We start from the raw sequence: 54723 nt of genomic DNA on the forward strand, positions 1-54723 counted from the left end.
CAGCAGCAGCTGACCATCGACGCGGGGGACTTCCTGGCTCCAGAAGGGGTGAGACGGGTGCATAAAGGTCCTTATGACGCCAGCAACGGCGAGGCAAGCCGGGCCTGCCCCGGTTTTTGAGTGCGCCAAAGCATAGGGGGCGCGGCCCCGATGTCAATCTGCGTTGTGTTCGGCCCGGTTTACGGGCAGAGTCTAAAAAATTGAGCGGTTCAAGGAGTAAAGATGAGAAACCTGGATCAACTGGATTTGGATATCCTGGCCCATCTGTTTCGCGATGCGGGCATGACCAACAAGGATCTGGCCGCGCTGGTCGGGGTGGCACCGTCCACCTGTCTGGAACGGGTACGCAAGCTGCAGCAGGACGGGGTGCTCAAGGGCGCCCACTGCGAGGTGGATTACCAGGCCCTCGGCGGCCACATCCAGGCCATGGTGTCGCTGCAGCTGGCCCGCCACAGCCGCCAGATCATCGATGCGTTTCGCGACGCCATCCTGGCCCTGCCCGAGGTGATCAGCCTGTTCCACATGGGCGGCAAGGATGACTTCCTGGTGCATCTGTGCGTCGCCGACACCGAGCACCTGCGCAACTTCGTGTTCGATCACTTCACCTCCCGCGAAGAGGTGGTGCACCTGGAGACCTCGCTGGTGTTCGAGCACAAGTTCAGCCGTTCGCTGCCCTGCTTCCTCAACACCTGATATCTCGTCTGCTTCCTACAAAAAACCCGCCAATCGGCGGGTTTTGTTTTATGGTGGTCAGTTCAGCACGGTGCGGGTATCCGGCGCCGTCCGGTAGAGCCCCTGCTGGTAGGCGAGGCTGCCCCAGAGCGCCAGGCCCAGGGCGGCATCCTTCATGGTGGCCGGCTGCGGCGCCGGGGTGAGCGTCTCTGTCGCATCCTCATAGATGAAGCCTTCCGGCGCCCGCTCCGGCTGCAGGATCACCACGTCCTTGCCGCGCATCAGGGCGAAGTTCTTGTCGTACTGCATGATGGCGCGGCCCGGCCAGTCGGCGGGCATGCGGGTCAGATCCTTGCCGAGCATGGGGTAGTCGGCGCTGATCCCCATCAGGGAGAGCAGGGTCGGCGCCATGTCGATCTGGCTGACGATGCGCGGATCCTGTCTCGGCGCTATGCCGTCACCCACGATGACCCCCGGAATGTGGAAGCGGGGGATGGGCACCAGGCTGGCGCCGCTGACCCGGCTGTCGTGATCGGCGATGACCAGGAACAGGGTGTCCTTCCAGTAGTCCGACTGCTTCGCCTTCTTGAAGAACTCGCCGATGGCGAAGTCTGCGTACTTGGCGGCGTTGTTGCGGGTCTGCTTGGGCTGCTCATAGAGGGCGATGCGATCGTCGGGAAACTCGAACGGATCGTGGTTGCTCGAGCTGAACACCAGGCTGAAGAAGGGCTTGCCCTGCTTGCTGAGCGCTTGGAAGGTCTCGTCGGCCTTGGCCATCAGATCTTCGTCAGAGGCACCCCAGGAGCCCTCGAACACCGGGTTCTTGAAGTCCTTCTGCTCGACGATGGTGGTGAAGCCGTTGCCGAGAAAGAAGCTGCGCATGTTGTCGAAGTGGCTCTCGCCGCCGTAGATGAAGCTGGTATCGTAGCCCCGCTGCTTGAGCAGGTCGGCGATGGTGAAGAAGTTGGTCTGGCTCTTGCCGAGCTTGACCACCGCCTGGGCCGGGGTCGGCGTGAAGCCGGTCAGCACCGCCTCGATGCCGCGTACCGAGCGGGTGCCGGTGGCGTAGAGCTGCTCGAACGCCCAACCCTCTTTCGACAAGGCATCGATGTTGGGGGTGAGCGGCAGGCCGCCGAGGGAGCCGACGAACTGGGCGCCCAGGCTCTCCTGCAGCAGGATCACCAGGTTCTTCGGCTTGCCGCCGTAGCTGGCCTCGTTGAAGGTTTGGCTGGGCAGGGTGTCGGAGCTGAATTCATGGGATTCGCGCCCGCTCTCCTGGCGAACCAGATCCAGAATGCGCTGGCGGGGCAGCTCGCCGTAGAACTGGCTGGCATCCTCCTCGGCCCGCATCTGCTTGATGGCGAAGAACAGGGAGTAGGAGGAGTTGACGGTGAGCGCATTGACCAGCGGATCGCTGGCAAACGCCACCATGGCCGGGTTGAGGGCGCGGTGACCCAGGCTGGAGCGGGCACCGAGAAAACCGATGGCCAGGATCAGCAGGGCGAAGGCGGGCCGCCAGTACCAGCGCGGGAAGCTGATGCCGCGCAGCAAGCGGCCGCTCAGCCACCAGCCGCCCGCCAGCACGGCGCCGCTGAACAGCAGTGCCAGCAGCAGCTCGCCCTTGCGGCCGGCCCACAGCATGGCGAACACCTCTTTGGGATAGATGAGGTATTCGATGTAGAGGCGGTTGGGCCGCACCCCGTACTCGGTCACGAAGGAGGGGGTGGAGATCTCCAGGAAGAGCAGCAGCCAGAGCCCCAGGGTCAGCCAGACCCGGATGAACTGCAGCCAGGCACGGCCCACGGCATGGGGTCCGGCCAGCAGCAGAGTGAACACGGCGGGCACGCCCCACAGCCAGCAGAGGGTGGCGAAGTCGACCCGCAGCCCCTGCAGCAGCATCTCCTGCCAGCCGGCGACGGCGTCGACCCGTTCCAGCTGCCAGAGGCCGAGCGCAAGCCGGCTGATGGAGAGAGATACGAGCGCGATCAATGAAAAAACGGCGATGGGCCAAAACGGTCCCAGCCATCGTCTGATAGTGGTCATTGTTGTTCCTACAAGCCTGTTTGCACCCGTCCACGGGCGCATTGTTTTTATATTGCAGGGTTATGACAGCGGGCCCGGGGAAAGGTTGCGTGTAGGTGCTGTTTAAAAGGATGTTTTGGCACGATTTATGATTTTTATGTGAGGGCGCGCAGGGATCGAAGACAGCATAAACGGCTGGAAAAACTGTGATCCTGCCGGCAAAGCGGTGCGGGGGGCTTATCTATAATGGCGCCGAATTTTCTCAATCGGAGCCGAAGGGATGCCGGTCTTTATCGATGTGGAATATTTGCAAGGGTGGAGCCTGTTCGTGGTGCTATCGGACGGTACCACGGGGGCGCTGGACCTGACCCCCTGGCGCACCCAGCCGCTGTTTGCGGCGCTGGATTCGGAGCGGCGCTGCGCCCGGGTCTTCATCAATCGCCACCACCAGCTGGAGTGGCCCGCCGGCTGCATCCTGTCGGCCCACGAGGTCTATCACCTGATCAAGCCCATCGACGAGAGGGAAGCGTTCAGCTAACCCCCTGTTTTTGTGAGCCATCCCAAGATTCCTGTAACGGGAATGTTTGAGCGTTTGCCTTCCTTACCCAATTTGGGTAAAACCTGCGCAACATTTTGCCAACCCTAGCTTGGCTTCGCCTCAGAGGGCTTGCCGCCACCGCGCCGCAGGCCTTTTTTGCAGCCTGACGGCAAACCTTCCAGCAGCTGAATGGTTTTGGCGGTTGGAATTAAAACAACAATATAAACAGAGAGATAAGGAAAGAGTATGGCTTGTCATATGCGCACCCCGCTGGCCCTGCTGGTGGGCGGTTTTGCCTGTCACGGCGCCGCCGGCCAGGAGCCGGTCCAGCAACTGGAGCCCATGGTGGTGGTCGCCAGTCGTCCCGCCAGCACCCTGGAGGTGACCCTGGATCCCAAGAAACCGGGCTCCCCCATGCCAGCGGCCGACGGTGCCGGTTACCTCAAGAACGTCACCGGCATGAGCATGGTGCGCAAGGGGGGCTTGGGTGGCGATCCCGTACTGCGGGGAATGGGCATGTCCCGCCTCAACGTGCAGATGGATGGCGGCATGCTGGCCGGTGGCTGCGGCGGCCGGATGGACCCGCCCACCGCCTACGTCTTTCCTCAATCCTTCGACCGGATCCGGGTGCTGAAGGGGCCGCAATCCCTCGAGCAGGGGGCGACCCTGGCGGGCACCGTGCTGTTCGAGCGGGACAGGCCAGAGTTCACCGCCCCCGGCGTCAAAGCCGAGGCGTCGGCGCTCTATGGTAGTTTCGGGCGCGACGACCAGATGCTGGATGCCACCGTGGGGGCGCCGCAGGGCTATCTGCGCGGCCAGTTCACCCACTCCGACAGCGATGACTATCGCGACGGCCACGGCGACAAGGTGCGCTCTTTCTACCGGCGCGAGAACGGCACCGCCCAGCTTGGCTGGACTCCCAGTGAGCACACCTGGCTCGAACTCACCGCCGAGCGCAGCAACGCCCGCGCCGCCTATGCGGATCGCACCATGGACGGCCCCATGTTCGATCGGGAATCCTTCGGCCTCAAGCTCAGGCAGGAGCAGATCAGCCGCCACTGGCAGCGCAGCGAGCTGACCCTGTGGGACAACGACATCGACCACATCATGGACAACTTCAGCCTGCGTCCGAACAGCGGCATGAAGATGCTCTCCAACCCGGACCGGCGCAACACCGGCGGGCGCTGGGCCAACGACATCACCCTGCCGGCCGACTGGCTGCTGACCGCCGGGCTCGACAGCAACCGGGATCAGCACCGCAGCCGGGGCGGCGTCGACTATGCCACCAAGGATCGCCAGCGCACCCTGCGCTTCGAGCAGCAGGGCGGCTTTGCCGAGTTGGGCCGCCAGCAGGGGGCTCACAGTTACAAGGGAGGGTATCGGCAGGACAGGGTTGAGACTACCCGTTACGGCGCGGGGGATCAGACCCTCTACAGCGATACCCTGACCCTGGACAGCGGCTTTGGCCGCTACGAATACCAGTGGTCGCCGGCCTGGTCGAGCTACCTGGCCTGGGGCCAGGCGAAACGGGCTCCGGACTACTGGGAGCGCAGCAAGGACAGCGTGCCCTTCACCCTCAACCCGGAGCGCAGCCGCCAGTGGGACGCTGGGCTGGCCCTGCGCAGCCGCGAGCTGGATCTGACCCTCTCCCTCTTTAGCGCCGACATTCAGGACTATCTGCTCTATAACAACAAGTCGAACAAGGTGCGCAACATCGACGCCCAGACCCGTGGTGGCGAGCTGGAAGGACGCTGGCAGTTTGCCGAGCAGTGGCGCCTCGACGGCGGTCTGGCTGTGGTCTACGGCGAAAACCAGAGCGATCACCTGCCGCTGGCCCAGATGCCGCCGCTCGATGGCAAGCTGGCGCTGGGCTGGCAACCAGCCGAGGCGTGGAACCTGACCCTGCTGGGCCGCGCCGTGGCCGCGCAGGATCGGGTCGATGTGGGCTCCGGCACCGTAGCCGGTCAGGATCAGGGGGAGACCCCAGGCTTCTTCACCATGAACCTGAGCGCCGCCTGGCAGTTCCAGCCGGGCTGGCAGCTGTCGGCCGGGGTCGACAACCTGTTTGACACCTTCTACTACGAGCACCTCTCCAAGTCGGTACACGCCAGTCAGGCCGGGCTGGGCTACGAGCAGGTAGGGCGGATTCCGGAGCCGGGCCGCGCCTACTGGCTCTCGGTCAGTTACCGTTTCGCCTCGGCCGGCGTGCTCTAGGTCGGCGCGCCAACCGACTGAGCCAGGTAACGTTTTCAGTCACAGACCCGTGCGGACGGGGCCGCTATCATGGCCCCAGTGCGGCGCTTTGGGCGCCGATACCACCACAGCGGGAACATAAGAATGAAACAAGGAACGTTGCGCCATGGCGGCCTCATCGGGGCCGCCCTGTTATTGACGGCTTGCGGCAGCGGAGGCGGGAGCGGCTCCAGCGAGCCCCTGCAGCCCCCGGTCACCAACCCGCCGCCGGCCACCGCCAGCCGCGCCTGCTACGGCAATGATCAGCCTGCCTGCAATCTGCGCACCTATCAGGTGATGGTGGAGTCGTTCGTCGACGGCGACGGCAGCGCCAACTACGGCGTCGGTTACGGCCCCTCCCAGCACAACGGCGATCTGCAGGGGGTCATCGACAGCCTGGACCATATCAAGAGCCTCAACGTCAACGCCATCTGGCTGACCCCGGTGTTTGACTCCTGCGCGGGACAAGGCGGTGACGACAAGCTGGATGCCACCGGCTACTTCGCCTGCGACTTCTTCAACGTGGACCCCAACTTCGGCAGCAACGTCCAGCTCAAGAAGCTGGTGGACGGAGCGCATCAGCACGGCCTCTACGTCTTCCTCGACGGGGTGTTCGGCCACGTCAACAAGGTGGGGGTGAGCAAGCCTTCGCCCGAGGGACGGCTGCCCGCCCTCAAGAGCGGCGGAGCCGGTTATCCCGGTCAGCTGGTGGATTACAGCCAGCCCCAGAGCCTGGCCTACTTCAAGGAGGTGGCCCGCTATTGGGTCGAGCAGTACGGCATCGACGGCTGGCGCCTCGATCAGGCCTATCAGCTCGGCCTCGACGACTGGCGCGCCATTTGCAGCGAAGTGGAACGGGCCAGCGCGGCGCGCAAGGCCGCCGGTCAACAGTGGGGCACCCTCGGCTACATGGTGGGCGAGGTGTGGAAGGGCGCCGACGAGATCCGCGCCCAGGCGTATGGGCCGAGCGACAACCCGGCGCTCTCGTCGGCGTTCGACTTCCCGCTGCGCTACGGCCTGGTGCAGGCGCTGGCGGTGGAGGAGTCCGGCAAGGGCGGGCAGGGGGCCAGCGTGCTCGACGCCAGCTGGAACAAGGTGGAGAACTACCCGAACCACGCCATGCCCAACCTGATGCTGGGCAACCACGATCTGGTGCGCTTCGGCGATCTGCTGGAGCGCGGCAACTTCAATCCGGCGGACTACTGGCAGCGCCACAAGGCGGCCTTCAGCTTCCTGGCAGCCCGCTCTGGCCCCATCACCCTCTACTACGGCGAGGAGTTTGGCGACGAGGTGCCGGGTTTTGCCAAGCAGGTGGGGGGCGACTGTGCCGCGCAGGGGCTCTGTGATGATCACGTGTCCCGCAGCGACGGCAAGGTGCCGGGGGCCACCGGCTTCGTGCCGAGCAGCGAGCAGAGCGAGCTGAAACAGTGGCTCAGCCAGCTGCTGGCCCTGCGCGCCGCCCACCCCGCCCTCTATCAGGGGGAGCGGGTCAAGCTGGTGGCCGAGGGGAGCGTCTATGGCGACATCAAGCAGACGGCGGCAGAGCAAGTAGTCTACCTGCTCAACGTCTCAAGCACGCCCCAGAGCTACGCGGTGCCGGTCGGCAAGCTGCGCAGTGGCAGCGCCCTGGTGGATCTGCAGAGTGGCGAGAGCCTGGCCATCGGCGGCAGCAGCGTGACGGTGGACTTGCCACCGCTGAGCGGTCGCTTCCTGCTGGTGCGCTGAGCGAGGTTGGCAACAAAAAGGGCTCCGTGATGGAGCCCTTTTTCATGGGGGAAGTTACTTCTCGATACCGCTGCCGAGTTCGTCCTGATGGGGGGGCGGCCTGCGCGTGGCCATTGCCGTGGCGCCAGCTCTCCAGCCGGTTGTGCACCCCGCGGCGCAGGCTCTTGAAGCTGGTCTCCAGATAGTCGACACCGACCAGAATGGAGAGGGTGACGCCGGTGAGCAGCAGCGCTTGGTGCAGCATCTGCATGCCGATGAGGGCGCCGAGGGCGGCCAGCATCCAGACGGTGGCGGCGGAGGTGACCCCCAGTACCTGGCCATCCCGGGTCATCATCACCCCGGCGCCGAGAAAGCCGATGCCGGTGATGAGCTGGCCCAGCACCCGCGCCTGATCGGCGCTCTGGGGGCTGACGGCGGCGCCGATGGCGAGAAAGCAGTAGGTGCCGAGGATGATGAGCGAGGAGGTGCGGATGCCGACCGGCTTGCCGCGTAGCTGGCGCTCCAGCCCCACCAGAGTGCCGCACACCAGACAGACCAGGATGTTCTCCCAGCCAAGGGGCGCTATGTCCCACCAATCAGTCGTCATCATATCCACCTCTGCTATCGATGCTTGTTATCCGGCCGCGCTCTGCCCCCGGTTTTCCAGCCGCTGGCGGAAGGCCCGGGCGAGGCGCTCGTAGAGGTCCTTTGCCTCTCTGTCCTCAATATCGCCACGTATCCAGGGATTGTCGATGATTTCCAGCAGCACGCAGTCACGCCCCTGCTGACGCAGATCGACCCCGAACAGGCCGTTGCCGAGCTGATGCACCGCACGGCGGGCGGTCTGCAGCACCCGCTCCGGCACCTCGTTTAGTGGCAGCGCCTCGATCCGGCTCATGTCGAGAGGGTGCTTGCGGCGGCGGATGCGGTTGCCGGGCTCGGGGCGGAAGCGGCGGCAGGCAAACAGCGGCGAGCCGTCGAGAAAGCCGATGCGCCAGTCGAACTCGGCGGGGATCCGGCTCTGCACCAGCAGCAGGGCGGAGCGGGCCAGCCCCTCGTCCAGCAGGCGGGCCAGCTGCTGCTCGTCGCTGGCCATGGCCAGATCGCGCCCCTGCGCCCCGTCGGGCACCTTCACCATCAGCGGCAGGCCGAGCCGCTGTACCAGTTCGTCCACGTGGTGGCGGCCGCGGCGGGTCACCACCATGGTGGGCGGCATGGGCACGCCGCTGCGCACCATCAGCTCGTAGAGGTAGAGCTTGTTGCTGCAGGCGAGGATGGCGCGGGAGCTGTCGATCACCGGCATCTTGAGCTGCTCGGCACGGCGGGCAAATTCGAAGGTGTAGTGGCCGACTGCAGTCTCCGAGCGCAGCCAGAGGGTGTCGAACTCCGGCAGCCGTTCGATGGCAGACGGCGCCAGGATCTCAGCCCGGATCCCCTGCGCTGCTGCGGCTTTGATGAAGCGCGTCAGCGCCAGGGCATCGCTGCTGGCACGACCGTCGTTGGGGTCGACCAGGATGGCGAGCTGGTAGAGCGGCGCCGCCTGCTCCTCGTCGCCGGTGCCCACCAGCGCCTGGGCGTGGTGCAGCATCAGCGCCTTTTCGCTTGGGCTCAGCGCCAGCGGCGACAGGCTCTGTTGCTGGCGCACCGACCAGCCGTGACGGCCGCGCTTGAGGGTCAGCTCCTGCAGCGGCAGCTGGCTCAGGCCGTAGTAGTAGCGAGCCAGCCCCGCCAGCTCGCTCTGTTCACACTGGCCGAAGATGGCGCGTACCCGGATCCTGTCCTCGCTCTGCTGGGCCAGCCAGCCCTGCAGCTTGCGCCACAGCTTGGCCGGCGGCTGCTGGGGCTGCAGCTGGCTGATGGCCTGCAAACCCGGCAGGCAGTGGTGGCCGCGGGCCTGGGCCAGCAGCGAGCAGTAGTAGCCGGCGCTGAGGTGCTCCAGATTGCGACAGAGGTTGATGATGCGGGGGCGGCCGCCGGTGGTGGGCACCCCGTGTTGCAGGTAGGTGCGGGCAGTCAGCAGATAATCGGCATGGCAAGGCCAGTCGCCCGGCTCTTCGACGATGACGTAGGTACTCATTTTTTCGGCTCCACAGATGAAACTGCCTTGAATGGCAGGATCCCCAGTGGGCTTCGATGCACCGACAAGCACGACAATGGCGCGAGGGGAAACAAGAGGTTACAGTGCCTAATATGCCGCCTTGGTAACTTGTGATACAAGTCGCATTTTTGGTGATGAAGATAAATAACCGAACAAGGACTCCCCGTGTTGACCGTGCGCGCGGCCCGAACCGATGATCTGGGCGCCATCGTTAAGCTGGAACGCTACTGTTTTCCCCCCGAAGTCGCCTTTGGCCGCAGCCGCTGGCACTATCTGCTGACCCACGCCAAGGGGCGTACCCTGCTGGTGCTGGACCAGCAGGAGCAGCTGATGGGCTACCTCTGCCTGCTGGAGCACAGGGGCTGGGATCGACTGATCATCCAGACCCTCGCCATCCGCTGGACCATCCGCCGGCAAGGCTGGGCCCGCCGCCTGCTGGAGCAGGTTATTCAGGAGGGCAAAGAGGCCGGCTGGGGAGCGATCCGGCTGGAGGTGGGCGATGCCAATGAAGAGGCGCAGGCTCTCTATCGCGAGCTGGGTTTTCGGCCCAGACAGAAGCTGCCGGACTATTATGGCCACGGTCAGCACGCCCACCGGCTGGTGCTGGCACTGAAGCAGGCCTGAGAGAGGAAGAGGGGATGAGCTGCGACAACTGCCTCGCCACTGCCATCAAGGCCAAGCTGGGGCGCTGCCCGGTCTGCGCCGGCCAGACCTTCGTCATCGGCCTGGTCGGCTGGCTGGTCTGGTGGTGGTGTGGCGCCGACACCTCGGTCAATGCCCTGACCGGCCTGTTGTTCGCGCTGGGGGGATCGGGCCTGTTTTTGCTCCACCTGCTGGTGTTTGTCTGGCGCAGGGCGACCGGACGTGAGTTGAGCGATGAATGAATCAGATTGATTTCAAACAGATAAATAACAATAGCGCTGTAGATATGGAGGTTCAGATGATAGCAATGGTAACGGGCGCCTCGTCCGGATTTGGTGAGTCCATCAGCCGTCAGCTGGTGCAGGCGGGCTACCGGGTGATCGGTACCGGCCGCCGCGGTGAACGGCTGGCCGCCCTGGCCGACGAACTGGGCGCGCAGTTCCTGCCGCTGGCGTTCGACGTGCAGGACAAGGCAGCCACCCGCGCAGCCATCGACGGGCTGCCGGCCGAGTGGAGCGAGGTGGATCTGCTGGTCAACAACGCCGGGCTGGCGCTGGGGCTGGAGCCGGCCCACAAGGCGGATCTGGAAGACTGGGAGCAGATGATCGCCACCAACATCAGCGGTCTGACCCTGCTCACCCGCCTGCTGCTGCCGGGCATGGTGGCGCGCAATCGCGGCCACGTCATCAACATCGGCTCCATCGCCGGCACCTACCCCTATCCGGGCGGCAACGTCTACGGCGCCACCAAGGCGTTCGTGAAGCAGTTCAGCCTCAACCTGCGCGCCGATCTGGCGGGTACCGCCATCCGCGTCACCAACGTGGAGCCAGGCCTGTGCGGCGGCACCGAGTTCTCCAACGTGCGCTTCCACGGTGACGACGCCAAGGCGGCTTCCGTCTATCAGGGCGTGCAGGCCATTCAGCCGGAAGATATCGCCAATACCGTGCTCTGGGTGAGCCAGCAACCGGCTCACGTCAACATCAACAGCATCGAGATCATGCCGGTGGCGCAGACCTTCGGCCCGCTCAATATCAGCCGTCGCTGATCGCTGCATTGGCTGAAACAAAAGAGGCTCCATTGGGAGCCTCTTTGCGTTGGTGAGCCGATTACAGGCTCATGATCTTCTTGAACTCCTCCGGCGAATACTTCTGCTCGGTGCGCTTGGTCAGATCCGTCATCAGCTTGTAGCGCAGCTCTTTGGCCATCTGATAGGTCTGCTCCAGCTGGCCATAGGAGTAGTCGGCGGCCAGCCCGATGGCGGTAGCCTTGTCGCTGGCATAGGCCTGCTTCAGGCTCAGGTCGAGCAGGGCCACCTCCTTGTAGAGCTTGCTGCTCTCCTTGCTCCAGACGCCGCGCAGCAGCGGCAGGTACTTGTCCGGATCGGCGCTGGCCAGCGCGGTCAGGCTGCGGAACTGCCAGTAGGCGGAGTCATCGGAGTAGCTGTCGCTGCCGGTGCGATAGGGCAGGGGGTAGGACTCCAGGGTGTTGTAGAGCGGCACCATCACGGACTCGGCCAGCACGCCGTAGCTCTGCCAGATAAGCCCCTGCAGCTCTTTGGGCATCTCCTTGCGCAGCTGGATGACGTGGGATTCCAGCTGGCGATCGATGCGGATCGGCCGCTCCGCCTTGCCCGCCAGCGGCGTGCCGTCATAGGTGGCGCTCAGCAGCCTGGCCACGTCCGGCACGGCGATGGGGGCATCCGGCTTCATAAAGAGCGGATATTGCGCCTGCCGGGTCGGCTGCGGGTGGCTGGCGGTCAGCATCTTCTGGCCGAGCCACTCCCGATCCACGTTGTAGGGGTCGGCGATGACCCCGAACGCCTTGGCGAAGTTGAACTCTTTCGGGTCGGCGTTATCCAGCAGTTTGTGTTCGCGCACGAACTCCAGCAGCCTGGGCGAGTGCAGTACATCGGCGCCGTCGAGATTGACGCCGTGGATGCGCAGGCCGTTGGCCACCATGGCGTAGCTGTCGTCCGGCACCCGCACCGCGATCCAGTGGTGGCCGGAGCCGATCTCCATCAGCCAGGCCTCGTTCACATCCGCCAGATAGAGGCTGTTACCCTCACCGGCGCCATATTGCTCCACATAACGGCCGAGCAGCTCGACCCCCTCCTTGGCCGTCCTGGCCTGCGGCAGGATCAGGGTGGGGATGATGGCTTCAATCACTCCCTTCTCGATCAGCGGATCGGCTTTTTGGGCCTTGTCGTTGACCTCGGCACTGGTGGTGGCCGAAATGGCGACGTTGAACTCGTTGATGCCGCGCTCCTCGTAATACTTGCCGTCCGGGTCGCTGGCTGTGGCATCCCAGTCACGAATGGCGGAGTAGGCGAAAAACGCCTTTGGCATCGGCACTTCCAGCCCGTTGCCCAGCTTCCAGACCTTGCCCTCGTTCTGCTGCGCGGGCCGGAAGGCGAGGTACTTGTTCCAGTTGTTGACGCCAAAATCCTCGTTTCTGGCGATCATCACGCTGCCATCGGCACTGGCGCCCTTGCCGACGATGAGGCCGGTACAGGCGTCGGCACTGGTGCCAAGCAGGGTTAGCAGGGTGGCGGAGAGAAGACTCAAGGTGTGTTTTTTCATGGGATTGCCCGAAGCGTAACTGTGGGTGAAAGCCAGGCGGTGGGATGCAGGTCTGCCGCAGTGCGATCGGCCGCCGATACGCTGCCGGGGGATCGTGCTGCTCATGGTCGATGACGCAAACATTTCATCCATAACACTGCTTGCTGGTCGTTTTGTGCGCCGAAATTGTATGCCTCTCTGGTTGTTTGTTTTGTGATCCATGAGTCGTTCCTTTGCTTTGTCTGGTAAAGCGTGAAAAAGGCAGCGATATGCACCAGAACCAGCCGATTGGGCAGCGCGGCGTCATGATTCTGACGTCGAGATGACCATGGATCAGCTCGCGAGCCCGTGCGAGCCGGGATCTGCGCCAATCTAGCAAGTTGGCCTGCAACTTGCTGGTTTTATTGCCAATGATGGGGCCAGGTGCCTCATGCCATCGAATCAGCGACCTCGTCATGCCGGTTTGGCATGCAGACTGGAGCCCCCATGGATATCAAACCCTACAGCCAGCAGCTTGCCCAGAGCGCCTCCAACAACCGCGCCCTCGCCACCCTCAGCAGCGCCGACAGCGGTCAGGGTGGCGGCTGGGAAGATCTGGTCAACCTCTCCTCCCAGCGGATCACTGGCCAGGCCCAGCAGGCGCTGACCTATGAACACCTAGCCAAGAACAGCAAGCTGCCGCCAGCGCTCGACATCGGCTCCGACAAGGGCGGCGTGATGCAGCAGCTGGTGGACAAGGCGCTCGGCTTTGATCGCAAGAAGTTCAACGAGATAGAAGAGAAGCTCAAGACGATTGCCGACAACAAGCAGCTGACTGCCGAAGAGCGGGCGGAGCAGAGCAAGCCGCTCAACGAGCAGCGGGACGCCATGCTGCAGGATGCGATGGACCGCCTCACCGGCAAGAAGAGCAGCAAGGAAGAGAGCAAGAGCGCCTGAGCGGCGGAATGACTCGAACGGCAATCCATGGTCGGTGGGGGCAATCACTTGCCCCTGTCCGGGCACCATGAGCGGGTTGCCGATGCGGCGCAGTACGGGCCGCTCTGCGCCGCCGCCACGGCAACAAAAAAGGGAGGGCGGTTGCCACTCCCTTGGTGACCGGACGGCGTCCGGCCGCTGCATCGGTTCAGGCCGTCGCTACTTCTTCTCGGGCAGAATGCCGATCCCCACCGCCTGGGTCTGCACGGCCTTGATCTGGTCGCCCTTGGCGATCAGCGCAAACTGGGCCGGGTTGTGCACCTTGAGCACCAGGGTGTGATCCACCCCCTTCACCGTGATGGTCTGCTGCCCCTTGTCGACCGCGATGACGTCGCCATAGAGAGTGACCTTTTTGCCGATCCCGGCGCCTGGCTTCTCGCCTGCCTCGGCCTTGCCGGCCGCCACTTCCACGATGCGTTTTCTCACCCCGGCGGTGCCCTTGAGCAGCTCCAGATCCAGCATCTGCAGGTAGCGGATCGCCACCACGTCGCCCACCTTGAGGTTGGCCAGGTTGGTGACCTGCTCACCGGCGACGATGTCGAACGACTCGCCGGCGGCATTTTTCAGGCTGACCTTGCGGCTGGCCATATCGATGGCGGTGACCGTGGCCTGGGCCGAGACGGCCTCCACCAGGTTGGCCTTGCCAGGGGCCGTGGTGACTTCGGTTGCCACCTCGGCGGCCTGTGCCAAGCAGGTTGAAAGGGAGAGCAAACCGGCAATCCATGCATGTTTGAGTTTCATGTGTCAGACCTTATGAACAAAAGAGTGAGGAGGGCGGGAGTGGGGCGATGAGAGTGGAACACCCGGTTCCCAGAGAGACCATAGCAGAGCGGCACAGAAACAGGGGCGGCGCCGCACGACTTCCTTACGGCGGCCCGCCCCCCGCTGTGCAATTTGATAGCCGGCTCCCGTTTTTTGACCTGCCGGAGCCACAGGCGCACAATTCCCCTGCATGCATTCAACCGAGGGCTCTGCCGTGTACAACTTCCAATATGCCAATCCTACCCGCGTCTGTTTCGGTGAAGGCCAGATCGCCAGGCTGCCCGAACTGATCCCGGCCGGCAGCCGCCTGCTGGTGCTCTACGGCGGCGGCAGCATCAAACAGAACGGGGTCTATGAGCAGTTGACCCAGGCGCTGGCGGGACGGGAGTGGCTGGAGTTTCCCGGCATCGGCGCCAACCCCCAGTACGATCAGCTGATGGAGGCGGTGGCCCTGGTCAAGCGCGAGCGCATCGACTTCCTGCTGGCGGTCGGCGGTGGTTCCGTGGTGGATGGCAGCAAGTTCGTGGCCGCCGCGGCCTGCTTCGAGGGGGCGGATCCTTGGGAGATCCTGCTGCACAAGGCCCCCATCAAGGCAGCGCTGCCGCTGGGCTGCGTGCTGACCCTGCCGGCCACCGGTTCGGAGAGCAACCCGGCCGCCGTGGTGAGCCGCGGGGAGGCCAAGCTCTCCTTCATGAACCCGCTGGTGCAGCCGGTGTTTGCGGTGCTGGATCCCACGACCACCTACAGCCTGCCGCCACGCCAGGTGGGCAACGGGGTGGTGGATGCCTTCGTCCACATCATCGAGCAGTACCTCACCTTCCCGGTGGGGGGCGAGGTGCAGGACCGGCTGGCGGAAGGGCTGCTGCAGGTGCTGGTGGACAACGGTCCGCGGGCGCTGACGGAGCCCACCAACTACCAGGTGCGTGCCAACCTGATGTGGGCGGCCAGCCTGGCTCTCAACGGCCTCATCGGTCGCGGTGTGCCGCAGGACTGGTCCACTCACGCCATCGGTCACCAGCTCACCGCCCTGCACGGGCTGGATCATGCCCAGAGCCTGGCGGTGGTGCTACCCTCCCTGCTGCGTGAGCAATCGGCCCAGAAGCAGGAGAAGCTGGCGCAGTTCGCCGAGCGGGTATGGCACTCCAGCCGCGAGGACAAGGCGCTGCGCATCGAGGAGGCGATCATCCGCACCGAGCAGTTCTTCCAGCAGATGGGGGTGGGCACCCGGCTTGCCGACTACGGCCTGAGCGAGAGCTGCATCCCTGGCATCTGCTCCAACCTCAAGCGTTTCGGGCTGACCGCCCTCGGGGAGCAGCAGGACATTGATCCCGACAAGGTAGCGCGGATCCTTTCTCACGCCCTCTAGGCCTGAGGCCCTTGGCCAAGGGGCGATCTGGACAACAAGTGCGGCCAGGATCCTTTCTCACGCACTCTGAGCATCTGGCCGCCAACCGGAAAAGAAAACGCCCCGATCATCGGGGCGTTTTGCATGGTGTCACCGGGGCACAGCCGTTTATCCGGCGCTGCGGTCCAGCTCGCGCTCCAGCGCCGCCGCCTTCTGGCGGGCCGGGTGAGTGTTGAGTCGCTGCCAGTAGGCCTCAAGGTGCGGGAACTGGGCCAGCTGGCCGCTTTGTGCCAGCAGATCCACCAGGAAGGAGTTCAGGATGTCGGCGCCGGTGAGGCGATCGGCCACCAGGTAACGGCGGCTTGCCAGCACCTCATCGAGGTAGCCCAGCACCTTGGCGCACTCGGCTTTGGCATAGTCCGGCAGGAAGCGCATCGGGCTGCCGTCCTTGCGCACGAACATGTCGAGCAGCAGTGGCAGAATGCCCGAGCTCTCGGCAAAGTGGAGCCACTGCAGATATTCGGCATAGTCGGGGCTATCTTGAGCCGGTGCCAGCCGTTGTGGGGCGTGGCGGGCGATCAGGTACTCGGTGATGGCTCCCGATTCGGCCTGCACCCGGCCGTCGAACTCGATGACCGGCGACTTGCCGAGGGGGTGGATGGCTTTTAGCTCGGGCGGCGCCAGAAAGGTGGTGGCATCGCGCTGATACGCCTTGATCTCATAGGGCAGGCCCAGCTCTTCGAGCAGCCAGATGATGCGTTGGGAGCGGGATTTGTTCAGGTGGTGCAGGACTATCATGGAAACCTCGACGCAGTGACGGAAGGCGGTGATACGCAGCGATGCGGTGGCAGGTTCACTGCTGGCCAAAAAAGAGCGGGCTGGATGCCCGCTCCTGCGTTGACTGACTCAGGCCTCCAGCGCCTGATCCAGATCCGCCAGTATGTCCTCGATGGCCTCGATCCCCACCGACAGCCGGATCATCTCAGGCTTCACCCCGGCCTTGGCCTGCTCCGCCTCGCTCAACTGGCGATGGGTGGTGGAGGCGGGGTGGCAGGCCAGCGACTTGGCGTCGCCGATGTTGACCAGCCGCTTGAAGATCTTGAGCGCATCGTAGAAGCGCACGCCCGCTTCATAACCATCCTTCAGACCGAACGAGAGGATGGCCGAGGGGCGGCCGGCCATGTATTTCTCCGCCAGCAGGTAGTGGGGGTGACCCGGCAGACCGGCGTAGCTGACCCAGGCCACCTTGGGGTGATGCTTGAGGTGATGGGCCACCCGCAGGGCGTTATCCACGTGGCGCTCCATGCGCAGGCTCAGGGTCTCCAGCCCCTGCAGCAGCAGGAAGGCGTTCATCGGCGCCAGCGCCGCGCCGGTATTGCGCAGCGGCACGGTACGCACCCGCCCGATGAAGGCGGCCGGGCCAAAGGCCTCGGTATAGACTACCCCGTGATATGAAGGTTCGGGTTTGGTGAGTTGGGGGAAGCGCTCGGCGTGATCCGCCCAGGGGAACTTGCCCGAGTCGACGATGACGCCACCCAGCGAGTTGCCGTGGCCGCCGACGTATTTGGTCAGGCTGTGCACCACGATATCGGCGCCGTGTTCGATGGGTTTGCACAGCACCGGAGTGGCGACCGTGTTGTCGACGATGAGCGGCACGCCACGGGCGTGGGCCACCTTGGCGAAGGCCGCCAGATCGACGATGTTGCCGGCCGGGTTGCCGATGCTCTCGCAGTAGACCGCCTTGGTCTTGTCGTCGATGAGGGCGGCGATGGCCTCGGCACTGTCATCCTTGGCGAAGCGCACCTCGACCCCGAAACTCGGCAGCATGTGGGCAAACAATGTGTAGGTGCCGCCATAGAGCTGGGGTGTGGAGACGATGTTGTCGCCGGCGGCGGTCAGCGCCTGGATGGCGTAGGTGATGGCGGCGGAACCCGCCGATACCACCAGGCCGGCTATGCCCCCTTCCAGCGCGGCCATCCGCTGCTCCAGTACATCGTTGGTGGGGTTCATGATACGGGTGTAGATGTTGCCTGGCACCGCCAGATTGAACAGATCCGCCCCGTGCTGGGCGCTCTCGAACTCGTAGGCCACCGTCTGGTAGATGGGTACGGCAACGGCCTTGGTGGTGGGGTCGCTGGCAAAGCCGTGGTGCAGGGCCAGGGTCGCATCTTTCATCACACACTCCTTGTTGGATGTTGCTGGGTAGCAGTTATAGATGGATAGACGTCCAATCTATCAGGCCCAGCGCCGATGTAAACCACCCAATCCGGCAAAGCAATTGCGCCCGCTGGCGAACTGCGCCCTCCCTTGCGTGACCCGGGCGAGGGGGAGTGCTCAGAGGCGACGGCGATACTCCCGATCGTCGATCTGCTGCATGTCCCACTGCATCAGGCGGTTGAGCTGGCTCATGGGATCCTCGATCAGGGTCAGCGGCCTGGGCAGGATCCGCTTGAAGTAACGGCGCAGGATCTGCTGGATCCGGTTCGGTTTGATGGGGTTGGCGTGGCTCATGATGGTGCTCCTCTGCTGTGGTTCTCACGTTCGCCAGCAGTATTGAGCTAAAATGCGGAAGTAAAAACTGATGACTTTAAGCAACTGGATTTCCTCTTTTATGCCCACCAGCCGCCTTTACCAGCAATTCCAACGGCTCGCCCAGCAACTTGGTTGTGACGAGCGGGAGATCAGCCTCGCCGAGGTGGCGGATCTGCTCTGCTGCACCCCGCGCAACGCCCGCCTGCTGCTGCGCCGCATGCAGGATCAGGGCTGGCTCAGCTGGGCGGCGGAGGCCGGGCGGGGGCGGCGCTCCCGGCTCACCCTGCTCGACAACCAGGAGAGCCTGACACGGCGCCGACTGCGGGATCTGCTGAGCCAGGGTCAGCTGGCGCAGGCGGTACGGTTGGCCGAAGATCGCCTTGATCTGCTCACTCCGTTGCTGATCGAGCAGCTCGGCCAAGCCACTCGGGAAGGGCGCCAGATCCTGCGGGTGCCCTACTACCGGCCGCTGCCGCGCCTGCTGCCCACCGGCCCGCTGCGCCGCTCTGAAATCCACCTGAGCCGCCAGATCTTCAACGGCCTGACCCGGCGAAATGAGGAAAATGGGGAAATCGAGGGGGATCTGGCCCACCACTGGGAGTGTCTGGGCCCCTGCCACTGGCGTTTCTACCTGAGGCCGGCGGTACGTTTTCACCACGGCCGCGAGCTGGTGGTGGAGGACGTGGTGGAGAGCCTGCTGACCTTGCGGGATCGCCCGCTGTTCGCCCATCTGGCGCGGCTGGAGAGCCCCTGGCCGCGCACCCTGGATCTTCATCTCGACAGCCCGGATCCGCTGCTGCCCCAGCTGCTGGCCGAGCCGGTGGCGGCCATCCTGCCGCGCGAGCTCAAGGGGGAGGCGGGCTTTGCCCTGCAACCGGTGGGCACCGGCCCCTACCGGGTGACCGCCAACGATCCGCTGCAGCTGTGCCTCGAGGCATTCGACGACTACTTCGGCCTGCGCGCCCTGCTCGACGAGATCGACATCTGGATGCTGCCGGAGCTGGCGGAGCGGCTGGAGAGCCACCTGCAGCTGGGGCGCGACAGCCCCGAGCTTGGCACCATGCGCGGCGAGTCCGAGCTGGAATCCGGCTGTTACTTCCTGCTGCAGGACGACAGATCCGCAGCCTTGCAGGATCCCGCCCTGCGCCAGTGGCTGGCCGGCCTGCTCAACCCCATCGCCCTGATGGCGCGGGTAGCTCCCGAGCTGCAGCGGGGCTGGACCAGTGCGCTCGGCCTCTTGCCCCACTGGCGCGAGGCGCCGCCGGCCCCGCTGCCGACGCCGAAACAGCTGCCGCGCCAGCTGGTGCTGGCCTGCTTCAACCAGCACCTGGAGTTCAACGAGTGTGCCAACGCCATGAGCAGCCTGCTGGCAGAGCAAGGGATCCGGCTCGAGGTGCGCACCCTGGATTACGGCCGCTGGGTGAGCGGGGCGGACGAGGACGTGGATCTCTGGCTCGGCACTCTCAACCTGGAGCACGAGCACGCTTTCGCCCCCTACGCCTGGTTGCAGGGCACCCCGCTGCTGCGCAAGGTGTGGGGCAGGCAGCAGCGCCTGTGGCAGGGGCTGACGCAGTGGCGTGCCAGCGGCGAGGAGCCGGGGCCGCGCGCCCTGCTGGCAAGCGTGCAGCAGCAATGCTGGTTCGTGCCGCTGTTTCACCACTGGCTGGAGCTGGAGAGCCGGGTCGGCGTGCACGGGGTGCGGATGACGGCGCTCGGCTGGTTCGATTTTCGCAGCGCCTGGCTGCGCCCGGAGCTGGCCGTCGGCGCCGGCGATACGACGGGGGAGCTTGAGTCCAAAGGCGGGCCGCGTTAGCCTGAGCGCGGTCCAACGACAAGGAGTCGATATCCATGCTGGAAATGCAGATCCAACCCCGTTTTCAAGAGACAGATGCCCTCGGCCACATCAACAACACGGTGCCGGCGGTCTGGTTTGAATCGGCCCGCGACCCGCTGTTTCGCATCTTCTCCCCCGAGCTGGATGTGCACAACTGGCATCTGATCATCGCGGGCTACACGGTGCAGTTCAAACGGGAGCTGTTCTACGGCCAGCAGGTATTGATCAAAACCGGGGTCCGCCGCATCGGCTCCAGCTCCTTCACGCTCTGGCAGGAAGCCTGGCAGGGGGACGAGCTGGCGGTGACCGCCGAAACCACCCTGATCCATTTTGACTACCAGTCCCGCCAGTCCATCCCCCTGAGCGATCGCCACCGGGAGGGGCTGCGGGCCTGGCTGATAGAAAGCTAACCTTGGCCCACCGGCCAATCACAGGACACTTATGCGCAATACCGTGATCGCCCTGAGCCTCGGCTTGGGACTGGGGCTCTGCTCCCTGCCTTCCGTGGCGGCCTCCCTCGTCGAGCAGTTCTCCCTGATGGAAAAGGGGGCCGAGAGCGCCCTCGATACCCGTCTGTTCAGCCACGATGGCGTCGACATCAAGGCCTGGGTGGATGGCGCTCCCGTCATCATCGCCGTGCCCATCATGAACGAGCAGGGCAAGCTGGAAGGGGAGAGCCGCTACTACTTCAAGGGCGGCAAGCTGTTCGGGGTGAAGGAGCCCGCCGCCCAGTTCGCCTTTGATGATGGCGGCAAGCTGACCCAGTGGCTGGACGACAAGGGCCAGCCCGCCGAGTTCGTCAGCAAGATGAGCATGCAGCAGCGGGAAGTCTGGCTCACCAAACGGGCGGCCGAGCTGGGTCAGCTGTTTGCACCGAGCGCCGCCGAACAGAAGGCGGCCAAGGGGGGTGTCAAGCTCAAGGGGGCGGAGTTGGCCCACTGGCTCTGCAACGGCAAGCTGCTGGCGCTGGCCGGGGGTGACAAGGTGACCTTCGAGCAGGCCAAGCTCAAGACCCGCGCCGAGGGCATTGAGGGGGAAGTCTCCCTGCGCCAGGAGAAGGGGTGGCAGGATCTGAGCCTCAAGTGCGAGGTGCAGGGACCCCAGGTGACCCGCCTCACCTGGCAGCCGCTGCCGGATGCCAACAAGCCGCAGTAAGCGCGGCAGTATCAAAGCAAGGGGCCCAGATCTGGGCCCCTTTTTATTTATTGCGGTGACGACTCGCCCAGCCTGAGCCGGGTGAGGGCTTCCACCCGTCGCCACTGGTCGGGCTCGAACCAGCGCGCCAGGATTTCCGGTTGTTGTTCGGCCCTGCGCTCGGCGGGCAGTGGCTTGAGTTCGGCCAGATAGCCGGCCAGCTGTTGCTCGAACCCTTGCTGGTTTTGCGTCAGTTGATGCAGCCGGTCCGCCGCCTCCGGCCCCAGTTGCTCGCGCAGCGCGGTGTCACGCTCTGCCGCTGGCAGCCGCTCCAGACTCTGCAGGTCGCCGAGCAGGCGGCTGTTGGCCTCCGCCTCCCGAAACCACTGGGGCTGCTCCGCCAGCCAGAGCTCGAGCTCGCTCGCCAGCAGCGGCTTGTCGGCATCGCCAGCCTCCGCCAGCGCCTTGCGGCGCAGGGTCCACTGCTCCATCAGCCGATCTTCGGCAAACAGCTGCTCCTGCTCGGCCGGGGTGAAGCTCTGCTGGCGCAACTGCTCGCGCTCGTCGAACAGCACCTGCAGGCTGGCCAGGCCCGGATCGGTCGGCACCGTCAGGCTGCCTTCGGCGGCGAGAAAGGCTTCATAGCGGGCCTGCAGTGAGTTCTCATCGGGCGAGGAGGTTACCTGCCTAGCCAGGGGGGCGCTCGACCCGGCCTCGTCCACCGGGGGAGCGGCTGGGGTGGAGTTCGGGGCGGGCCACAGCTGCCAGCCGCCCAGCAGCAGGGCCGCACCCAGCGGAGCGGCCATCAGCCATGCCTTGTTCATAACCCCAGTCTCTGCAGGCGGTTGGCGTGCTTGCGATAGAGGCTGACCGGGTCGGTCTCAAACAGGTGGCGAATGCCGAACGACTGGTTCACCTCGTCCAGGTGGTTCATCCGGTAGTCGGTGCCGATCACCTTGCCGAGGTGGCTGCTGCATACTCCAACCAGGCCGTCGTTGGGCTCCTTGAAGAAGCTGCCGGTCAGCGCCAGCGCCGGATCCACCGGATCCAGAATGTTTGTCATGGTGCCGCGCCCGCTCCAGGAGAAGTAGTAGACCCCGTTGGCGGCCTGCATGGGCCCTTCGCCGCAGTACTGGCTGGGCAGCCCCTCCGGGTAGCGCTGGTTGAAGCGCTGGGCGCCGGCGCTGGTGAGGGCGTCGAGGGCGGCGAGGGGATCCTGCGGCAGCTGGCTACCGCCGGAGAGCAGCGAGATGACCCCGGACAGGGCGGAGGCGGCGGCTACCGCCAGCTTCTCGGCCACCGAGCCCGGTGCTACGTTGGCGCGCACCAGATCGGCGATCTCCGAGCCGTAGTGGACCCCGCCCACGCTGGTGGCGGAGGCGACCAGCTCGGGAGCGACCGAGGCGGCATAGCGAATGGTGGGGCCGCCGTGGGAGTGGCCGATGAGGTTCACCTTCTCCGCCCCCGTGATGGCGAGCACCTGCTGCACCTGCTTGAGCAACTGCTCGCCGCGCAGTTCCGAGCTCTGGGTGGCGGAGACCTGGGCCACGTAGACCCTGGCGCCATCCCGGGTCAGCGCCTGGGGGATGCCGTAGAAGTAGTCGACCCCGAGCAGCTTGTCGAAGCCGAACAGACCGTGCACCAGCACTATGGGGTAGCGGGTCTGGGTATAACCTGCCGCCTGGCCCAGCATGGGCAGGGCGCACAGCAGCATCAATAGCCATTTTTTCATCTTGTCCATCCTTGTGAATAAGGTTGTCACAGCAGCGGCAACCACCGGCCTCATGCCAGTACCGACCAGCATGACGGAGCGGGACGTTTGCATCTGTGCAAATGATCACCAAACAGACAGATTCAAAAAAGCCCTACCCATATGGGCAGGGCTGTTGGCGGTGCTGGCACAACTATCCCTTGTGTTCGCCGCTTACATAAGTTAAATAATAATTATTATCATTTGTGGTGTTAAGGATCATGGCGGCGAGCTGGGTAAGAGGATGGGTGGGGACGGAGGAGAGCGACAGCAGCATGGTGCACTGGAAGGTGCAGACCATGAGCGGCAATCGCCACTTCGATGCCGGTGAGCACGGCAAGGCGCTCTCCTGCTATCAGCAGGCGCTGTGGCTGGCCCGCCAGCAGTTTGCCGGCTGGCACGACGTGGACGAGGCGGTCGCCGCGCTGGTGGTGGCCCACCACAATCTGGCGGATCTGCTGATCGCCATGGCGCGGCCGGAGCGGGCTGCCGACCTGCTGTGCCACATCCACGACTGCCTGCTCGCCACCAGCCAGTCGCCGGCCAGTCCCGCTCCTTTGCGGGATGCGGCCCTGCGCCATACCCGCAGCACCCATGCCGAGCTGCTCGCCTTCCTGCGCAAACACGGCAACCACGACGGTATCCGCCGCTGCCTCGGCCAGTGCCTGTGCCAGACCGGGTCCGCCCGCCAACTGCATTAATCACAATAAACAGAGGTGACCATGAGCCATACCCTGCCAGCCCTTGCCTATGCCTATGACGCGCTGGAACCCCACATCGATGCGCTGACCATGGAGATCCATCACAGCCGTCACCATCAGGCCTACATCAACAACCTCAATGCCGCCCTGGCCGATCTCCCCGAGCTGGCGGCGCTGCCGGTGGAGGAGCTGCTTGCCCGCTTCGACAGCCTGCCTGGCAAGGTGCAGGGGGCGGTGCGCAATCACGGCGGCGGTCACGCAAACCACAGCCTGTTCTGGCAGGTGATGAGTCCGCAGGGTGGTGGCGAGCCGGACGGCGAGCTGGCCGCGGCGATCGATCGGGACCTGGGCGGGCTGGAGGCCTTCAAACAGGCCTTTACCCAGGCGGCGCTGAGCCGTTTTGGCAGCGGCTGGGCCTGGCTGGTGGTCGATCAGATCGGCAAGCTGCAGGTAGTGAGCAGCGCCAACCAGGACAGCCCCCTGCAGGATGGGCTGGTGCCCATTTTGGGGCTGGATGTGTGGGAGCACGCCTACTACCTCAAGTACCAGAACAAGCGTCCCGACTACATAGCCGCGTTTTACAACGTGATCGACTGGAACGAGGTGGCGCGGCGTTACGTGGCGGCGCTGGCCTGATCGCCGGAAATGCCGAGCCCAATGAAAGAGACCCGCCTGTTGGCGGGTCTCTGCTATTGAGGGGTCGGCGCGCTGCTGGTTGCTGCCGCTGCGCTGGCGGCAGCCGGATTATCCACGGGGGGTGCCTCGCTCGGCACGGCTGCGCTGGTGACCGAGGCACCGCTGGCTGGCGTTGCCGCACTGGCGGCAGCTGGATTATTCACGGGCGTAGCTTCGCTCGGCACGGCGGCGCTGGTGGCCAAGGCTCCGCTGGTTGCAGCCGCCGCACTGGTGGCGGTTGCCGCGCTCACTGCCGCTGCCGGTTTGGCCTTCGGCTTATGAGGGGGCGGTGCAATGGGCAGGCAGGGCTGGCTCGCGCCTATGGTGCTCAACGCCTGGCAGGGGACCGGGCCGCCGATGACGATGGGCTCGCCGAGGAACTTGGGACCCTTGTCCAGCACGTAGAGGTCGAGCAGCCCCATCAGGCGGGCGAACACCTCGCGCACCCGGGTCTTGATGCCCTGATAGGCGCTGGGATCCACGGCGTTGAAGCCGACCGCCTCGATGCCGAAATGGCGGGCGATGAAGATGGCGCGCTCGTTGTGAAAGGCCTGCGAGACCACGGTGAAGTGGGCCTGACCGAACACCTCCTTGGCTCGCACGATGGAGTCCAGGGTCCGAAAGCCGGCGTAGTCGCTGTAGATGGCGTTGGCCGGGATGCCGGCCTGGATCAGGGCTCGCCGCATCTGGCGCGGCTCGTTGTACTGCACGGTGGCGTTGTCGCCGGAAACCAGGATGTAGTCCACCTTGCCGTTGTTGTAGAGCTCGGCGGCGGCCTTGATCCGGTACTTGAAGTAGTGGTTCGGGCTGCCGCCAATCAGGTACTTGGAGGTGCCGAGCACCAGGGCGACTCGGTTGTAGGGCACCGCGTTGACGTCGTCGTAGGTGTAGTGACGGGCGTCCGAGACGGTCCACTCGCTGTAGCCCAGCAGTGTGGCGACGGAGGCCAGCAACAGGCAGAGGCAGGCGAGCAGGATCTTGGCAAACTTCTTCATGCGCGGTGCGGTTCGGGTCTGAAGTAAGAGGTGACAGAGGGTCATTCTATTACAAGTTGCCGTCGTACGTCAGGCTTGATGACCGCCGAAGACGTCACTCGGGCAGAGGCTGTCGCAGGGAGCGGTCGGCTAACTGCTTGATCCTGAGCCGATTAAAATCGTTCATAAGAAGGGGCGGCCATGGCCGCCCCTTGTCATAGCCGTCTCGTCCTCAGTGGGAGGAGTCGTTGGCCTTGCACTCGTCGGAGTCCTTGTTGGCTTCCCACCAGGGCAGCAGCTCGCGGCCGAGCCACTGCTGGTAGGCCTCGCTGTCATTGGCAATCAGCTGGTCCAGCTCGGCTTCGAAGGCGCTCATGGCCTGCTGTTGATCCGGGTTGCGCAGGGCCTGGGCCATGGCCAGCCAGCTGGCGCCGCGACCGGTCTCGTTCAGGAAGCGGTGCACCGTGTAGGACCAGGAGTAGACCATCTCGCCGCCCTTGTCGTAATCCAGGTGCAGGATGTCGGCCAGGGCCGGACGATCGCTGGCTGGACGGCCGGTGACGTTGTCCAGACCGCGGGCGAAGCACTGGCCGTGGGCGATGAACTCCGCCAGCCCTTCCGACCACCAGGTGGTGCGGTTGAGCGGGTAGTGGCCGAAGCTGCCGTACTGGTTGAAGCGGCCGTCCAGGTAGTGCACGTACTCGTGGCGCAGGTTCCACACCTGGAACGCAGGGCGCTTCCACTCCGCCTCGTAGGCGAAGAAGCGGGCCTGGTTGCCGGGGCGAGCCGGATCCCCTTCGAGGTAGATACCGCCGTTGTCGGTGGAGACGCCGCCGAACAGGGCACTGCCGTAGCGTTTCCAGTCGGCGGAGGAGTTGAAGACCACCAGTTCCAGCGCCTCGTTGTGATCGTCCGCCACCGGCTGCCAGCCGGTCTCCATCTGCTGGTGGAACTGCTGCTCTTCGGCACCCAGTTCACGGCAGATCCCCTCGGCCTGGCTCATGGTCAGATCCTGGGCCCGCAGGCGCAGGGTCGGCGAGCAGGTGTGCTCGAACGGCAGCACGTCCTCCACCCGGACAGGGGTGCAGAGCCCGGCGAAGTCACCGCTGATGCAGGCTTCGCTGGTGCGGTCCGTGTAGGTCAGGTAATAGGTGGAGAGGGTCAGTGACATGTCTTCCAGCAGGTCCTGACTCTGCTGACCACCAGGGATCAGGTCGTGGTGGCGAACCAGTGCGATGACGGAGTCATCCAGCAGCTTGCGGTAGCCGTCGAGCTCGTCCGGGCGGGTATAGCGGGCGACCCGGTAGAGGCGGGTGTAGGCATCCAGCACGTTGTTGAGCAGGAACAGATCGGCGCCATCCCTTCCTTGCCACAACGCGAGTTCGCTCATGCCGAGGGCGTGCAGCTGCTTGCGCAGCTCGCCATCCTGCTGGCGGAAGTCGTTGGCGAAGGGGTCGCTGTAGTCGCTGGCGAAGTCGAGGAAGTTGAGCAGATCGAACAGGCCGGTTGCCCAGGCGTGCTGACCGTTGATCTCGCTGGCATGGCGGGTGCTGTAGGCCAGCATCTGGTTGAACTCGCCGAGCAGGGTGCCAAAACGGCTCTGCACTGCCGGGCTCTTGAACTGGCCGTGCAGGGCGATGCTCCAGGCACCCATGACGGCGCCTACTTCGTCGCTGGCCTGCTCCGGGAAGAGCAGCGGATGGGCACCCAGCGCGGTCAATGCCTCGGCCAGCGCCTCGGCGGCGGCCGGGCCGTCTTCCTTGTGCTTGCCGTAGTTGTGGTAGTTGTGGGCTCGCACGTATTCCAGCAGCAGCTTCATGGCCGGATGGGCCGGCTGATTGGCCGCCAGCAGGCTCTGGATGCCGCGCGACACGGCCAGCAGCTTGGTGTCATCGTGACCATAGTTCTCCTGCCAGACCGGTGCGGGCTGGCCACTGGCATCCTGCACTATCTTGGCCGCTTCGGCATCCAGCAGCTCGGTGCCCGGCAGATCCGGCTCGGAGCAGGCGCGGCCGTCGACACGACGACAGTCGAGCTGCTCTTCCTTGCTGGCCAGCACGATGGGGCGGTTGAGCACCCGGCTCTCTTGCCACTCGGTTGTCTCCGGCAGGGTCTGCCATTCGCTGCCCCCCACCGGGTATTGATAGCCGGTGTCCTTCAAGACCACCTGCACTTCGCTGCCGGCGGGCAGGGTCTGACGGCACACCCGATAGCTGATGGTCTTGTCCCCTTCCTGACGGGTCTGGGGTTCATCGCACTCCTGCTGGGTCTTGGCCTGTTCCAGCAACCAGGTGTACTGGCGCCAGACGTGCAGCTCGCTCACCTGCTTGGCGGCCTGGCTGCCCGCGATGGGCTGCAGGCGGAAGAAGATCTGCTCGAGACGGCCATCCCGTTCATTGGGGGTCTCTTCCAGCACCTTCAATTGCTGCCAGTTTTGCGGCTGGTACTGCCATGCCTGCTCGGCGCAGCGACCTTCGGCGTTGAGCTCGCAGCGATCCAGCTCCTGCTCGCTATGACCCAGGATGACCCGCTCCGCCAGCGGCAGACGATCCTGACGCGGCGCGGTCGGGGTGCCTGCCAGCGGCTCCCAGCGGCCCTGCTTCATGCCGTAGCCATAGTCATAGCTGCTGGCCGGGACGGCCTTGCCGGCCGGCACCACCTCTTCACAGCTGAGGTAGCGGATCTGCCAGCCCTGTTCGATCTTGAGCTGCGGCTCGCCGCACTGCTGTTCTGCCAGCGCGGCCAGGTTGGCATCGCTCCAGTCGAAGCGGCGATACACCCTCAGCTGCTGATAAGAGGCGTCGCCGCTGCGGGCGCTCAGCTCGTAGGTCACTTCGGTGAGACGCTCCCCTAGCTGACGGCTGGATTCACCGTTGAGTTGATACTGTTGCCAGTCGGAGGGGGAGTAGTTGGCCAGCGCCGAAGTGGCAAACAGGCTCGGTGCTGCCAGCAGCAGCAACCTGGTACCCAGATTGTTCATTTTTATCCCTTTGATTGATTGTCTGCGTGATTGACGTCTGCAATCTAATCAGCCCCAAAAGGATATCAACCCACCAGTCAGGCCATATAAATCATTTATTTAGATTAAATCAAAACGAAATAAGCCCCATTGGGGGCTCTACTGATAGCAAGGACTCATCTGCCATCTGGGGGGGCTCTCAGCCTAAGCCTGGCAGCTGTGATCAAAGTCTCGTTTGAGGTTCTTTTACCAGACGGGAATACGACAGTCGCAAGCTGGTTGGCAGCAATAGAAAGTACTGATCTGCCTGAGCAGAAAGCAGGATAAAGCAGGATGTTGTAGTGAGAAGCCACCGGGCGGCAGTCGGTATGGGAATCGAGAAAACGGGTGGGGGATTGGTGGATGGTGAGCGGGTGTTAACAATGACAGCCTAGGGGAGGCTGTCGGGTTCATCTTTCCAAAGGCGAACAGATCCGCCCGAGGTAATGAACAACCCCGGGCGGACGGCTGGCATGACGCAGTTAGAGGTAGCTGACGGTCACGATGGCCATGTTGCTGCTGCCAGCAGACAGCTTGTACTGCATGGTGCTGCTGATGGTATTGAGGCTGCCGGCTTGCTGCAGGCTGGCCAGATCCATGGTCTGGCGCTGGGTGCCGGAATAGCAGGTCACACTGTTGTCGGCGAAGTCGCAGGGGGCTTCATAGATGGTACCGGTGAAGGTGACGGTGCCGTCGGCGGCTGAGGCAGTGGCTGGCAGCAAGGCGGCACCAAGCAGCATGGCTACGGCGGCAGAAGAGGCGAAACGGATGGCGCTGTTGCGTACGGAAGCGGTAGAAGTGTTCATTTTAATGTCCTTTTCGTCACGTGTCGTTGTACGAAAAGGGCAACGCAATCAAAGAGAATGACACAGATACAACTGATGACATCGCTCTTCTCAGATGGCAGCTCCGCTGTCTTAGGTTATGAACCCTTAGACCGGTGGCTTTGCGTCCCGACCTTTCGACCGGTTTGCCCTTTACTCTATGTTTAGATGATAACATCCCACTTTGAGAAATCAATCGCCATCAAAAAGTGTGGGATATCAGTCACAAATAATATTTTATATATGGTTGTGACAGGAGATATATGGTTTGGCCCATATTTGGTGGTGCATATCAGATCTTTTCCATCATTATTTTCAACTGGCTTTCGATGAAGCCTTGTTCTGTAGTGAACATGCATGACTGCCATCCGGTGAATTAAAATCAAGGTCACACCGGAAGGTGGTAAGAGCAGATATATCAACTTCCCTCCAGGCCCAATGGGTTAAAATGATTACCTGATTACCTGATTACCTGATTACCTGATTACCTGATTACCTGATTACCTGATTACCTGATTACCTGATTACCTGATTACCTCTTTTGAGGCGGTTTACGAAGTGGGTGATAACTATTATCAAATACTCTCAGGTTATTTTGGTTGTGTTTTTGTTAATTTGCTGTGAGTGATTTTAAATTCACTGTCTGACAATATTGAGATAGATGTGCTTTATATGAATGTTATTTATTTCATGATATCTTAACATGTTTTGGCGCTCACTTAAGTTATTGTTTTTTAAATGTTTATAAAATAATTTATATAAATCAAAATGTATTTGATGCGCATCAAATGAGTCGTTAACTTGTTCGTCAAGCAAAAGCGGAACACGGCTTTCTGCACAGACGACAGGGATGTATGTAGTTGTGCAGATGAGGTGTAGCGGGAACTGCCCCTGAGCGGTGTGCTGCTTTTGCTTATTTAAATAAACCTTAAAAGGCACAGCTGATTATTGGCATGACCTCTCACCGGCTTAATGAGAGGTCGAGCACCAGCAGTTGCTGTGCTGTATATCGCGGCATCACTGAAGATCGTGACTCCAGCATGATTGGAGTGATGCAGTACAACACACGTTAATGTAGGTATAAACTAATGAAAGCTAACAAGATTTTGGTTGCTATGGGTGTTGGTTCCATCCTGCTGTGCGGCTCCGCTGTTGCTGCCGGTGGCGCTGGTTCAGGCAAAGTCACCTTCAATGGTGAAATCATCAACGCTCCTTGCTCCGTTGCTCCTGAGTCTGTTGATCAAGTAGTTGAAATGGGTCAGATCAGCACCAAAGAGCTGGCCAGCGGTGGCGAGTCCAACTCCAAGCCGTTCAGCATCAAGCTGCTGAACTGTGAAATCTCCGACAAGGAAGATGCCGTCAAGGTGACCTTCAGCGGCGCCAAAGACCCGGTAGATTCCAGCCTGCTGGTTATCGGTGGTGGTGACGCCGCTGGTGCCGGTATCAAGATGACCGCTCCGGGTGGTGCCGCGATCGTACTGGGTACCCCGACTGCCGCTTTCAGCCTGGTCAACGGTGACAACGAGCTGCCCTTCAGCGCCGTACTGAAAGGTTATGCCGATCAGACCACCAACCCGCTGAAAGCCGGCGCTTTCACTGCAGTAACCAACTTTACTCTCTCCTACGAGTAATAGAGTGCCTTAACGTGTGATCAGGGTTGTGGTGGTGCGAGCCACCACAACCTCACACATTCTGTCTCCTCACATCGAACCTTGATCATGAAAACTTCAATGATGGCAGCCATGGCGCTGCAGCTGGTGATGATGGCGGGATCAGTCCACGCCAACGAACGCACGGATGGACTGGCCGAATCGGGTTGTACGCTGGAGGTGCTGCGCAGCATTCCGCTGCAGGCTCAGCAACCAGGCACGCTGAAAATCAGCGGCTGTCAGGTCGAGGGGGCGACGGAGGCATCACTGCCTTTTATTTCCATGTCCGTACGCGGTGCCATGAGCGATGAGCTCGGCATTCTCAACAACGGCCAATATCACAAGGTATCCGGCGAGCATTTTATTGTTTCGGATATCGTCAACAGTGATTTGGAATTCAATTTGGGGCTTACCAGTAGTCAGCTGTTTTTTCCGGACAGTACGACACTGTTTGAACTCAATTATATGTAAGCAAGCCAATTGCTTAGTGTAGATACCTCATTACGTGAGACCGTTATGCAATTCCTAGAGTGAAAATATGAGCGTTTCAACATCAGACTCTGTGAGAAAAAAACATTATTCAAAAATGGCTTTTATGCTATGCGTGCCCGGCCTGATGGCGGTGGCAAATCACGCATGGGCAGAAACGGAGTTTAATATTGATGCGCTCGATCTGGACGAACGGACCAAGATCGACCTCTCCCAGTTTGCCGACGAAGGTTACATCCTGCCCGGCGACTACTACCTCGAAATCGAGGTCAACAAGAACAAGCTGCCCCTGCAGAAGATCCCTTTCTACGAGACTGACACCGGCAAGGGAAAGGGTGGGGTGGCCTGCCTGCCGCAAGAAGTTATCCCCAAGCTGGCGCTGACCGACGAGGCCATCGCCAAGATCGATACCTGGCACGATGGCCAGTGTGCCAACCTGCTGGCGCTGGACGGTGTGGTGATCTCCAATGACATAGGTAACGGCTTGCTGCGCATCGCCGTGCCTCAGGCGTGGATGAAATACAGCGATCCGAACTGGATTCCGCCCGAACAGTGGGATGAGGGGATCCCGGGGATGATGCTGGATTACAACATCAACGCCCAGGTCAACGAAGGGGATGGTTACTCCAATAGCAACATCAGCAGTTACGGTACGCTAGGGTTCAACTACGGCGCCTGGCGTCTGCGGGGCGACTATCAGGCCAGCTCTTACTGGGGCGACAATGAACGGACATCGACCGAGCTGAACCGTATCTATGCCTATCGCCCCTTGACCGACATGGCTGCCAAGCTGACGGTGGGCGAGCAGCAGCTCAACTCCCAGCTGATCGACGGCTTCCGTTATACCGGCGTCAACCTGGCCAATGACGAGCGCATGTTGCCGCCGAGCCTGCAGGGCTATGCGCCGGAAGTGAGCGGCATCGCCAAGACCAACGCCAAGGTCACCATCTCCCAGTCCGGCCGGATCATCTATGAGACCAACGTGCCGGCCGGTCCGTTTCGCATCCAGGGGCTGGACAGTTCGGTGCGCGGTCGTCTCGACGTGCGGGTGGAGGAGCAGGATGGCAGTGTCAGCTCGTTCCAGGTAGACACCGCGACCGTCCCCTATCTGACCCGTCCCGGTTACGTCCGATACAACCTGGCGGTGGGTGCGCCTTCCGAGCAGACGGATTCGGTGCACGATGTGCACGGCCCTGCCTTTGTGACCGGTGATTTCTCCTGGGGGGTGGCCAACTCCTGGTCGCTGTACGGTGGCAGCCTGGTTGCGGGTGAATACAACTCCATGGGGCTCGGTATCGGTCGCGATCTCTATGCATTCGGTGCCATCTCGGCCGACCTGACCCAGTCCATCGCCAAGTTGCCCGGCCTTTCCACCAAGATTGGCCAGTCGGTGCGGGTGAACTACGCCAAGCAGTTTGATGAATACAACAGCTCGATCACCTTCGCCGGTTATCGCTTCTCCCAGCACAACTTCATGACCATGTCGCAGTTCCTGAGCAACAAGGATCGGCTGGAGAACAACACCACGACCTCGAGCGATGACTACAACACCTGGGGTGACAAGGAGCTCTATACCATCACCGCCAACAAGACCTTCTGGGCGGAAGATGCGGCCAAGGCGCTGACTGTCTATCTGGACTACACCCACAGAACCTATTGGGATCACGAGGCAGAGGATCGCTACGGCCTCTCCATCAACAAGAACGTGAACATCGGCAGCTTCAAGGATGTCTCCGTCTATGTGTCGGCCTACAAGACCAAGACCGAGAACTACGAGGATGACAAGAGTGTCATGCTGACCCTGAGCATGCCGATCGGGGACAGAAAGAGCGCGGGATATAGCGTGCAGTCCTCCAATGGCAAGGTCACCCATCTGGCCACCTATCAGGATTACAGCCGGCCCGATGATACCTATCAGCTGGGGGCGGGCGTGCAGAGCAACGGCCACGCCGTGGCGCGGGGTTACTACAACCATAACAGCGACATCGGGGCGGTCAGCCTCAATGCCTACAGCGTGCAGAGCGAATATACCTCGGTCGGGGCCAGCCTGCGTGGCGGCTTGACGGCCACTCAGCACGGTGCGGCCTTGCACCAGGCGACCCGTCGTGGCGGTACCCGCATGATGGTGGATACCGACAAGACCTCCGGCGTCTCCTTCAACAATGGCCGCGCCGTGACCAACCGCTTTGGCGTCGCGGTGATCAGTGACATGACCGACTATCGCAAGAGCGATACCCGGGTGGACGTGGATCAGCTGAGCGATGACATTGATGCGATGAACGCCATCAAGCAGGGGACCCTGACCGAGGGCGCAATTGGGTATAATGCCTTCGAAATCGCCGAAGGGTTCAAGCTGCTGGCCAACGTCAAACTGCCTGATGGCTCAGTGCCGCCGTTTGGCGCCACCGTCGTCAAGGATTCCGGACGGGTGCTCTCGGTGGTGGATGAAGATGGCCTGGTCTATCTGACCGGGGTGAAACCGAATGAAGCGTTTGAACTCTCATGGGGCGGGGCCCGCCAGTGCAAGATAGTGGCACCGCAACAAGTAACCGATCTGTCGATGAAGACTCTCACTTGCAAGTAATGGGATACCGATGAAAAAGCTGCTCTCTTATACCTGTCTGGCCGTGCTGGGCATGACCTCGCTCAACGTCAGCGCTGCCATCGTGCTGGACCGTACTCGCGCCGTCTATCCGGGCGGTGCCAAGTCCATCAGCCTCAACATCAAGAACGAGAACCAGAAGCTGCCCTACCTGGCGCAGGCCTGGATTGAAGATGCCCAGGGCCAGAAGATCACTTCTCCCTTCGTGGTGCTGCCGCCGGTACAGCGGGTGGATGCCAACCAGAAGTCCATCGTGCGCATCGCCAGTGTGCCGGCCATCGACAGCCTGCCCAAGGATCGCGAGTCGATCTACTACTTCAATCTGCGCGAGATCCCGCCCAAGAGCGAGAAGAGCAACGTGATGCAGATTGCCGTGCAGTCCAAGATCAAGCTGTTCTACCGCCCCGAGGCCATCCTGCCCGCACGTGGTGCCATCTGGCAGGATCAGGTGCTGATCACCAAGCAGGGCAAGGCCCTCAAGGTCAACAACCCGACGCCTTACTACATCACCTACGTGGGCCTCGGCCATCCGCAGGGCAAGGAGCGGACCACCATCAAGGGTTTCTCCGCCTTTATGGTTGCCCCCAAGTCAGAGCAGACGGTCACCATCCCGGAAACCCTGGGCAATGAGTTTGTGATCAGCTACGTCAATGACTACGGCGGATATATGGATATCAAATACCAGTGCACAGGCAATGCCTGTAAAGCCGTGAAGGAGAGATAAAGATGATATTGCGTACGGGTGTACTCGGTATCATGTTCTTGTCCATGCCGGCATTGGCTATCAATGGTGAAGTTAGGGCTGCCACAAAAACCTATGATATTGAGCTTAAAAAGGAAGACATCCTTAACGAGGTAGGTGCAAAAAAAGAGTTCAAGTGGGATTTGAATGGTACTTATCCTGGTACGGCATTTTGTCCAGATCAGGATATTAGAAATCAACCTATTTATTACAAGGCTGTAATGAGTGCAGGGTTACCCAGTGTTGGTGGTGGATTTGTCAAGTTAAATGAGTTTTTGGATCTCAAGGTTGATATCTGGATTGAAGGTAATCGTCGGGCGTATGTTACTGCCCCTTTTACTGAAGAATCCAATCAGGGTCAGTTTACCTGCTACAAGAGCAAGGGCTCTGCAGATTTTGGTTTTAGAAGTGGTAGCAAGGGAATTGTGACGTTTCGCGTTCGTAAACCCATCATCAATGGCGTGCAAATCGACGACCATGAAATAGTCGAGATGTTTGGTCGTTTGGGCAGAACGGATTCAGGATTCAATAACGAGGTCATGTCCAGAATCGTTATCAAGTCCTCGGTGTTGTATGTGCCAGAAAAATGCACAATCAACGGAGGACAGACGATCGAGGTTGAATTCGGTGATTTACCTGGTACAGGGTTGGATGGCAACAATTTTGAGAAAACTGTACCACTTAACTTCGTGTGCAGTGGTGGGGTATTTGATCAAAGTTCATCATTGAAGATAAATCTCGCCATTTCTGGCAAACCGACCTCGTTTAGCCAGAACTATCTAAGAACTACACGAGATGGATATAAAGGCGGTGATGTTATCAATAATCTTGGCATCAAATTCAAACAGCTGGATGGCTCGACACTGAATCTGAATGATTGGTATCCGGTTTCCATGCAGGGGAATATCGGTGACTGGGGTTTCATTGCCGCTCCGATAAGTCCTGCCGGTGCTGACGTTGCTGCCGGTGATTTCTATGCAACCGGTACCATCGTTGCTTCATTCCAGTAGGAGTCGATATGTTGCGCTTAGGCTGTTTGGGGTTGTTGATACTCCCGCTGTGGGTCAGTGCTGCTGCCGATGACCTTGAACTGCTTGGAGGGGATCTCCATCTCCATGGCCGTATCATCGATCAACCGTGTGTGATTGCCCCAGAGTCGCTCGATCAGGCAGTGGACATGGGTGTGGTCGATGTCAGGGAACTCTATGCCAACGGGACCGGGGCTCAGGTGCCCTTTGTCATCCGCCTGACCAACTGCAAGCCCGGGATCTTCCACATGGCCAAGGTGACCTTTACCGGTTCGCAGGATACCCAGCTCAGCGGCGGTCTGGCGTTTTCGGCAGGCTCCGCCAAGGGTGCCGGCATCCGTTTGTATGACGTGACCCAGTCCCCCTTGACGCTGGGAACGCCCTCCCGTGGCTATCTGTTGGGCGGCACGACAGAGAATGAACTGCAATTCTCTGCCCGGGTGGAAGGGCACCCGGACGCGCTGGCGGCCAAGAATATTCAGCCCGGTGATTATACCGCTGTGGCCAATTTCATCGTGGCTTATGAATAAACTCAGAGGTCGTTGCGTTGGACGACCTTTGAGTTGCCGAGGCTGGGCCAGGTGATGACGCCACCCAGATAATTGGAGAGATAAATGCCGCCAGGCAGCTGAATAAATTGTGCCGTTTGTTTGGGGGGCGTCAGTGCCGCCACCAGAGTTGCCACCATGCCATTGCTGGTCAGCGCCTGCTGATCAATGAAATTGACGATGGTATTTTTTACCTCGACCGAAATATCGCCATCATCCCTTTCCAGATCCCCGACAGAATCGAGATTGAACAGAGTCTTTCCCTGATTATCGGTGGCGATTACGGTTGCCACCACTATTTCCCTGTTCATGGTAACAATAAATCTGCTCTTTCTGGTCATCTCCACCCAGTTGTCCGGCGCCTGACAATTTCTGTGATATCGGACCGTGGTGTCAGGGTTGTGGTAATAGTTGTGGGAAACATTGTCTCCCTGCTGGGTCATGGTGGTGATCACACATTGCACTTCTTCAGCCACAGGGTGACCGCTGCGCAGCAGAAAGACGTTCTCTGATAATTTCCTGCTGTTATTGTCGATGGAAAAATAGCTGATGGCTTCTTTGCCAACCAGAATGGAAACCTGTTCATCCGCCTTGCGTGAAATACGCTGTATCAAGGGTGACAGCGAATCGATTTTCACATTCAGCGCCTTTTCCGTCTCGCTGGTCATATAGAGGGAAATCTGGCTGAGATTGATGGTCCGCAGCGTATTTGCCGTCGCATAGTTATAGATGACGATGGCCAGTGAAGTCAGTGAGACCAGCAGTAGCGCAAACAGTAGAATACGCTTTGGGCTGAAATAGCGGTCATATTTGCGGCGAGTATATTGCCGTCTGGCCTGAGGCACATGAGAAGGGATCGCCGCTTGCGTTTCTTCATTTGGGGCTGCTTCTTCGGTCTCTCCAGCAGCCTCAATAGGGGCACAAAAGATATATCCCACACGTGGAATAGTATCGATCGCATCCATCAAACCGAATGATTCCAGCTTTCTTCTCAATGAGAGGATCTGCCGGTTCAGGTTGGTATCTGTATTGTCCTGGTTTGGCCACAAGGCATCTTGCAGTTTGCTTCTAGGAATGACACTGCCTGCCTCATCACACAGCATTTCGAGCAGCTCGGCTTCTTTGTTGCTGAGCTTGATGTCCTTTTCTCCCTTAGAGAGTCGGAATATTGCCGCGGAGAAAAATATCTCCTCTGCAATTTTATAATTTTTGTTACTCATGTGTGACTCGCCTTACTGCCAAGGAGAGCATTTTACCACCATGCAGTCTTTGTTCAAATAATGCTAAATTGACAATATCTTTAACTATCAAGCGGTTACCTTTCCATTGAAATGCATGATGGCGGATATGGTACTACAGGCAATTCATTCAGTTCAAAAAACGTGCAAAAAAATAGCCATTTATGTAATCGTTCTCACTTACTCCTGCCCGCGAGGGAGATTTTGACACCGCCAGCATTTTCTTTCGAATAATGTGCGTATTTGGATGACTCCTGCATGCCAAATCCTGTCGCAGGAGTGATTATTGCGCATTAAGAATATTCTGATATTGCCTGCGCTGCGGCTTGAGGTGACCGCCCAGATCGGGCCAGGGGTGCCACTGGTCCGGCACCATGAAACCGGGCAGGGCCTGCCGGATCCAGGCCGCCAGCTCGGCAGGGGGCACAGGTGCGCCATGCCAGTCGATGAAGGCGGCCGGCCTCTGCCCCCACTCATCGCTCGGCACCGGCACCACCAGCGCCTGCGCCACGGCGGGGTGATCCACCAGTCGCTGCTCTATGGCCTCGGGCTGGATGTTTTCGCCCCCGGAGATGAAGAGGTTGTCGAGCCGCCCCTCCACCACCAGTTTGCCATCTGCGGTGAAATGCCCCTTGTCACGGGTATGGAACCAGCCTGCCTCATCGAGCGGCCGCTCTAGCCCACCTTGTTTGAAGTAGCCCGCAAACAGGGTGTCACCGCGTACGCAGATCTCCCCCTGCTGGATGCAGACCTCCCGTCCCGGCAGCGCCTTGCCCACCACACCGGCGGTAGATGGCCGACCGGTGCAGACCTGGCTGCCCATCTCGGAGAGGCCGTAGCTCACCTTGGGCACCAGCCCCATGGCGCTCAGCCGGTTCACCAGGGGCTGGGGAATGGCGGCGCCGCCGAGCAGCAGCTCGCGCAGCCGGGTACGGGCGGGATCGAAGCCCTCCGCCAGCAGCCGCCAGAGCTGGGTCGGCACCAGGGAGAGATGGGTGATGGGTTGCTGCTCGAGCCGCTCCCTGAGCGGGCGGCGGCGATCGTCCAGCACCAGAGCAGCGCCCGCCAGAAAGACCCTAAACAGGATGGCGTAACCGCCGACATGGAACAGCGGCAGGGAGAGCAGCCAGCCGCACTCGGCGTCGAGCGGGATCACGGTGGCCGAGCCCCGCGCCGAGGCCAGATGATTGGCCAGCTGGTGTACCACGGCCTTGGGCGTGCCGCTGGACCCCGAGGTGAGGATCATGTTGTTGAGCCGGGCAGGATCCAGCATGCAGTCGCCCTCGTCCGCCGCCAACTCATGGGTGAAGTCGAGCCGCAGTGGCTGCCAGTTGCCGGTCGGGATTTCGCCTGCCGACCAGCAGGCCCTGACAACGAGCAGGGTGGCCAGCTCCGCTTGCCGCGCCAATGGAAAGGCTGGATTGAGCGGGCAGAAGACGATGCCGCTGCGCACGCAGGCCCAGGCCAGCAACAGGTCGGGCAGGGCGCCGCGTACCACGGCGGCGAGGCGATCACCGGCCTGCAGGCCCGCCAGCGCCAGTTGCCGGCACAGGCCGTTGAGTCTGGCATCCAGCTGTTGATAGGTGAGCGGGTCGGCGGCGTGAATGGCGATGCGGTTCGGGGCGGACCTCGCCCAGTGACGCACCGGGCAGGGTTGTTGAGGGTGGTGATGGTCAGATAGCGGTGGCATGCAGGCCCCTTCAATCACGGTGAAACAGGGGCTCCAGCAGGCTCAGGTCGGGTTTGCCGGTCGCGTCCAGCAGATCGGCGGCCAGCCAGCGCCGGGTATCCAGGCCTGGGGCCTGATCCGGCGCCCATTCGCCCGCCAGATGAAACAGCTGGTTCAGGCCGAGGCCGGATTCGAAGCAGGAGGAGACGATCACCTTGAGGCGCAGCTCGCAAGCGCGGGCAACCAGCGCCTCGCAGTGGGCCAGGGAGCCGAGCAGGGTCGGCTTGAGCACCAGGGCGCGCAGCTGGGGGATGGGCTCCCACGGCTTGCCCTGGGCCAGCAGCTCGTCGATGGCCACCGGCATGCCGGTGCGATTGGCCACAAAGGCGATGTCGGCAAAGTCGGCGCAAGGGTCTTCCAGGTACTCGATCCGGTTTGGATCCAGATGGCCGCAGAAGGCCCAGGCCTCCTCGCGGGTCCAGCCCTGGTTGGCGTCCAGCACCAGCTTGAGGGTAGGGATGCGGTCGCACAGCAGGCGGATCAGCGCCAGCTCGTCGCGCATGGGGTAACGGGCCACTTTCAGCTTGGCCTTGCTGGGGGTCTTGTGCAGCCAGTTCTTCCAGTGCTTGAGCAGCTCCTGGGGGGAGCCCTGGATAAGTGGATAAGGCTCCGGCAGCGGGGTGGTCTGGGCAGGCCAGCAGCGGCGGGCGCAGTCCAGCCCGAATTGCACCGAAGGGAGCTGCGGGGCGATCTCCTGCCCCGTCGCCAGCTGCTCCAGACAGGCGATGGCTTCGGCTTGCGCCTCGGCCAGGCTCTCGCGGGAGAAGCCGGGCAGGGGGGCGATTTCCCCCCAGCCATCGTCAACACGGACCAACAGGCCCTCTCGCGCCACCTCCACCTTGCCGTGAAAGGTCAGTGGCTGGGTAAAAGGCAGTTGGTAGCGATAGAGAGCGAGTGTCATCAGGGATTCCGCTTGTATTTGGAGAAGTCGGGACGGCGTTTCTCGTTGAACGCGTTGCGCCCTTCCTGACCCTCTTCGGTCATGTAGAACAGCATGGTGGCATTCCCCGCCAGCTCCTGCAAGCCAGCCTGGCCGTCGCAGTCGGCGTTGAGGGCAGCCTTCAGGCAGCGCAGCGCCATCGGGCTGTTCTGCAGCATCTCGCGGCACCAGCGCACGGTTTCACGCTCCAGCTCCGCCAGCGGCACGACGGTGTTGACCAGCCCCATGTCGAGGGCTTGCTTGGCATCGTACATGCGGCAGAGGAACCAGATTTCGCGGGCTTTCTTCTGGCCGACGATGCGCGCCATGTAGGAGGCCCCCCAACCGCCGTCAAAGGAGCCCACTTTCGGACCGGTCTGGCCAAACTGGGCGTTGTCGGCAGCGATGGTCAGGTCGCACATCATGTGCAGCACGTGGCCGCCACCGACCGCGTAGCCGGCCACCATGGCCACCACGGGTTTCGGACAGGTGCGGATGTCGCGCTGGAAGTCGAGCACGTTGAGGTGATGGGTCCCCTCGTCATCGCGGTAGCCACCGTAGTCGCCACGGATCTTCTGGTCACCGCCGGCACAGAAGGCCTTCTCGCCAAAGCCGGTCAGGATGATGGTGCCGACCTGATCGTCGTAGCGGGCATCGGCCAGCGCCTGCAGCATCTCTTTGACGGTGCGGGGGCGGAAGGCGTTGCGTACCTGGGGGCGGTTGATGGTGATCTTGGCAATGCCATCGTCGGACTTGTGATAGAGGATATCCTCGTAACCGGCGGAGCAATCACGCCACTCGACGGGGGCATAGAGTTCCGCTTCAGTCATTGCTTCAATCATGACGCTTCTCTTCTTGTTGTTGGTTGACCCACTCCGCGAGGAGCCGGGCAAAAGTCTCAGGCTGGTGGGCATGCAGATTGTGGCCGCCATCCAGCTCCAAGTGGTTGATTTTGCGATGCTGACTCGCCATGAGGCAAGCCAGCTGATGGAATTTGTGATCCCGCGTGCCGCTCACGTAGGTGACCGGCAGCGCACCTTGCGCCAGCCAGGGGCCGAGATCCGGCTGCTGGCCCAGGGAGGTGGCCCGCAGCATGGCGGCCACGGCCTTGCCGTCGTTGCCGAGGCGGCGGGCTATCTGGCGGGCGCGGGCATCCTCGCCCAGATCGGCGAACACCCCCTGCCGATACCAGTCGGCCAGCACGGCGGCCAGGGGATCCTGCTCGAAGCGCCGGGCCCAGCCCTCATCGTGGGCGAGGCGGGCGGGCCGCTCTGCCGGTGGCAGGCCGGGGTGGCAGTTCTCCAGCAGCAGGGCCAACAGCCCAGCCGGCGCCTGGCTGGCGTGATAGAGGGCGAGCCGCCCGCCCAGCGAATAGCCCGCCAGTTGGTAGCGATCGATGCCACGTGCGGCCAGCTCGTCGCACAGCCAGCGATGGGCCTGCTCGAAACCCGCTACCCGCACTGCCTGGTTGCTGCCGTGGCCCGGCAGATCCAGCGCCAGGCTGGGGAGGCCGGCCAGGGCCGCCTGCACGGGTTGCCAGTCGTTGGCATCGCCGAGCAGGCCGTGCAGCAGCACCAGCGTCGGCTGGTCGACACTAGCTGCCACGGATCGCGCTTCCCAGTGCCTTCAGATCCTCGGCGACTTCGCTGCTGGGGACCTTGATTTCAATCAGCGTTACCCCCTTTTCCAGCGCGGCGGCGTAATCCCGTTCAAAGTCGGCGAGGGTGGCCGGCGCCCGGTAGTGGAGACCGAACATGGCGGCGGCGTGTTCGAAGTGCAGGCCGTGGGGCAGGCAGTAGTAGGTCTCCAGCAGCGCGTCCTGGGTCGGCACCGGCAGCATGCGAAAGATGCTGCCGCCATCGTTGTTGAGCAGGATCACCACCAGCGGCCGGCTCGATTTGCCAAGCAGCGCCAGGCTGTTGAGATCGTGCAGGGCGCTGAGATCGCCGAGAAGCAGGGTGGTGGGCTCATTGCTGCCCGATCCGACCGATTGCGCGAAGCCGTAGGCGGTGGCGATGAGGCCGTCGATGCCAGAGGCGCCGCGGTTGGTCATCACCCGGCTGGGGCCCTTGCCCGCCTCGCCGAGCATGTCCATCAGCCGGGCCGGCATGCTGTTGCCGACAAACAGCTGGCCCCTGATCAGCTGGTTCAGGCGGTGGCACACCCCGAGCTCGGAGAAACGCTCGCAGGCGCTGCGCACCTGCTGGCTCACGGCCTGCTGGCGCTCCGCCAGCCGGTGCCAGGGCAGGTGTGGGTGCGCCACCGGATGGGTGGCGGCAAAGGCGGCGGGTTCGCACAGCAGGCGGCGGCGCAGCCGGTAGTCCGGGTCGAGCCGGGCTGGCTGCGGGTCGATGAGCCAGTATGACTGCCAGGGCTGCTGCTTGATGAACTGGCCGAGCCGCTTGGAGATGAGGCGGGCGCCAAATTGCAGCAGCACCTCGGCCCGGGCCAGTTCGGCCACGAAGCCGCTGTATTGCAGGGCGAGATCGGCGTGCACCAGGTTGCGACCATCGAAGCGCAGTTGACTCTGCAGGTCAGCCAGCAGAGGCCAGCCGAGCCGCTCGGCCAGGGCGGCGACCGCCTTGGCCTGAACTGGATCCTGAATGCGGCCGGCGACGATGAGGCCGCGCTTGCCCTGCAGCTCGTCCCAGTCGGGCTGACACGAGCAGGGGGCCTGCGCCAGTTGCCAGGGGCTCCAGGGCTCGGACGAGCGGAGCCAGTCGCCGAGGGGGGCCAGGTAGGCGGAGAAGTCCAGATAGGCGTCGCCCGGATAGAGGGGCTCGGGGTACATGCAGTTGAAGTGCACCGGCCCAGGCGTGCGCGCCTGCTGGGCCAGCGCCTGATCCACCGAGCTCAGCACGAAGGCGGCCGGGATGGTGGCAGTGGGGCTCGGCAGGTTCTGCTGATAGACGGGGTAGCGGCCGAAGATCCCCTGCTGGTCGATGGCCTGGTTGGCCCCGTTGTCGATGAGCTCGGGTGGCCGGTCGGCAGAGAGAATGATGAGCGGCACGCCGGTGAGCTGGGCCTCGGCCACCGCCGGCCAGAGGTTGGCCACTGCGGTGCCCGAGGTCATGATCACCGCCACCGGGCGGCCGCTGCCCTTGGCCAGCCCCAGCGCCATGAAGCCGAGGCCGCGCTCGTCAAAGTGCAGATGGCGGCGAAAGCCGGGGTGGGCGGCGGCTGCCATGGTGAGCGGCGCCGAGCGCGAGCCGGAGGCCAGCGCGATGTCGCGCACGCCGAGGCGAAAGAGCTCCTCCAGCAAGAGGGAAGACCAGACGTGGTTGAAGGTGGCATGGTGGCTGGCAAACTCTTGGCGCGCGGACATGAGGCTCTCGCAATGAGGAAACGGTGAGAAAACGCTATCCCAGCAGGGAGAGCACGTTGGCGATCTTGTTGTCGAGTTCGGCCCACTCGGCGGCAGGCTCGGAACCCGCGACGATACCGGCGCCGGCAAACAGGGTGATGGCCTGCGCCGTGATGCGGGCGCTGCGGATGGCGACCGAGAACTCCGAGGTCTCCCGGCTCAGCATGCCGCAGGCGCCGGCATACCAGCCGCGATCATAGGGCTCGCGCTCGCGGATGAAGGCCAGCGCCGCCTCGCGCGGGGCACCGCCCACCGCGGGGGTGGGGTGCAGCGCCTCCAGCAGTTGCCAGTCGCAGACGCCGGGCTTGAGCTCGGCCTCGATGTCGCACTTGAGGTGCTGCAGCAGCCGCAGTTTGAGAATGCGCGGCTCGGTCAGGGTGGCATCTGTGGTGAGCGGCGCCAGCCGGCTGAGGATGTCGGCGTGCACCAGCCGGTTTTCCAGCCGGTTCTTGCTGTCGGCCAGCAGCTCGGCGGCCAGTGCCGCGTCGGTTGCCTCGTCGCCGGAACGGCGAATGGTGCCCGCCAGCGCCTCGGTGAAGAGGTGTTGATGTTCGCGGCGATAGAGCCGCTCGGGGGAGCAGGCGATGAAGCTCTGCTCGGGCGAAAACTGGAAGCCGAAGTGAAAGCAGTCCTGGCCGTGCTGTGCCCAGCTGGCCAGCAGCGACCAGGGGGCGACGGCCTGCGGGTCGGCCGTGCGCGTCGCACCGTCATGGGTGAGCCGGCTCTGGCGCGACAGCACTACCTTGGGGGTGTGGGCCTGGAAGTCGGGGGCGGTGACCTGCTCGACCAGGGTTTGCCACTGCGGCTGGCTCGGGCAATCTTCCCGCTGCCATGAATGACGGGTCAGCGGCGTCAGAGGGGCTTCCGGCCGAAGGGCGTCGAGGGCGGCGGCGGCGGCCTGCAGTTCGGCCTCGAAGGCGTCGCTGTCGGTCTGCTCCGGCAACCAGAGGTTGAGGCAGAGGGTGACGCACTCGCCACGGCGCACCAGCTCGATGCGGGGCAGCACGAAGCGGCAGGGGCCGAACCCCTGCCAGCCGTGCTGGGTGGGGTCGAACGCCAGTCCGCCATAGTAGCGGGGGCTGTCGTCATGGGGCTGGCTGGTCTGTTCGCAGACCTGGCGGATCGCCTGGGGCTCGCTCAGATCGCGCAGACAACCCAGCGCCACGTATTCGGGACGCTCTTGTCCTCTGGCATGCCAATAGATACGGGGATAGAGGGTCTGCGCCGCGAGCCAGCCCAGAAAGGAGCCGACCTCGATGGCTACGCGCAGCCGCACAAAGCCGCAGGCATTGCCGTGACGCAGGGCGTCCAGTTGTTGCTTGATATGGGTCTGAGCCAACATGGATTTCGTCTATGAGCCGATAGTGACGGTCCATCCTGCAGAAGGATGCCGTTGGTTTATGCCAAAGGAGCGATTATTCCTATATATTATCTGCCCATTCGTCCATGTAAATCGCCCGGGGAGCTGCCTCCCGAGGGGCCAAGTATACCGAAATCCGGTTCGATAACCCTTAACACGATCAATATCTGATTGTTTGGCCATCACAATATGACAAATACCTTATCTATTTGGTTGCTGGCGGCGCGTTTGCGAACGTTGCCGCTGGCGTGCTCCTCCATTTTGCTGGGTTCCGGGCTTGCGGCCAGCCGCGGTGCCTTCGACGGCACCATCATGGCGCTCTCCCTGCTGACCGCCATTCTGCTGCAGATCCTCTCCAATCTGGCCAACGATTATGGGGATGCGGTATCCGGGGCGGACAATGGCGAACGGATCGGCCCCCAGCGCGCCGTGGTTTCCGGCCTCATCACCCGCCGGCAGATGTGCGTGGCCATGGCGCTGACCGCGCTGGCCGCGGTGGTCAGCGGCCTCGCCCTGCTGGGCTGCGCTTTTGGCGATCAGTGGCTGCAGATCCTCACCTTCGTGCTGCTCGGCGGCGCCGCCATCGTCGCGGCCATCACCTACACGGTGGGCAAGACTCCTTACGGCTATCGCGGCTTCGGCGACATCTCGGTGTTCCTGTTCTTCGGCCTGCTGGGAGTGCTCGGCTCCTACTACCTGTTCACCAAGACCCTGCAGTGGGATCTGCTGCTGCCGGCCACCGCCTGCGGCCTGCTGGCCACCGCGGTGCTCAACATCAACAACGTGCGCGACATCGAGACCGACGCGGTCAGCGGCAAGATCACCCTGGCGGTGCGGCTCGGTCGCAACCGGGCCATCGCCTACCACTGGGTACTGCTGGGGGCGGCGTTGCTGACCACCATCGCCTTCCTGCTGACCCAGCCCGCCAGTTTCTGGCCCTGGATCTTCCTGCCGGCCATGAAGCCGCTCACCGATGCCGCCAAGACCCTGCGCCAGAGTTTCGATGGCGAGGTGCTGACCGGTGCGCTCAAGAAGACTGCCATCAGCGCCTTCCTCTACAGCCTGCTGCTCTCCATCGGGCTGGCGCTCTCCTGACTGGGTGCCATGTGATCGGCAAGGCAAAAGGGCTCCCGGACGGGAGCCCTTTTTGTTGGTTGGGGTATGCTGGTCGGCCAATCACTCATCAGGCCGGAACGCCGCCATGCGCGACTCGCTCAAACAGAAAATCATCCAGGTGTGCCATCAGAAAATCGCGCAGAAGGGGGAGGCGGTCGGCGTCTCCTTCTATGCGTTTTTTGCCAACCGCAACGATGACCCCGAGTTGCTGATGGAGGCGGCGACCTGGTGGATCCAGACCCAGCGCCTCGATCACTTCGAGAAGGCGAGGAAGATCCTCCAGTTGGTGGAGCAAGCGTAAAGGCGCGCTGAAAGCAGGAGGGCTCCCGTGTGGGAGCCCTCCTTGAGTAGCAATGTGGTGCGGCACGGGCCGTCGATTAGCTGACCCGTGCCAGCCGGGGTGCTCGACGGCGGGCGAAGAGCAGGCTGTCCAGCAGCCAGATCACCAGCATGGAGCCGCCCACCAGCGGGAAGCAGATACCGAGCAGGATCAGCAGGGCAATGGCGCCGCGCATGGGCGGCAGGCTGGCCGGCAATGGCGGGGCGGCGAGGCGACCACTGGGACGACGGCTCCACCAGATCCAGAGCCCGCTCACCGAGCTCAGCAACACCAGCAGGCAGATGAGCAGCATGGCCAGCTGGTGCGGCCAGCCGTAGAGCTTGCCCATGTGCAGCATGACGCCGGTTTCCACCGTCTTAGCGACCGGGCCGTAGTCTTGCCAGCGCACGTCGGCCAGCACCTTGCCACTGTATTGATCGATGTGCAGGGTGGCATCGTTGCGCGGATCATCGGCAAAGATGGCGATGGTATAGACGCCGGTTTCACCAGCAGGCGGTGTGATGCTGTAGCCCGGTGTAACTTGGCGCGCGGTTGCGATGTCGACCACCTGCTGCAGCGGGATGCGGTGCTCCGCCATCACCATGCCGTCATGCTCGCCGCCGTGACCCATGGCGCTGTGGTCGTGGGCCTTGGGCTCGGCCGAGCTGGGGATGGGGGTGTTCTCGACCGCCCAGGGGACTGTCTGTTGATGGGCATGGTTGAGACTGCGCGCCAGGGGCGCCGACTTGGGTACCTCGTTCCACATGGCGGCCGGGAAGCGGTTCCAGACGGCGGCAAACTGATCGCCCCAGAAACCGGTCCAGGTCATGCCGCTCAAGAGCAGCAGCAGCAGGAAACCGGCGCCCCAGAAACCGACCACGGCGTGCAGGTCACGCCACCAGAGCCGCCCGCGCTGGCTCCAGCGCGGCCACAGGATGCCGCCGACCCCTGGCCCCTTGCGTGGCCACCAGAGATAGAGCCCGCTGATGAGCAGCACTATGCCCCAGCCGGCGGCCAGCTCGATCAGCCGATCCCCGCTGGTGCCGAGCAGCAGATCGGCGTGCAGGGCGCGCGCCACCGCCTGCAGATTCCACTTGTTGTCCATGGTGCCAAGCAGGGCGCCACTGGCGGGATCGAGGAACAGGGTCAGCTCGCTACCGCCCTGGCGGACGATGAACTGGGCGCTAGCCTCCGGGCTGACCGGTGGCAAGTACTTGCTCAGGCTGGCATCCGGCATGACGGCCATCGCCTTGACCAGCAGCTGATCGGCGCTGAGCGGCTGGCTGACGGGGGCGACCTTCATCAGCTCGGGATACATCAGGTTGTCGAGCTGGGGCTTGAACAGATAGACGATCCCGGTCAGCGAGAGCAGGATCAGGAAGGGGGCGACGAAGAGACCCGCATAGAAGTGCCAGCGCCAGATGCGCTGATAGTGGTTCGCGTCCCGATTTTTCATCTCTGTTCCTTGCGTCGTGAGTTAACGTTTCAGTTGGTGGAATGTTGGTGGCGCGCGGATGATAGCAGCAACGTTTTGTTAACTGCAACAGAACATGAGGGCTGGTCGATGCGACGGACAAAGGCGTGCTGAGCAGGCCGCCAGTGGGTCAACCGGTGACGCAGTACATCCAGGTTCGCGCCTGGCGGAATGGACTTTTTGCAGATAAATCCTTACCTTGTGGCAACATTAAAGGGTGCTTGCACTACGAAGAATCCAGGGAAGGAGGCAGAGGTGAAGTTGCAACCACACGGCCATTTCGAGATGCAGCGACGAGGTCAGGTGCTGATCTGCCGACCGAGCGGCCCTTTCAATCTGGCGGGGGCCATGGCCTATGAGTCCCAGTTCAGCCAGCAGATCGCCAGCCTGCGCGACGCGCCCTGGGGGATCGTCGAAGTGGCGACCGAGTTCGAGGCGGCGGGCCCCGAGGTGCTGGCCCGCTTTCGCCGCCAGTTCGGCTGGTGCGCCAGCAACGGTTGCGCCTTTCTGGCGGTGGTGCTGGCGGGCAGCTTCAAGCAGTATCTGGCGGATCAGGTGTTCAGCGGTTTGCCGTTTCAGGGCGTCCGCTACTTCGAGCAGACCGACGAGGCACTGCAGTGGCTGGAACGGCAACTGGCCGGGCTGGTCTGACGGTACTGCAGGCTGATCATTACCCGCAGCTCAATTGAGCTTGATAAACCACTTGTCCCGCTCGTCGATACAGTCCGGCTCACCCATTTCAAATTCACGGCATATCAAGGGACGGACTTCGTAGATGCGGCACATCATCGCGGGAGGGCGATCGAGTGCTCGCCCATCGGTCAGTTGAGCTTGATAAACCACTTGTCCCGCTCGTCGACGCAGTCGGGCTCGCCCATTTCAAATTCACGGCATATCAAGGGACGGACTTCGTAGATGCGGCACATCATGGTGTTGCGGTCGAGCGCCGCGCACCAGCCATCTTCCAGCCGGTGCATCACCGGTACTTCACCTTCCCGCTCTTCCACATAGCGATCCGGTACGCCGGTATCGGTAAACAGCATCACCTCGAGGCGGCAGCAGCAGGCTTCGCAGTTCTGGCAGCTCACTTCGGGTCGGGTTGTCTGGGTCATGGCATCTGCCTTGTTTTCATGGGCACGGATAAATATGAAACAGGCGCCGAACCGGCGCCTGTGTCGTGAACCTTAGCCCAGCTTGCGAGCGCGGTAGCTGCGCCCCTTGATCTTGCCTTCCTGCAGCCGCTTGAGGGCGGCGCTCGCCACCTGGCGCTTCACCGCCACGTAGGAGTACTGCTCGGAAATCTGGATCTTGCCCACATCGGCCCCGGCAATGCCGCCTTCGCCAGTCAGGGCGCCCAGGATGTCACCGGCGCGCACCTTGCTCTTGCGACCCGCATCGATGGAGAGGGTCACCATCTGCGGCGCGATCGGCTTGATGTCGCGGCCGATCCCGGCCAGATCGCCCTGGGGAATGGGGGCCTGCTGGTACTCCTCGATGAAGTTGACGCGCTGGGCCTCGTTCGGCTGGTAGAGGCTCAGGGCCAGACCTTGCTGGCCGGCGCGGCCGGTACGACCGATGCGGTGCACGTGCACTTCGGGGTCGTAGGTCAGCTCGTAGTTGATGACGGCGCCCAGCTCCTTGATGTCGAGGCCGCGGGCCGCCACGTCGGTGGCCACCAGGATGGTGGCGCTGCCGTTGGCGAAGCGCACCAGCACCTGATCCCGCTCGCGCTGCTCCAGGTCACCGTTCAGCGCCAGCGCCGAGAAGCCCTTGGCAGCCAGATGATCGGCCACGTCGTTGCAGGCCCGCTTGGTGTTGCAGAACACCACGCAGGAGCTCGGCTGGTAGTGGCTGAGCAACCAGCCGAGGGCATCGAGGCGCTGGCCAGCCGGCACTTCATACAGCTTCTGCTCGATGGCGCTGTCTTCGTGCAGGGACTCTACGCTCACCTCGACAGGGTTGCGCTGCACGCCGCGGCTCATCTGGGCGATCCCTTCCGGATAGGTGGCGGAGAACAGCAGGGTCTGGCGGTCGCGCGGGGCGTGGCTGATGACCCGGTTGATGTCTTCGCCAAAGCCCATGTCCAGCATGCGATCCGCTTCGTCCAGCACCAGCGTCTTGAGGCCGTCCAGCTCGAGGGTGCCCTGCTCCAGGTGCTTGAGGATCCGGCCCGGGGTGCCGACGGCGATGTGGGCGCCAAAGCTCAGAGTGGCGGATTGCGGTGCGGTCGGGGTGCCGCCGCACAGGGTGACCAGCTTGACGTTGGGCAGGGTACGGGCAAGACGGCGGATCTCGGTGGCAACCTGATCGGCCAGCTCGCGAGTCGGACAGAGCACCAGCGCCTGCACCTCGAGCCGGTTGACATCGAGGTTGGCAAGCAGGCCGAGGCCGAAGGCCGCGGTCTTGCCGCTGCCGGTTTTTGCCTTGGCGATCAGATCTTTGCCATCGAGTACCAGGGGCAGACTCTGGGCCTGGATCGGGGTCATCTGCAGATAACCCAGGCTGGCGAGGTTGTCCTGCAGGGCGGAGGAGAGGTTCAGGCTGCTAAATTCGTTGTTCACAAAAAGACTCTATATCGGAGAAAACGGGCTGCGCCGTGCGCAAGGGCGCGCATTGTATCAGAAAGCGCTGCCGGGTGTGGCGGATTTTTGAACGACTGGCCGGCGACGATGGCGGGGCCGCCGCCGGGGAAAAACAGTGGCGGCATGCTGTCCGGCTCGTCTGAAAATACCCCACTGTCATTCGGGAATTAGCTGAAAGAAGCCGGGTCATTCATCGCAAATAAGATAAACGTTTGTCATTTTGATTTGATTAAATAAATTCGCCGTAAATTTAACCTCACCGCTATGACGCCATTCGCCAGGTTTTAAATAAATGTGAGAAAGCTGTGAAAATAGCCCTTTCAGACAGAGGTGTTTATTTTTAAGTTGCTGTTTATTAATGATTTTTGTGTTTATTGAACAATGATTAGATGCTTGTGTGAGCGTTTAATTAATTTAAAAACGTTTGTATTATCCAACATGCATATTTTTACCACAGATTGTGATGGCTATCTGATTTTTAAATATGCAAATGTCTATGATGGCGCCGGTCAAAAAATTACAAATTACTCAGGTGCTACTGGTATGGAATACGTTCACTTTGTGCTCGGACTCGTGATGGTCCTCGCTCTTGCTTTACTGGCCAACCGCCACAACTGGAAACAGATCAAACTGCGTTATATCGGCCAACTGCTGGTGGTCGAACTGGCGCTTGCCTGGTTCATGCTGAACTCCGAAGTGGGTCTGGCAGTGGTGGGCGGCTTCGCGGCCGGCTTCACCAAGTTGATGGAGTTTGCCAAACAGGGTACCGACTTCGTGTTCGGCGGCCTGGTCAATGAAGGGGCCTTCTCCTTCTTCCTGATGGTACTGATGCCCATCGTCTTCATCTCCGTGCTGATCGGTATCCTGCAGTACATCCGTCTGCTGCCGCTGGTGATCCGCGGCATCGGTACCGTGCTGGCCAAGATCAATGGCATGGGCAAGCTGGAGTCCTTCAACGCCATCAGCTCCATGATCGTCGGCCAGTCCGAGAACTTCATCGCGCTCAAGAACATCCTGCCGCACCTGAACGAGAAGCAGATGTACACCCTGGCCGCCACTGCCATGTCCACCGTCTCCATGTCCATCGTCGGTGCCTACATGCAGCTGATCGAGCCGCGCTACGTGGTGGCCGCGCTGGTGCTCAACATGTTCAGCACCTTCATCGTGCTGTCGCTGATCAACCCCTACGAGCCGGACAATACCGTGACCGACGCCAAGGCGCTGGCCGAAGGTGACGAGCACCACAGCCCGAAGAAAGAGAACTTCTTCGAGATGCTGGGCGAGTACATCATGGCCGGTTTCACCGTGGCGGTCATCGTGGGCGCCATGCTGGTCGGCTTCATCGCCCTGATTGCTCTCATCAACTACTTGTTCGAGATGGCATTCGGCGTCAACTTCCAGTTCGTCATGGGCTACCTCTTCTACCCGATCGCCTGGATCCTGGGCATCCCGAGTGGTGAAGCGCTGCAAGCCGGCTCCATTATGGCGACCAAGCTGGTGACCAACGAGTTCGTGGCCATGATGGATCTGGGCAAGATCGCAGCCCAGCTCTCTCCGCGCACCATCGGCATCCTCTCCATCTTCATGGTGTCGTTCGCCAACTTCAGCTCCATCGGCATCATCGCCGGTGCGGTGAAGGCGCTGAACGAAGAGAAGGGCAACATGGTCTCCCGCTTCGGTCTGAAGCTGGTGTACGGCTCCACCCTGGTGAGCCTGCTCTCCGCCGTGATTGCCGGTGTAATGCTGTAATACCGCCACCCGCTCTCACCATGACAAACCCCTGCCTCGGCAGGGGTTTATTTTTTGGGGCGACAGCAGGCGCTAGCTGGCCTGACGGACCGCTAGCCTGGCCAGTGGGCCCAGTAACCGGCGGCCAGCAGGGTGAGAGTGCAAAAGCCGGTCTCGACGGCGCCGCCGCTTTTGAGCGGCCAGCCCGGTAGCCGGTAGCGGCGCTTGCTGGGCCACAGCAGCGGAATGCCGGCCGGGGTGAGCCAGTCTCCCAGCAGGTGGCTGAGGTAGCCGATGATAAGGGCATCCTTGACGCCGGTGGGCAGCATGGCGGGAGCCAGGCTCTGATCCAGCCCCCAGATGGCGGCGGCCACTGCCAGCAGGCTGTGGGTGAAGCCGCGATGGCCGAACAGCCGCGACAAGGGTTTGGAGATCCAGGGTAGGCGTTGCCCCAGCACCGACTTGGGGTGGTCAAGGTCCGGCAGCAGGGCGCTGGCCAGTGCGGCAGGAACGGTGTGCCACAGGCTGGCGTCGGCCAGGGCCGGCGTCAGCTGGAGTTTGTGGGCGAGCAGGGTGCAGGTAACGGAGAAGAGCAGGTGCCCTTGGGCGGTCATGATGGTTACGACATGGGGAAAATGGCGGCGCATCTTACCAGTGTCGCGGGCCATTGCAGCAAAAAACCGGGGCCCGAGGGGCCGCCCGGTCATTAACTGCGCGGATCTTCCACCTTGGCGTCGGCGGGTACCCGTTTTTTACCCAGCACCATGGCGCGCACCAGGTCGCTGTGGGTGAGGCGATCGGTCAGGATCACCACGGCCGCATGGACGCCGACGGCGGCCATCAGGGTGTTGGCAATGATGCCGTGCAACTCCTCCAGCCAGTCTTCGCCCCAGAAGGCATCCCAGGTGGTGAGCCAGCCGGTGACCACGGTGCCGACCAGCGACAGCAGCAGCAGCCAGATCATCAGGGCGCCGACCGGGTTGTGGCCGAGGTAGTAGGGGTGACGGCCCTGGGCCAGCTGACGCAGGTAGTAGCGAACCCGGGCCGGGGTCGGCCACCACTGGCCGAAGCGGGCGTAATGGGGTCCGACCAATCCCCACAGCAGGCGGATGATCAGCAGGATGCCCACTGCGTAGCCGGCATATTTGTGGGGCTTGCTGCCCTCTTCCAGCACGAAGAAGTTGAGCAGGCAGAGGGTGACGGTGGCCCAGTGAAACACCCGGATGAGGGGATCCCAGACTTTCACTTCAGACGAGGTTGTCATGGCGTGGCTCCATAGAAAGGGCCGGCAGGAGACCGGCCCATGGCCGGATTATTCGTCGATCTCTTCTTTCACTTTCTTCAGATCGGTCGGGTCGAAGTAGATCTCGACCTTGCGCTTCTCCTTGTCCCAACCGTAAATCTCGTAGCAGTTGGTCTTGGTGACCTTGAACTTCTTGATGTCGTAGCCCATCGCCTTGATCTGCTGCTGGGCGTCGGCTTCGCTCATCCACTTGCTCTTGTCGGCCTGGGTACATTGGGGATCGGCCAGGGCTGCGCCGCTCAACAGGGGGATCAGTAACAACAGGGGGGTCAGTTTCATTGCTTGCTCCTTGCGGGTGGTTGAGTCAACAGCCACAAGGTTAGTTCACCAGCCTTAAGAAAGAATTAAGCGCAAAGGGAAATGAATGGGTCTCCCCGGCGGCCGGCCGGGGAGGGGGTAATCAACTCAGCTTGCCTCGGATGAGCCACTTGTCGAGGACGTTGGCGAAGCGCTGCTTGTCGGCCGCGTTGAGGGGGGCCGGGCCGCCGGTCTGCACCCCGGCCGAGCGCAGCTCCTCCATGAAGTTGCGCATGCCGAGCCGCGCCTTGATGGTCTCGCGGGTGTAGATCTCGCCACGGGGATTGAGCGCCTCGCCGCCGGCATCGATCACCCAGGAGGCGAGAGGGATGTCGCCGGTGATCACCAGATCGCCGGGTTTGACCTGCTGGGCGATGACATGATCTGCCACATCGAAGCCCTTCTCCACCTGCTGGGTCTTGATGAAGGGGGAAGGGGGCACCCGCAGCCCCTGATTGGCCACTAGCGTGGTCACCACCTGGGCACGGTGGGCGGCGCGGTAAAGGATCTCTTTGACCGGAATGGGGCAGGCATCGGCATCGACCCAGATGGGCATGGCAGGGCTTCCTGTGTCTGAAACGAGTGGCGCATCTTAACACGGTCGGCGCGGGGCGGCTGCCCCGGGGCTGAGTCGGGCCCGGCTTTGGTGTAAGCTGGGCCGATGAACATGAGCGAAAAGGACGAGCAGATGGATCGGGTGCCCAGTGACGTAATTTATGGCCTGACCCTGGATGGCAGGGGTGGCATGCAGCCACTGGTGGTGGGCAGCGAGATACCGGCCAAGCAGCCGGGCTGGCTGCATCTGGACTACGGCAATCCGGAGGCGGCGCGCTGGCTGCTGCAGACCCCGCTGCTCAATGATGCGGCGCGCGAGTCGCTGCTCGGCCAGAGCAATCGCCCCAAGCTGGTCCGAATGGGGGAGACGGTGCTGCTGATCCTGCGCGGCATCAACCACAACAAGGACCACAGACCGGAAGAGATGGTGGCGCTGCGCATCTACATCACGCCGGATCTCATCATCAGCAGCCGGCGCCGGCCGCTGTTGTCGGAACAGGACGTATTCAACCAGCTCAAGCTGGGGGGCGGCGCCGATACCCCGGCCGACTGGCTGGTGGAGATCTGTGACGCCCTGACCGACCGGGCTGGGGAGTTCGTCGAGGAACTGCACGATCAGATCCTGGATCTGGAGGAGATGGTGCTGATGCGCGACCTGCCTGCCAACGGCCGGCTGGCGCTGATCCGCAAGCAGCTCATCATGATCCGCCG

52 protein-coding genes, 1 pseudogene and 1 riboswitch (2 of these 54 running past the window's edge) are annotated in these 54723 nt (G+C 62.4%); of the genes and pseudogenes, 25 read left to right on the plus strand and 28 right to left on the minus strand.

What is annotated here, in order from left to right:
• A protein-coding gene (locus AACQ43_RS16735; RefSeq protein ID WP_168967943.1) for a cyclin-dependent kinase inhibitor 3 family protein crosses the window boundary here: on the minus strand, positions 1–63 show its beginning. The gene continues 456 nt to the left of window position 1, outside the view; 63 of the gene's 519 nt are visible here — the first part of the coding sequence; it begins with the start codon at positions 61–63; its stop codon lies off the left edge, out of view.
• Between the two features lie 159 nt (positions 64–222).
• On the opposite strand from AACQ43_RS16735, the gene AACQ43_RS16740 reads away from it, so the two are divergent.
• Positions 223–693, plus strand: coding sequence for an Lrp/AsnC family transcriptional regulator (locus AACQ43_RS16740; protein ID WP_011704464.1), 471 nt, complete (start codon positions 223–225; stop codon positions 691–693).
• Between the two features lie 57 nt (positions 694–750).
• Here the strand turns inward: AACQ43_RS16740 and AACQ43_RS16745 are convergent, their stop codons facing one another.
• The gene (locus AACQ43_RS16745) at positions 751–2715 is read right to left on the minus strand and encodes an LTA synthase family protein (protein WP_168967944.1); all 1965 of its coding nucleotides are present in this window, start codon (positions 2713–2715) and stop codon (positions 751–753) included.
• A 259-nt stretch (positions 2716–2974) separates the two neighbouring features.
• On the opposite strand from AACQ43_RS16745, the gene AACQ43_RS16750 reads away from it, so the two are divergent.
• The 3 genes from AACQ43_RS16750 to AACQ43_RS16760 all read left to right on the plus strand — a co-directional run bounded on the left by AACQ43_RS16750 (position 2975) and on the right by AACQ43_RS16760 (position 7189).
• Positions 2975–3232, plus strand: coding sequence for a DUF2442 domain-containing protein (locus AACQ43_RS16750; protein ID WP_011704466.1), 258 nt, complete (start codon positions 2975–2977; stop codon positions 3230–3232).
• Positions 3233–3478: 246 nt separating this feature from the next.
• A complete protein-coding gene (locus tag AACQ43_RS16755) occupies positions 3479–5446 on the plus strand; it encodes a TonB-dependent copper receptor (RefSeq protein ID WP_168967945.1) in 1968 nt (655 codons plus the stop codon).
• A 123-nt stretch (positions 5447–5569) separates the two neighbouring features.
• Positions 5570–7189 (plus strand): alpha-amylase family protein, encoded by a 1620-nt coding sequence (locus tag AACQ43_RS16760; protein WP_168967946.1) that lies wholly within the window; start codon positions 5570–5572, stop codon positions 7187–7189.
• A 54-nt stretch (positions 7190–7243) separates the two neighbouring features.
• Here the strand turns inward: AACQ43_RS16760 and AACQ43_RS16765 are convergent.
• Together AACQ43_RS16765 and AACQ43_RS16770 are read right to left on the minus strand one after the other, a co-directional pair.
• Positions 7244–7778 (minus strand): annotated as a pseudogene (locus tag AACQ43_RS16765) (MgtC/SapB family protein).
• A gap of 24 nt (positions 7779–7802) precedes the next feature.
• Complete coding sequence (locus tag AACQ43_RS16770) at positions 7803–9245, minus strand: RimK family protein (protein ID WP_168967947.1); 1443 nt, start codon at positions 9243–9245, stop codon at positions 7803–7805.
• A gap of 186 nt (positions 9246–9431) precedes the next feature.
• Between AACQ43_RS16770 and AACQ43_RS16775 the strand changes: the two genes are divergently transcribed.
• The 3 genes from AACQ43_RS16775 to AACQ43_RS16785 are packed head-to-tail and all read left to right on the plus strand — an operon-like array spanning position 9432 to position 10953.
• On the plus strand, positions 9432–9890 hold the full coding sequence (locus tag AACQ43_RS16775; protein WP_024946079.1) for a GNAT family N-acetyltransferase: 459 nt from the start codon (positions 9432–9434) through the stop codon (positions 9888–9890).
• Between the two features lie 14 nt (positions 9891–9904).
• Positions 9905–10150 carry a DUF3624 domain-containing protein gene (locus AACQ43_RS16780; protein ID WP_016349272.1) on the plus strand — a complete coding sequence of 82 codons (246 nt, stop codon included), beginning with the start codon at positions 9905–9907 and terminating at the stop codon, positions 10148–10150.
• Between the two features lie 56 nt (positions 10151–10206).
• Positions 10207–10953, plus strand: coding sequence for an SDR family oxidoreductase (locus tag AACQ43_RS16785; RefSeq protein ID WP_168967948.1), 747 nt, complete (start codon positions 10207–10209; stop codon positions 10951–10953).
• A 61-nt stretch (positions 10954–11014) separates the two neighbouring features.
• On the opposite strand, the gene AACQ43_RS16790 is transcribed toward AACQ43_RS16785, so the two are convergent.
• Positions 11015–12487 carry a C69 family dipeptidase gene (locus AACQ43_RS16790; protein WP_168967949.1) on the minus strand — a complete coding sequence of 491 codons (1473 nt, stop codon included), beginning with the start codon at positions 12485–12487 and terminating at the stop codon, positions 11015–11017.
• Positions 12488–12952: 465 nt separating this feature from the next.
• On the opposite strand from AACQ43_RS16790, the gene AACQ43_RS16795 reads away from it, so the two are divergent.
• On the plus strand, positions 12953–13402 hold the full coding sequence (locus tag AACQ43_RS16795) for a hypothetical protein (protein ID WP_168967950.1): 450 nt from the start codon (positions 12953–12955) through the stop codon (positions 13400–13402).
• A gap of 198 nt (positions 13403–13600) precedes the next feature.
• On the opposite strand, the gene AACQ43_RS16800 is transcribed toward AACQ43_RS16795, so the two are convergent.
• Positions 13601–14182, minus strand: a complete 582-nt coding sequence (locus AACQ43_RS16800; protein ID WP_168967951.1) for a hypothetical protein — start codon at positions 14180–14182, stop codon at positions 13601–13603.
• A gap of 211 nt (positions 14183–14393) precedes the next feature.
• Between AACQ43_RS16800 and AACQ43_RS16805 the strand changes: the two genes are divergently transcribed.
• A complete protein-coding gene (locus AACQ43_RS16805; RefSeq protein WP_146061943.1) occupies positions 14394–15569 on the plus strand; it encodes an iron-containing alcohol dehydrogenase in 1176 nt (391 codons plus the stop codon).
• Between the two features lie 147 nt (positions 15570–15716).
• Here AACQ43_RS16805 and AACQ43_RS16810 read toward each other — a convergent pair whose 3' ends face one another.
• From AACQ43_RS16810 to AACQ43_RS16820, 3 genes are all read right to left on the minus strand, one after another.
• On the minus strand, positions 15717–16346 hold the full coding sequence (locus AACQ43_RS16810) for a glutathione S-transferase family protein (protein WP_168967952.1): 630 nt from the start codon (positions 16344–16346) through the stop codon (positions 15717–15719).
• A gap of 108 nt (positions 16347–16454) precedes the next feature.
• A complete protein-coding gene (locus tag AACQ43_RS16815) occupies positions 16455–17723 on the minus strand; it encodes an O-acetylhomoserine aminocarboxypropyltransferase/cysteine synthase family protein (protein WP_168967953.1) in 1269 nt (422 codons plus the stop codon).
• A 159-nt stretch (positions 17724–17882) separates the two neighbouring features.
• Positions 17883–18059, minus strand: a complete 177-nt coding sequence (locus tag AACQ43_RS16820; RefSeq protein WP_016349280.1) for a hypothetical protein — start codon at positions 18057–18059, stop codon at positions 17883–17885.
• Between the two features lie 100 nt (positions 18060–18159).
• Here AACQ43_RS16820 and sgrR point away from each other — a divergent pair, with 100 nt between their 5' ends.
• Genes sgrR through AACQ43_RS16835 form a run of 3 tightly spaced genes read left to right on the plus strand, consistent with a single transcriptional unit; the run spans position 18160 to position 21069 of the window.
• Positions 18160–19893, plus strand: a complete 1734-nt coding sequence (gene sgrR / locus AACQ43_RS16825; protein ID WP_168967954.1) for an HTH-type transcriptional regulator SgrR — start codon at positions 18160–18162, stop codon at positions 19891–19893.
• A 35-nt stretch (positions 19894–19928) separates the two neighbouring features.
• Positions 19929–20324, plus strand: a complete 396-nt coding sequence (locus tag AACQ43_RS16830) for an acyl-CoA thioesterase (RefSeq protein ID WP_011704482.1) — start codon at positions 19929–19931, stop codon at positions 20322–20324.
• 31 nt (positions 20325–20355) lie between these two features.
• Positions 20356–21069 carry a hypothetical protein gene (locus AACQ43_RS16835; RefSeq protein ID WP_168967955.1) on the plus strand — a complete coding sequence of 238 codons (714 nt, stop codon included), beginning with the start codon at positions 20356–20358 and terminating at the stop codon, positions 21067–21069.
• A gap of 47 nt (positions 21070–21116) precedes the next feature.
• Here the strand turns inward: AACQ43_RS16835 and AACQ43_RS16840 are convergent, their stop codons facing one another.
• Positions 21117–21872, minus strand: a complete 756-nt coding sequence (locus AACQ43_RS16840) for a lipase secretion chaperone (protein WP_168967956.1) — start codon at positions 21870–21872, stop codon at positions 21117–21119.
• Entirely contained in the window at positions 21869–22780 is a 912-nt protein-coding gene (locus AACQ43_RS16845; RefSeq protein WP_168967957.1) for a lipase family alpha/beta hydrolase, read from the minus strand. Before AACQ43_RS16845 ends, AACQ43_RS16840 begins: the two co-directional genes overlap by 4 nt.
• A 293-nt stretch (positions 22781–23073) precedes the next feature.
• On the opposite strand from AACQ43_RS16845, the gene AACQ43_RS16850 reads away from it, so the two are divergent.
• Together AACQ43_RS16850 and AACQ43_RS16855 are read left to right on the plus strand one after the other, a co-directional pair.
• Positions 23074–23499, plus strand: a complete 426-nt coding sequence (locus tag AACQ43_RS16850; RefSeq protein WP_168968085.1) for a hypothetical protein — start codon at positions 23074–23076, stop codon at positions 23497–23499.
• Between the two features lie 21 nt (positions 23500–23520).
• The gene (locus tag AACQ43_RS16855) at positions 23521–24135 is read left to right on the plus strand and encodes a superoxide dismutase (RefSeq protein WP_168967958.1); all 615 of its coding nucleotides are present in this window, start codon (positions 23521–23523) and stop codon (positions 24133–24135) included.
• A 53-nt stretch (positions 24136–24188) separates the two neighbouring features.
• On the opposite strand, the gene AACQ43_RS16860 is transcribed toward AACQ43_RS16855, so the two are convergent.
• From AACQ43_RS16860 to AACQ43_RS16870, 3 genes are all read right to left on the minus strand, one after another.
• Entirely contained in the window at positions 24189–25169 is a 981-nt protein-coding gene (locus AACQ43_RS16860; RefSeq protein ID WP_168967959.1) for a SanA/YdcF family protein, read from the minus strand.
• Between the two features lie 211 nt (positions 25170–25380).
• Positions 25381–28128, minus strand: coding sequence for a collagenase (locus tag AACQ43_RS16865; RefSeq protein ID WP_168967960.1), 2748 nt, complete (start codon positions 28126–28128; stop codon positions 25381–25383).
• 500 nt (positions 28129–28628) lie between these two features.
• Entirely contained in the window at positions 28629–28952 is a 324-nt protein-coding gene (locus AACQ43_RS16870) for a fimbrial protein (protein ID WP_168967961.1), read from the minus strand.
• A 93-nt stretch (positions 28953–29045) separates the two neighbouring features.
• Positions 29046–29131, minus strand: a riboswitch (cyclic di-GMP riboswitch).
• A gap of 927 nt (positions 29132–30058) precedes the next feature.
• On the opposite strand from AACQ43_RS16870, the gene AACQ43_RS16875 reads away from it, so the two are divergent.
• From AACQ43_RS16875 to AACQ43_RS16900, 6 genes are all read left to right on the plus strand, one after another.
• A complete protein-coding gene (locus AACQ43_RS16875) occupies positions 30059–30601 on the plus strand; it encodes a fimbrial protein (RefSeq protein WP_076361601.1) in 543 nt (180 codons plus the stop codon).
• 99 nt (positions 30602–30700) lie between these two features.
• The gene (locus tag AACQ43_RS16880; RefSeq protein WP_168968086.1) at positions 30701–31090 is read left to right on the plus strand and encodes a hypothetical protein; all 390 of its coding nucleotides are present in this window, start codon (positions 30701–30703) and stop codon (positions 31088–31090) included.
• Positions 31091–31157: 67 nt separating this feature from the next.
• Entirely contained in the window at positions 31158–33692 is a 2535-nt protein-coding gene (locus AACQ43_RS16885) for a fimbria/pilus outer membrane usher protein (protein WP_168967962.1), read from the plus strand.
• Between the two features lie 10 nt (positions 33693–33702).
• The gene (locus AACQ43_RS16890; protein WP_168967963.1) at positions 33703–34434 is read left to right on the plus strand and encodes a fimbrial biogenesis chaperone; all 732 of its coding nucleotides are present in this window, start codon (positions 33703–33705) and stop codon (positions 34432–34434) included.
• A gap of 2 nt (positions 34435–34436) precedes the next feature.
• On the plus strand, positions 34437–35462 hold the full coding sequence (locus AACQ43_RS16895) for a fimbrial protein (RefSeq protein WP_017408912.1): 1026 nt from the start codon (positions 34437–34439) through the stop codon (positions 35460–35462).
• An 8-nt stretch (positions 35463–35470) separates the two neighbouring features.
• Positions 35471–36010, plus strand: coding sequence for a fimbrial protein (locus AACQ43_RS16900; protein ID WP_168967964.1), 540 nt, complete (start codon positions 35471–35473; stop codon positions 36008–36010).
• A gap of 2 nt (positions 36011–36012) precedes the next feature.
• On the opposite strand, the gene AACQ43_RS16905 is transcribed toward AACQ43_RS16900, so the two are convergent.
• The 7 genes from AACQ43_RS16905 to AACQ43_RS16935 all read right to left on the minus strand — a co-directional run bounded on the left by AACQ43_RS16905 (position 36013) and on the right by AACQ43_RS16935 (position 44620).
• Positions 36013–37248, minus strand: a complete 1236-nt coding sequence (locus tag AACQ43_RS16905; RefSeq protein ID WP_168967965.1) for a winged helix-turn-helix domain-containing protein — start codon at positions 37246–37248, stop codon at positions 36013–36015.
• Positions 37249–37549: 301 nt separating this feature from the next.
• Positions 37550–38956: a 2-succinylbenzoate--CoA ligase gene (locus AACQ43_RS16910; RefSeq protein ID WP_168967966.1), complete on the minus strand. Its 1407-nt coding sequence runs from the start codon at positions 38954–38956 to the stop codon at positions 37550–37552.
• Between the two features lie 10 nt (positions 38957–38966).
• Entirely contained in the window at positions 38967–39896 is a 930-nt protein-coding gene (gene menC / locus AACQ43_RS16915; protein WP_168967967.1) for an o-succinylbenzoate synthase, read from the minus strand.
• Entirely contained in the window at positions 39896–40756 is an 861-nt protein-coding gene (menB, locus tag AACQ43_RS16920; RefSeq protein WP_039215084.1) for a 1,4-dihydroxy-2-naphthoyl-CoA synthase, read from the minus strand. Before menB ends, menC begins: the two co-directional genes overlap by 1 nt.
• Entirely contained in the window at positions 40749–41519 is a 771-nt protein-coding gene (menH, locus tag AACQ43_RS16925; RefSeq protein ID WP_168967968.1) for a 2-succinyl-6-hydroxy-2,4-cyclohexadiene-1-carboxylate synthase, read from the minus strand. Before menH ends, menB begins: the two co-directional genes overlap by 8 nt.
• Entirely contained in the window at positions 41509–43239 is a 1731-nt protein-coding gene (gene menD / locus AACQ43_RS16930) for a 2-succinyl-5-enolpyruvyl-6-hydroxy-3-cyclohexene-1-carboxylic-acid synthase (protein ID WP_168967969.1), read from the minus strand. Before menD ends, menH begins: the two co-directional genes overlap by 11 nt.
• Before the next feature lie 34 nt (positions 43240–43273).
• The gene (locus AACQ43_RS16935) at positions 43274–44620 is read right to left on the minus strand and encodes an isochorismate synthase (protein WP_168967970.1); all 1347 of its coding nucleotides are present in this window, start codon (positions 44618–44620) and stop codon (positions 43274–43276) included.
• A gap of 207 nt (positions 44621–44827) precedes the next feature.
• Here AACQ43_RS16935 and AACQ43_RS16940 point away from each other — a divergent pair, with 207 nt between their 5' ends.
• Both AACQ43_RS16940 and AACQ43_RS16945 read left to right on the plus strand, forming a co-directional pair.
• Positions 44828–45733 (plus strand): 1,4-dihydroxy-2-naphthoate polyprenyltransferase, encoded by a 906-nt coding sequence (locus tag AACQ43_RS16940; protein ID WP_024943656.1) that lies wholly within the window; start codon positions 44828–44830, stop codon positions 45731–45733.
• A gap of 106 nt (positions 45734–45839) precedes the next feature.
• The gene (locus AACQ43_RS16945; RefSeq protein ID WP_016349305.1) at positions 45840–46055 is read left to right on the plus strand and encodes a DUF6500 family protein; all 216 of its coding nucleotides are present in this window, start codon (positions 45840–45842) and stop codon (positions 46053–46055) included.
• 76 nt (positions 46056–46131) lie between these two features.
• Here the strand turns inward: AACQ43_RS16945 and AACQ43_RS16950 are convergent, their stop codons facing one another.
• Positions 46132–47529, minus strand: a complete 1398-nt coding sequence (locus AACQ43_RS16950) for a PepSY-associated TM helix domain-containing protein (RefSeq protein ID WP_168967971.1) — start codon at positions 47527–47529, stop codon at positions 46132–46134.
• A 273-nt stretch (positions 47530–47802) separates the two neighbouring features.
• Between AACQ43_RS16950 and AACQ43_RS16955 the strand changes: the two genes are divergently transcribed.
• Positions 47803–48198 carry a hypothetical protein gene (locus AACQ43_RS16955; RefSeq protein WP_146061927.1) on the plus strand — a complete coding sequence of 132 codons (396 nt, stop codon included), beginning with the start codon at positions 47803–47805 and terminating at the stop codon, positions 48196–48198.
• Positions 48199–48368: 170 nt separating this feature from the next.
• Here the strand turns inward: AACQ43_RS16955 and AACQ43_RS16960 are convergent, their stop codons facing one another.
• A complete protein-coding gene (locus AACQ43_RS16960) occupies positions 48369–48659 on the minus strand; it encodes a YkgJ family cysteine cluster protein (RefSeq protein WP_016349308.1) in 291 nt (96 codons plus the stop codon).
• A 72-nt stretch (positions 48660–48731) separates the two neighbouring features.
• A complete protein-coding gene (gene dbpA, locus AACQ43_RS16965) occupies positions 48732–50108 on the minus strand; it encodes an ATP-dependent RNA helicase DbpA (RefSeq protein ID WP_168967972.1) in 1377 nt (458 codons plus the stop codon).
• A 564-nt stretch (positions 50109–50672) separates the two neighbouring features.
• Between dbpA and AACQ43_RS16970 the strand changes: the two genes are divergently transcribed.
• Positions 50673–51878 carry a NupC/NupG family nucleoside CNT transporter gene (locus tag AACQ43_RS16970; RefSeq protein ID WP_016349310.1) on the plus strand — a complete coding sequence of 402 codons (1206 nt, stop codon included), beginning with the start codon at positions 50673–50675 and terminating at the stop codon, positions 51876–51878.
• Between the two features lie 92 nt (positions 51879–51970).
• On the opposite strand, the gene AACQ43_RS16975 is transcribed toward AACQ43_RS16970, so the two are convergent.
• From AACQ43_RS16975 to AACQ43_RS16990, 4 genes are all read right to left on the minus strand, one after another.
• Positions 51971–52471: a metal-dependent hydrolase gene (locus AACQ43_RS16975; protein ID WP_049047919.1), complete on the minus strand. Its 501-nt coding sequence runs from the start codon at positions 52469–52471 to the stop codon at positions 51971–51973.
• A 92-nt stretch (positions 52472–52563) separates the two neighbouring features.
• A complete protein-coding gene (locus AACQ43_RS16980; protein ID WP_168967973.1) occupies positions 52564–53121 on the minus strand; it encodes a cytochrome b/b6 domain-containing protein in 558 nt (185 codons plus the stop codon).
• Between the two features lie 48 nt (positions 53122–53169).
• Positions 53170–53439: a PepSY domain-containing protein gene (locus AACQ43_RS16985; RefSeq protein WP_011704515.1), complete on the minus strand. Its 270-nt coding sequence runs from the start codon at positions 53437–53439 to the stop codon at positions 53170–53172.
• A gap of 121 nt (positions 53440–53560) precedes the next feature.
• A complete protein-coding gene (locus AACQ43_RS16990; RefSeq protein WP_168967974.1) occupies positions 53561–54013 on the minus strand; it encodes a YaiI/YqxD family protein in 453 nt (150 codons plus the stop codon).
• 105 nt (positions 54014–54118) lie between these two features.
• On the opposite strand from AACQ43_RS16990, the gene zntB reads away from it, so the two are divergent.
• Positions 54119–54723, plus strand: partial view of a zinc transporter ZntB gene (gene zntB / locus AACQ43_RS16995; protein WP_168967975.1) — the 5' portion only. Its footprint extends 388 nt past the window's final position; only the first 605 of its 993 coding nucleotides appear in the window; it begins with the start codon at positions 54119–54121; its stop codon lies beyond the right edge, outside the window.

The organism is Aeromonas sp. DNRA1 (genome assembly GCF_963888745.1).
GTDB lineage: Bacteria > Pseudomonadota > Gammaproteobacteria > Enterobacterales > Aeromonadaceae > Aeromonas > Aeromonas hydrophila.

Excerpts from the sequence above, each read along its gene's own strand:
- AACQ43_RS16760 (WP_168967946.1), top strand. The coding sequence starts at position 5,570 with ATGAAACAAGGAACGTTGCGCCATGGCGGCCTCATCGGGGCCGCCCTG.
- AACQ43_RS16795 (WP_168967950.1), top strand. The coding sequence starts at position 12,953 with ATGGATATCAAACCCTACAGCCAGCAGCTTGCCCAGAGCGCCTCCAAC.
- AACQ43_RS16985 (WP_011704515.1), bottom strand. The coding sequence starts at position 53,439 with ATGAAACTGACCCCCCTGTTGTTACTGATCCCCCTGTTGAGCGGCGCA.
- AACQ43_RS16820 (WP_016349280.1), bottom strand. The coding sequence starts at position 18,059 with ATGAGCCACGCCAACCCCATCAAACCGAACCGGATCCAGCAGATCCTG.
- AACQ43_RS16815 (WP_168967953.1), bottom strand. The coding sequence starts at position 17,723 with ATGAAAGATGCGACCCTGGCCCTGCACCACGGCTTTGCCAGCGACCCC.
- AACQ43_RS16880 (WP_168968086.1), top strand. The coding sequence starts at position 30,701 with ATGATGGCAGCCATGGCGCTGCAGCTGGTGATGATGGCGGGATCAGTC.
- AACQ43_RS16750 (WP_011704466.1), top strand. The coding sequence starts at position 2,975 with ATGCCGGTCTTTATCGATGTGGAATATTTGCAAGGGTGGAGCCTGTTC.
- AACQ43_RS16785 (WP_168967948.1), top strand. The coding sequence starts at position 10,207 with ATGATAGCAATGGTAACGGGCGCCTCGTCCGGATTTGGTGAGTCCATC.
- AACQ43_RS16845 (WP_168967957.1), bottom strand. The coding sequence starts at position 22,780 with ATGAAAAAATGGCTATTGATGCTGCTGTGCGCCCTGCCCATGCTGGGC.
- AACQ43_RS16975 (WP_049047919.1), bottom strand. The coding sequence starts at position 52,471 with ATGACCGCCCAAGGGCACCTGCTCTTCTCCGTTACCTGCACCCTGCTC.
- AACQ43_RS16980 (WP_168967973.1), bottom strand. The coding sequence starts at position 53,121 with ATGACAACCTCGTCTGAAGTGAAAGTCTGGGATCCCCTCATCCGGGTG.
- AACQ43_RS16940 (WP_024943656.1), top strand. The coding sequence starts at position 44,828 with ATGACAAATACCTTATCTATTTGGTTGCTGGCGGCGCGTTTGCGAACG.
- AACQ43_RS16960 (WP_016349308.1), bottom strand. The coding sequence starts at position 48,659 with ATGACCCAGACAACCCGACCCGAAGTGAGCTGCCAGAACTGCGAAGCC.
- AACQ43_RS16970 (WP_016349310.1), top strand. The coding sequence starts at position 50,673 with ATGGAATACGTTCACTTTGTGCTCGGACTCGTGATGGTCCTCGCTCTT.
- AACQ43_RS16745 (WP_168967944.1), bottom strand. The coding sequence starts at position 2,715 with ATGACCACTATCAGACGATGGCTGGGACCGTTTTGGCCCATCGCCGTT.
- AACQ43_RS16895 (WP_017408912.1), top strand. The coding sequence starts at position 34,437 with ATGATATTGCGTACGGGTGTACTCGGTATCATGTTCTTGTCCATGCCG.
- AACQ43_RS16780 (WP_016349272.1), top strand. The coding sequence starts at position 9,905 with ATGAGCTGCGACAACTGCCTCGCCACTGCCATCAAGGCCAAGCTGGGG.
- menB (WP_039215084.1), bottom strand. The coding sequence starts at position 40,756 with ATGATTGAAGCAATGACTGAAGCGGAACTCTATGCCCCCGTCGAGTGG.
- menD (WP_168967969.1), bottom strand. The coding sequence starts at position 43,239 with ATGTCCGCGCGCCAAGAGTTTGCCAGCCACCATGCCACCTTCAACCAC.
- AACQ43_RS16840 (WP_168967956.1), bottom strand. The coding sequence starts at position 21,872 with ATGAACAAGGCATGGCTGATGGCCGCTCCGCTGGGTGCGGCCCTGCTG.
- AACQ43_RS16875 (WP_076361601.1), top strand. The coding sequence starts at position 30,059 with ATGAAAGCTAACAAGATTTTGGTTGCTATGGGTGTTGGTTCCATCCTG.
- AACQ43_RS16905 (WP_168967965.1), bottom strand. The coding sequence starts at position 37,248 with ATGAGTAACAAAAATTATAAAATTGCAGAGGAGATATTTTTCTCCGCG.
- AACQ43_RS16790 (WP_168967949.1), bottom strand. The coding sequence starts at position 12,487 with ATGAAAAAACACACCTTGAGTCTTCTCTCCGCCACCCTGCTAACCCTG.
- AACQ43_RS16800 (WP_168967951.1), bottom strand. The coding sequence starts at position 14,182 with ATGAAACTCAAACATGCATGGATTGCCGGTTTGCTCTCCCTTTCAACC.
- AACQ43_RS16770 (WP_168967947.1), bottom strand. The coding sequence starts at position 9,245 with ATGAGTACCTACGTCATCGTCGAAGAGCCGGGCGACTGGCCTTGCCAT.
- AACQ43_RS16910 (WP_168967966.1), bottom strand. The coding sequence starts at position 38,956 with ATGCCACCGCTATCTGACCATCACCACCCTCAACAACCCTGCCCGGTG.
- sgrR (WP_168967954.1), top strand. The coding sequence starts at position 18,160 with ATGCCCACCAGCCGCCTTTACCAGCAATTCCAACGGCTCGCCCAGCAA.
- AACQ43_RS16990 (WP_168967974.1), bottom strand. The coding sequence starts at position 54,013 with ATGCCCATCTGGGTCGATGCCGATGCCTGCCCCATTCCGGTCAAAGAG.
- AACQ43_RS16855 (WP_168967958.1), top strand. The coding sequence starts at position 23,521 with ATGAGCCATACCCTGCCAGCCCTTGCCTATGCCTATGACGCGCTGGAA.
- AACQ43_RS16830 (WP_011704482.1), top strand. The coding sequence starts at position 19,929 with ATGCTGGAAATGCAGATCCAACCCCGTTTTCAAGAGACAGATGCCCTC.
- AACQ43_RS16835 (WP_168967955.1), top strand. The coding sequence starts at position 20,356 with ATGCGCAATACCGTGATCGCCCTGAGCCTCGGCTTGGGACTGGGGCTC.
- AACQ43_RS16885 (WP_168967962.1), top strand. The coding sequence starts at position 31,158 with ATGAGCGTTTCAACATCAGACTCTGTGAGAAAAAAACATTATTCAAAA.
- menC (WP_168967967.1), bottom strand. The coding sequence starts at position 39,896 with ATGACACTCGCTCTCTATCGCTACCAACTGCCTTTTACCCAGCCACTG.
- AACQ43_RS16865 (WP_168967960.1), bottom strand. The coding sequence starts at position 28,128 with ATGAACAATCTGGGTACCAGGTTGCTGCTGCTGGCAGCACCGAGCCTG.
- AACQ43_RS16860 (WP_168967959.1), bottom strand. The coding sequence starts at position 25,169 with ATGAAGAAGTTTGCCAAGATCCTGCTCGCCTGCCTCTGCCTGTTGCTG.
- AACQ43_RS16935 (WP_168967970.1), bottom strand. The coding sequence starts at position 44,620 with ATGTTGGCTCAGACCCATATCAAGCAACAACTGGACGCCCTGCGTCAC.
- AACQ43_RS16810 (WP_168967952.1), bottom strand. The coding sequence starts at position 16,346 with ATGATAGTCCTGCACCACCTGAACAAATCCCGCTCCCAACGCATCATC.
- AACQ43_RS16945 (WP_016349305.1), top strand. The coding sequence starts at position 45,840 with ATGCGCGACTCGCTCAAACAGAAAATCATCCAGGTGTGCCATCAGAAA.
- AACQ43_RS16850 (WP_168968085.1), top strand. The coding sequence starts at position 23,074 with ATGGTGCACTGGAAGGTGCAGACCATGAGCGGCAATCGCCACTTCGAT.
- AACQ43_RS16900 (WP_168967964.1), top strand. The coding sequence starts at position 35,471 with ATGTTGCGCTTAGGCTGTTTGGGGTTGTTGATACTCCCGCTGTGGGTC.
- AACQ43_RS16755 (WP_168967945.1), top strand. The coding sequence starts at position 3,479 with ATGGCTTGTCATATGCGCACCCCGCTGGCCCTGCTGGTGGGCGGTTTT.
- AACQ43_RS16950 (WP_168967971.1), bottom strand. The coding sequence starts at position 47,529 with ATGAAAAATCGGGACGCGAACCACTATCAGCGCATCTGGCGCTGGCAC.
- AACQ43_RS16890 (WP_168967963.1), top strand. The coding sequence starts at position 33,703 with ATGAAAAAGCTGCTCTCTTATACCTGTCTGGCCGTGCTGGGCATGACC.
- AACQ43_RS16740 (WP_011704464.1), top strand. The coding sequence starts at position 223 with ATGAGAAACCTGGATCAACTGGATTTGGATATCCTGGCCCATCTGTTT.
- AACQ43_RS16870 (WP_168967961.1), bottom strand. The coding sequence starts at position 28,952 with ATGAACACTTCTACCGCTTCCGTACGCAACAGCGCCATCCGTTTCGCC.
- AACQ43_RS16805 (WP_146061943.1), top strand. The coding sequence starts at position 14,394 with ATGCATTCAACCGAGGGCTCTGCCGTGTACAACTTCCAATATGCCAAT.